Here is a 57,671-nt window from a genome sequence, read left to right on the forward strand (position 1 = left end):
AGACCCTCGGGCGCGGCCCGTCCGGTTCGAGCTCGACGAGTTTCATCTCGTCCGGCGCGTGGCTCGCCAGCAGGTGGTGGACGAAAGTGGTCGACCCGTAGCCGCGCGGGGCCACCACGATGATCACCCGCACCCCGGGGTCCGCCAGCGCGTCGACCAGCTGCGTTCGGACGGTGTTCCAGGTGGAGGGGAGGGCGAACGTCCGGGATTCGAGCAGCTTGGTGCGGTCCAGCGTCCTGGCCTCGAGGAAGTCCTGACGGATCTCCTGGTACATCCGGTCGACCTGGCCGACGGCGATCCCGACGTCCGCCATGAAGGTCAACGAGGGCGCAGCGCGCTCCGGCGTGACGGGCTTCCCGGTGGTACCGGCCGGGGCGGTGCGGACCGGCGCGGGCAGGAAGGCCTGAATCCGCTCCAAGTCGTCCATGGTCATGCGAAGTTGACGCCCCCAACGTTCAGGGTCCCGACTGTTGCGACGGCTGTGCCGACGTTGCCGTTGAAGGTGAGCTGTGGACCGGCCGTGGGGCTCGGTGCGGGCTCCACGGGAGGCTCCTCCCGGCCGAGGGCCGCCTTGACCGTGACGGGCGCGAGCCGCGGTACGTGGACCCACGCGGCGCGGTGGAACCGCTTCTTCGGCACGGCCGCCGAGACGTCCAGGAAGTCCCGCTCGGACAGCGTGCGGGTGCGACCGGCGGCGACGGCCCGCCGGTGGACCTCGTCCGAGACGATCGCCGCGACGAACGAGTCGTGTTCCGCGGCCACGCCGGCCGCGGCGCGGACCTCGTCGCTGTCCACCAGACGACACGCGTCGTTGATGGCATCGCCCCGGTGATCGGGGGAGAGCGGGCCGAGGTGGACGCTCAGCCGGGTCCGCAGCACCGGCTCGTGGGCGCGTCGCTCCCGGTCGTGGCGGTGCAGCGCGTCCTCCAGGAGCGCGATGCCCGGGTCGACCAGCCGCACGACCTTCGCGGCGGGCACGATCCTGATCCAGCCGTCGCCCGTGTCGCTGCCCCGGCGTTCGTCGGCCCAGAGCGCGGCCAGGTCGATGCGGGTGAAGGTCTCGGCGACGGCGGCGTCCAGTGCGGCCCGGAGGCCGGGCATCGCGGTCTCCGGCACCTTGCTGTAGCCGACGATGTCGACCACGAGGATGGCGAGGTCGGGCGGGAGGTCATCCCGGTCGACGGGGGCGGGGAGCATGTCTGTCCTCCTGGTGCGGGGCGGGTGCGGGTGCGGGGCGAGTCCGGGTGCGAGTCCGGGGCCGCGCGCCCGGCAGCGATCATGCCTCCGAGCGGGCGGTCGGTGCTGCCCAACGGATGGCAGGACGGAAGTGAGCTGCGCCACTGCGCGCGAAGGCCGGCGGCGCTACCGCTCCGCGGCGTGCGCGCGCAGCGCCGGCAAGTCGGTCACCGTCACTCCGCCGCCCGGAGCCGTGGTCAGCCAGCCCTGCCGGCTCCACTCCACCAAGACCTTGCCGACGGCGTTGCGCGAGGCGCCGATGAGCCTGGCGAGGTCCTCCTGCGGCAGCCGGATCCGGGACGGGCCGCCGGAGGTCGCCGGGCCGGAGAGCCGCATGAGGAGACCGGACAGCCGGAGCGCGACGGATCCGGTCGCGAGTTCCAGCCTGGTCCGGTCGGCCTCGCGGAGCCGGCTGTAGGAGTGCCTGAGCAACGGTCGCAGCAGGCCGTGCGATTCGATGAAGTCCGTGAAGTCCGCGGCCGGGACCACGCGAACCCGGCAGGGCTCGAGGGTCCGTACGGTCGCGCTGCGCACGCCCTCCGCCAACACCGACATCTCGCCGAGGAGTTCGCCGTCGCCGCGGACCGCGAGCAACTGCTCACTGCCGAGAGGGCCGTCGGCGGTCACCATCACGCTGCCGGTCTCCAGGAGCACGACGCAGGTGGCCGGTTCGTCCTGCCGCAGCAGGGTGGCGCGGGACGCCCGGTGGCGCACCGGCGCCAACTGCTGGAGGAGCGCCCACTTCTCGTCACTCAGGAACTCTCGGTGTGACTCCTGCACGTGGCGCCTCCGGTGGCCGGGTCCGCGGTCGGCGGGCTGCCGGTTCGCCGGCCGGACACTGTGATCCGCTCAGTGTGCCGCAAGAACCAGAACGGCGGCCAGTGTGCCCAACACCAGCCCGCAGGAGAGCAGATCGACCGCACGCCGCAGGAGGCGGTACTTCCGCAGGACCAGCCGGGAAAGCTCCACCAAACGCTGCGCGTGCGCCGTCGCGAGATCCCCGGAACTCCGCTCCGAGAATGACTCGACCAACTGTTCCGGCGTCAAACGGGCGAATTCCAGGTAGGACAGGGCGCGGTGGCCGTCGTGGCGGAGCTGGGGCCTGGCGGCCGCCAGCGACAGGGCGAGCGAGCCGACCAGGAGGGTGATGACGCCCAGGAGCGTCGCCTTGGCCAATGGGGAGAGCGGAGACAGCGTGCTGCTCAGCGCGGTGGCCATGGTGATGCCTCCGACGGCGGCGGCTCCGATGCCGGTGGCCTTGGCGTCGCTCCGTTGCAGCTCTGCCAGGACCTCCTGGGTGGACGACGCCAGTCGGCCCGGGGCCTGAGGTCCGGTCGGACCGGTGGCAAGGGGGCGGATCGCTCGCATGACGGGGCCTTCCCTCGGTTGACGGGTCTCGGTGGCCCCAGTGTCCGCGCGATCCGCGTTCCGTACTGCCCAGTGGATGGCCGATCCGCCGAGACGTGGGTCACCTCCCGGCCGGGAAGGGCCCCTCGGTGCACGGCGGACGGACGGCGACGGATAGCAGCGAACAGCGAACAGCGAACAGCTGACGGCGAACAGAGAACGACGAACAGAGAACGGCGAACAGAGCACGACGAACAGCGAACAGCGAACAGATAACAGATTTCGAAATCTGTCATCCGTTCGCTGTCATCTGTCCGCCGAAGGCCGTCAGTCCCGCTAGTACTGCAGGGACTTGTACTGGAGGAACTCCTCCAGCCCGTGGCGGCCCAGCTCCCGGCCGAGGCCCGAGCTCTTGTAGCCGCCGAACGGGGCGAGCGGGTTGAAGCGGCCGCCGTTGAGGTCGACCTGGCCGGTGTCGAGGCGGCGGGCGAAGACGGCGGCGGTGTCGGTGTCGCGGGCCCAGACGCCGCCGGACAGGCCGTACGGGGTGCCGTTGGCGAGTTCGGCGGCGTGGTCCTCGTCGCGGTAGCGCAGGATCGCCAGGACGGGTCCGAAGACCTCCTCCTGGGCCACCGTCATCTCCGGGGTCACGTCGGCGAGCACCGTCGGGCGGACGTAGTAGCCCGCGGGCAGGTCGGCGACCGGCTCCGAGCCGCCGACGACCAGCCGGGCGCCCTCGGCCAGCGCCCCGTCGATGTAGCCGCGAACCCGGGCCAGCTGCCCGGCGTTGACCAGCGGGCCGATCCGGGTCTGCGGGTCGGTCGGGTCGCCCGGCCGGTACTGGGCGGCGACCTCCGCGGCCCGGGCGACCGCCTCCTCGTACTGGTCCTGGTGGACCAGCAGCCGGGTCAGCGCGCTGCAGGTCTGGCCCGAGTTGGCGAAGACGTTGGCGACGTTCGCCTTGACCGCGCGGGCCAGGTCGGCGCCGGGCAGCACCACGTTGGCCGACTTGCCGCCCAGCTCCAGGGAGACCCGCTTCAGCCCCCGTCCGGCCGTCTCGGCGACCTGCCGGCCGACGCCGGTGGAGCCGGTGAACGAGACCAGATCCACCTCGCGGTGCCCGACGAGCGCCGCGCCCGCCACCGCGCCGGTGCCGGTCACCAGGTTGAAGGCGCCCGCCGGGAACCCGGCCTCGTGCACCAGCCGGGCGAACAGCCGGGCCACCAGCGGGGTGTCCTCGGCCGGCTTGAGGACCACCGGGCAGCCGGCCGCCAGCGCCGGGACGGTCTTGGCCACGATCTGGTGCAGCGGGTAGTTCCACGGCGTGATCGCCGCGACCACCCCGGCCGGCTCGGCGTGCACCACCGAGTTGCCGATCCGTTCCTCGAAGGGGTGCTCGGCGAGCAGGGACAGATAGGAGGTCGCCACGGCGAGCGGCAACCCGGCGTGCACGGCACCGGTGAAGCCGACCGGAGAGCCGAGCTCGGCGACGACCGTCTCGGTGATCTCGCCCTGCGCGGCGGCGATCCCGTCCCGCAGCCGGGTCAGCAGCGCCAGCCGCTCCTCGCGGGTGGTCGAGCCCCAGCCGCGGGCCGCCCGCCGGGCCGCCGTCACCGCCGCGTCGACGTCGATCGCGCCGCCGGCCGGCACCGTGGCCAGCACCTGCTCGGTCGCCGGGTTCAGCACGGTGATCGACCCGGTGTCCCCGGAGGGCCGCCACTCGCCGTCGATGTACTGGTCGTCGTGCTCCGGATACTCCGCGTCCTGCCGCACCGATCGTCCCCTCATCAGCTCATCCACTCGACCCGCCTTGACTAGCAGCGCTAGTCGGAGGTCAGTCAATGCGGCGCGGGCGGCCGCGCGCAAGAGTCAATCCGGATCGGCGGACCGGACGGTTACCTCCGAGCGGACCGGACGGTTACCTCGGAGCGAACCGTGCGGTGTACTCGTCGAACGGCTCGATGCCCACCTCCGCCCGCCGCTCGTCCAGCCGCTCCGGCTCCTCGCACGGCCACGGCACCGGGCGGCCCTCCGCCACCGCGCCGATCTGCGTTCCGTAGCGCTGTTCCCGCCCCTCGTTGACCGCCAGCCGGTCCTGGAGGAACGCCAGGTCGCGGGCGCTCGCCTCGCCCCGGGCGACGGCCTCGCCCATCAGCGCCGCCGCCCGCCGCTGGACGTCGAGCTGCCGGTCCGCGTGCTGCGCCACCAGCCAGGCCGCCCGGGCGGCCTCGGCGCCGACGGCCTGCTCGGTCGGCCAGCCGTGCTCCGCCATGATCTCCGCGAGCCGGTCCCCGTGCCGGACGGTGAGCCGCCGCCACGTCGCCTGCTCGGCCAGGTCGGGGCTGTTCGCGAACCGGGCGGCCGCGCCGTCCTCGGCCATCATCCCGGTCAGCTCCGCGGCCAGCCGCCCGGCCGCTCCCTCGACCGCCCCCGCGATCTGCTCCCCGCCTGCTCCATCGCCTGCTCCCTCGCCCGCTCCCTCGCCCGCTCCGACGACCGCTCCGACGACCGGCTCCCCGCCCGGAGCCGCTCCCGCCTCGCCGTCCCGCCGCCGTACGTCCGCCATGCCGATCCGCTCCTCAGGCCCGGGCCCTTCCACCGAGGGCCACCCGCCACCACGCTAGGCGCGGACGCCGCGACGAAGATCATCCCCGAAGACGGTGACCCGGGGGTGCCGCCCACGGCAGAATGGGCTCATACCGGGAACGAGGCGCACCGCGCACGCTCCCCAGGGACGCCGAAGGGCCGGTCGGAGGAATCCGACCGGCCCTTCACCGTGAGCCGGCGCGTTCGTGCGCCCGCCCGTTTCCGTCTCAGACCCGCGAGGCCTCCGCGGCGTCGACCGGAGCGGCGCCCTCGGCCTGCGCCATCTCCTCGCGGACCGCGGCCAGCGAGGGGTTGGCCCAGGCGCTGGCGACGCCCCAGCGGTAGAACGCCAGCCCGATCGCGGCGACGATCAGCAGGTCCCAGCCCTCCGGCAGGTAGTCGTGCCCGCCGAAGTCGGCGCTGCCCGCCCAGGAGACGCCGGCCATCACGAACAGGTACGCGACCATCCAGGCGCCCGCCTTCAGGTGCGGCTTCAGCTCGGCGAACGGCTTGCGCAGCTCGTACCAGGCCCAGATCGGCAGACCGGCGGCCATCAGCAGGATGACCTTGCCGGTGAGCGGCCAGCGGGCCCAGTAGAGCACCAGCGAGCCGAACACCATCGCGACCGGGGCGATGATCGGCATGGCGCGCAGCCGCACCGGCCGGGGCAGGTCGGGGGCCAGGCGGCGCAGCGCCATCACGGCGACCGGGCCGGTGATGTACGAGATCACGGTGGCCACCGAGACGATCTCGGCCAGCGAGCCCCAGCCGCGGAAGACGGCGAGGAACATGAAGGCGACCACCAGGTTGAGCACCAGCGCCGGGCGCGGGATGCCGGTCTTGGCGTCGACCCGGCCGAAGATCTTCGGCAGGTGGCCGTTCTCCTGCACGCCGTGGATCATGCGCGAGGTGGTGGCGGCGTAGATCATGCCGGTGCCGGAGGGCGAGATGAAGGCGTCCGCGTACAGCGTGATCGCCAGCCAGTTGAGGCCCCAGGCGATGGCCAGGTCGGCCAGCGGCGAGGTGTAGGCGAGGTTGCTCCAGCCGTTCGCCAGGTCGCCGCCCGGGATGGCGCCGAGGAAGGCGATCTGCAGCGCGACGTAGATCACCAGGGAGATCAGGATCGAGCCGATGACGGCCTTCGGCAGCGACTTGCCGGGGTTGCGGGCCTCGCCGGCCAGGTTGAGCGGGGACTGGAAGCCGTTGAAGGCCCAGACGATGCCGGAGACCGCGACGGCGGTGAACACCGCGCTCCAGCCGTTCGGCGCGAAGCCGCCGTGGTCGGTGAAGTGCGAGGTGTCGAAGTGTGCGAAGAGCAGCGCGCCGGCGGTCAGCGTCGGCACGACGACCTTGAAGACGGTGATCGCGGTGTTGGTCTTGGCGAACAGCGTGATCGCGAACCAGTTGAGGGCGAAGTAGACGAGCAACAGCACGCTGGCGAGTGCCACGCCGCTGATGGTCAACTCCTTGCCGTCGTACAACCCCTTGGCCCAGCCGAAGTCCCAGGAGCTCATGTACTGGACGGAGGCGGTGGCCTCACCCGGGATGACCGAGACGATGGCGATCCAGTTGGCCCAGGCGGCCAGGTAGCCGGCCAGCGAGCCGTGCGAGTACTGGCCGTACCGGACCATGCCGCCGGCCTTGGGGAACATCGAGCCCAGCTCGCTGTAGGTGAGCGCGATGGTCAGCGCCACCGCGGCGCCGATCACCCAGGCGAGGATCGAGGCGGGTCCGGCGAGCTTGGCGGCCCGCTCGGCACCGAACAACCAGCCGGATCCGATGATCGACCCCAGCCCGACCGCGGTCAGGCTGATCGTGCCGAGCGATCGGCGGTAGTTCTGGTGTGATGCCGTCGGCGATTCGGGCTCACTCAACGTATCGGTCCTCTCGCTCGTGGTTCATCGGGTGGTGTCGGTGTTTTTGCGATTTGAGTCGCTATTTCGGGCAAACGGAGAGCAGCCTATGTTCCGAAAACGGGCGAAAACCTCAGAGGAAGCTCAAATCGTCCGATTGTTGCCATCTCGTGTCCGGCTTCCCGGGTCGGCGTGGACCGGTGAGGAGACGGACGCCACAACGCCCGGAAGGGGGCGGCGGTGGCCGGGAATGGTGATCGGGGCCGGCCCGACGAAATGGGGCGGGCCGGAAAAACGAAATTCCCCGTGGCGCCTCTCGGCTTCCACGGGGAATTTCGGCTGTGTCCGAGGGGGGACTTGAACCCCCACGCCCGATAAAGGGCACTAGCACCTCAAGCTAGCGCGTCTGCCATTCCGCCACCCGGACCGGGTGTGTGCTTCGGGGGCTTTTTCCTCGCCCCCTCGGCGACAAAGAGAACATTACCAGGGTTCTGGAGTGCTTCTCACCAGCGCTTCCTCGGGGCTGCCCCGCCGGACGCCCTGGTCGCGGGCGGTCGGGGACGGTCGGGGACGGCGGAGGCCGCGACGCCTCGCCACCGCCCGCCCCGCCACCGCCCGCCCCGCCACGGCCCGCCCCGCCACGGCCCGCCCCGCACGGCACCCTTCCCGCACGGCACCCGCACAGGTTGGTACGCCCGGCCAACACGCTCGAATCCGGATCGAACCGGTGGTGTCCGCGAAGGAACCGGTCGACTCCCGCCCCGTCCGCGGTCGGTTGAGGCCGGAACCGATCCGACACGGGCAACTTGTCGACGGTGCCACGGCCGTGGCGGCGGCTCTCCTAGCCTCTGTGGACCGAGGGCGCCATGAAGCGGATCGCCTGATTCCCGGGTCGCGGACGAAGGGCGGCTGGACGTGGAGCAGATCAGCGGAGCGGCGAAGGCCGAACCGAGACGCGGTGGGCGGACGGAGGGCCCCGGCGCGGCCCGGGCCTCCGTGGGCCCCGCCGAGGGCGTGTGGCGCTTCCCGGCGCCCGCCACCGAGGCCTCGGTGCCGGTGACCCGGCACGCGGTGCGCGACCGCCTGCTGGCGCAGGGCCTGAACGGGGTGCGCTACCAGGAGCTGGTGGACGACCTGCTGCTGATCGTCTCGGAGCTGGTGAGCAACGCGGTGACCCACGCTGCCGAGCTGTCGCCCGAGGTGGTCACCGAGCTGTCGGTGCACCGGGCCTGGGTGCGCGTGTCGGTCGAGGACGGCGATCCGTACCGGCCGAAGGCGCTGGAGAACGACACCGGAAGCACCGGCGGGCGCGGCCTGCTGCTGGTGAAGAGCGTCACCCTGCAGGCCGGCGGGGCGTGCGACGTCGAACACACGGGGGAGGGCGGCAAGGTCATCTGGGCCTCGCTGCCCGTCCCCCCGGAGCCCGGACACTGACCGGCCGGACGGCTGACCGGACGGCCGTCCGGCGGCCCGAGCCGCCGGAGGACTACCGGACGACGACCGGACGACTACCAGTCCCGCCCGGCGATCTCCCGGATGCCCGGCAGCGCGGCCTCGAAGACCGTCTCGAACCAGACCGAGAACGGCCGCTCCGCCCGCAGCTCCCGCAGTTCCTGCGCGGTCACGAAGGCGAAGTCGTCCACCTCCTCCGGGTTGGGCTCGACCGGCGCGGTGACCAGTCCCACGAACAGGTGGTTCCACTCCCGCTCGATCAGCCCGGACGCCTCGTCCGGCAGGTCGTAGCGGACGGTGCCCGCCTCGCACAGCAGCGCCGGTGCGACGCCCAGCTCCTCGGCGGTGCGCCGGGCGGCGGCGACGAACGGCGGCTCGTCCGGGTACGGGTGACCGCAGCAGGTGTTCGACCAGACGCCGGGGGAGTGGTACTTGCCCAGTGCCCGGCGCTGGAGCAGCAGTCGGCCCTGGCGGTCGAACAGGAAGACCGAGAAGGCCCGGTGCAGCCGGCCCGGCTGCTGGTGGGCCCAGAGCTTCTCGCCGGTGCCGATGGTGACGCCCTCGTCGTCGACCAGTTCCAGCAGGATCTCGGCGCCGGCGGGGGCGGAGCCGGTGGCCCGGGCGTCGACCGTCACATCGGTCTCCACGTCGAGACCGGTGTCGATCTCGGCGGCGAAGTGCGTCGGGTCGGTCGGCAGACTCTGGGGCATGGGGCCTCTTTCGGGAACGGGAGCAACGGGAGCATCGGGCGTCTCCGACGCACCGGGTGGTGTGCGGCGGACACAGCTTGGGCACCGGCGCCGGCGTCGGGGTCCAGTCTGCCGTATGGGTGGCACTCGGCAGGGGTCCCACGCACAACCGGACGGATCATGATCCGGAGGCGTCGGAAACCGGCCAGAGAAGGGCCCGGGAAGTCCCTGTAAGGGTCAGGAATTCGCAGAACCGTTCTACGTGCGTTCGGAGCCCGTTCGACCTTTCCGAGGCGTCCCTCGGCGCGGCCCGGGCTGGGCGCCGAGGTCCCACGGCCGCTGCACCGCCACCCAGCCCGCCGCCCCGTCCGCCCTCCTGCGGGCCGCCCCGCCTGCGGTCCGGGCGCGCGGGCGCGTTCTGGCCGGTCGCCCTGGTCGCCTACCATCACATACGACACGGTGCCCGGATCCGTGCCGGCACCGGCGCGCCGCCGCCCGGCCCGGTCGAACACCGGTCCGAGGAGCGGTGGCGCCGCTCTCCGGCACGGCCTCCGGGCACAGCACGACGGATCAGGAGACCCGCATGATCGGCCTCGTTCTGGCAGCCGGCGCCGGCCGCCGGCTGCGCCCGTACACCGACACCCTGCCCAAGGCGCTGGTGCCGGTCGACGGGGAGCGGACCGTCCTGGACCTCACGCTCGGCAACTTCGCCGAGGTCGGGCTGCGCGACGCCGCGATCGTCGTCGGCTACCGCAAGGAGGCGGTGTACGACCGCAAGGACGCCCTGGAGAGCAAGTACGGCGTCAAGCTCCACCTGGTCGAGAACGACAAGGCCGAGGAGTGGAACAACGCCTACTCGCTCTGGTGCGCCCGCGAGCTGTTCGCCGAGGGCCTGCTGCTCGCCAACGGCGACACCGTCCACCCGGCCTCCGTCCAGCGCACCATGCTGGAGGGCAACCGGCGACTGACCGAGGCCGGTACCGCCCCCGGCATCCTGCTCGCCCTCGACACGGTGAAGAAGCTCGCCGACGAGGAGATGAAGGTCGTCGTCGACCCGGCCTCCGGGATGCGCCGGATCACCAAGCTGATGGAGCCGGCCGAGGCGACCGGCGAGTACATCGGCGTCACCGTGATCAACCCGTCCGCCGCCGCCGACCTCACCGACGCGCTGCGCGCCACCTACGAGCGCGACCCCCAGCTGTACTACGAGGACGGCTACCAGGAGATGGTGAACCGCGGCCTGCGGATCGACGTGCAGCCGATCGGCGAGGTCTCCTGGGTCGAGGTGGACAACCACGACGACCTGGCGAAGGCGCGGGAGATCGCGTGCCGGTACTGACCCGACTGGTCCCGTCGCCGCTGTTCGTCGAGATCCGCCCGGGCGCGCTGGACGCGCTCGGCGGCATCCTCGCGGACCAGCGGCTGTCGGCCTCGGGCCGGATCGCGGTGGCGATCAGCAACGGCTCCGGCTCGGCGATGCGCCGCCGCCTGGAGCCGGCCCTGCCCGGCGCCGACTGGTACAACGTGGACGACGGCAGCCTGGACAGCGCGGTGCGGCTGGCCGAGGCGATGCGCGGCGGGCACTACGACGCGATCGTCGGCCTCGGCGGCGGCAAGATCATCGACGCCGCCAAGTACGCCGCGGCCCGGGTCGGCCTGCCGCTGGTGGCGGTCGCCACCAACCTGGCCCACGACGGCATCTGCTCGCCGGTCTCCACCCTGGACAACGACGCCGGCCGCGGCTCCTACGGGGTGCCCAGCCCGATCGGCATCGTGGTCGACCTGGACGTGATCCGGCAGGCCCCGCAGCGCTTCGTGGCGGCCGGCGTGGGCGACGTCGTCTCCAACATCTCCGCGTGCGCGGACTGGGAGCTGTCGCACGCGGTGACCGGCGAGCCGGTGGACGGGCTGGCCGTGGCGATGGCCCGCTCGGCGGGCGAGAACCTGCTGCGACACCCGGGGAGCACCCGGGACCAGGACCTCCTGACGGCGCTGGCCGAGGCCCTGGTACTGTCCGGCATCGCGATGAACATCGCGGGCAGCACCCGGCCCTCGTCGGGTGCCTGCCACGAGATCTCGCATGCCCTGGACGTGCTGTATCCCAAGCGGTCCGCCCAGCACGGCGAGCAGGTCGGCCTCGGCGCCGCCTTCGCCAGCTTCCTGCGGGGCGAGCACGAGCTGACCGGTCTGATCGTGGAGCGCCTGGCGAGCCACGGGCTGCCGGTGACCGCCGCTCAGATCGGCTTCAGCGAGGCGGAGTTCACCGAAGCGGTGCACTACGCTCCGAACACCCGACCGGGGCGCTTCACCATCCTCGAACACCTCGACCTCTCCCCTTCCGCAATCAGGGACGCGTACGCCGACTATGTCCAAGCCGTCAACAGCTGACCCCTCCACCGCGGGCGCCGGGCGTCCCCCGGTGGACCTGACCCGCCGGCCCTCGATCGAGGAGCTGCGCGCGGTGATCCACCCGGAGGGCATGCTCCAGCGCCGCAGCGCCGAGCACTGGGCCGGACGCCTGTACATGCGGAAGATCTCGCTGCGGATCACCCGCGTGCTGTCCACCATGACGGCGATCACGCCCAACGGCCTGACGTACCTGATGATGTTCACCGGCATCCTGGCCGGTGCCGCGCTGGTCGTGCCGGGCATCGCGGGCGCCGTCCTGGGCGCCCTGCTGATCCAGGTCTACCTGCTGCTGGACTGCGTGGACGGCGAGGTGGCCCGCTGGCGCCGGCAGACCTCGCTCACCGGCGTCTACCTGGACCGGGTCGGCCACTACATGTCCGAGGCGGCGCTGCTGACCGGCCTCGGCCTGCGCGCCACCGACCTGCTGCACCGCGAGGGCGCCGGCTCGCACTGGGAGTGGGCCTTCCTCGGCACCCTGGCCGCGCTCGGCGCGATCCTGATCAAGTCCGAGACCGACCTGGTGGACGTGGCCCGGGCCCGCAGCGGACTGACGGCCGTCGAGGACAGCGCCTCGGTGCCGCGCTCGTCCTCCGTCGCCAAGGCCCGCCGGGCGGCCTCCTTCCTGAAGTTCCACCGCCTGGTCGGCGCGGTCGAGGCCTCGCTGTTCATCCTGGCCGCCGGCGTCGCCGACGCCGTGCACGGCGGACTCCTCTTCACCCGGCTCGCGGTGGTCGTCCTGGCGGCGATCGCGATGCTCCAGACCGTGCTGCACCTGCTGAGCATCGTCCTCTCCAGCAGGCTCCGGTGAACGCGCGGACGGCCGCGGACGACTTCCGCCTCGGCGCCGTGATCATCACCATGGGCAACCGGCCCGCCGAGCTCAACGCCCTGATCGATGCCGTCCGCGCCCAGGAGGGCCCGGCGGTCGAGCTGGCCGTGGTCGGCCAGGGCGCGAAGCTGCCCCCGCTGCCGGAGGGCGTGCGCAGCGTCGAGCTGCCGGAGAACCTCGGCATCCCGGGCGGGCGCAACGTCGGCATCGAGCTGTTCGGCCGGGACGGCGCGGAGGTCGACGCCGTCCTCTTCCTGGACGACGACGGGAACCTGCCGCGCACCGACTCGGCCCGCCTGCTGCGCGAGGCCTTCACCGCCGATCCGGAGCTGGGCATCGTCTCCTTCCGGATCGCCGACCCGGACACCGGGGTCACCCAGCGCCGCCACGTCCCCCGGCTGCGCGCCAGCGACCCGCTGCGCTCGTCCCGGGTGACGACGTTCCTGGGCGGCGCGAGCGCGGTGCGCTGCAAGGTGTTCGAGCAGGCCGGGCAGCTGCCCGCCGAGTTCTTCTACGCCCACGAGGAGACCGACCTCGCGTGGCGCGCGCTGGACGCCGGCTGGGCCATCGACTACCGGGCGGACGTGGTGCTGCACCACCCCACGACCTCGCCCGCCCGTCACGCGAGCTACTTCCACAACGTGGCGCGCAACCGGGTCTGGCTCGCGAGGCGGAACCTTCCGGCCCTGTTGGTGCCTCTCTATCTGGGAACCTGGTTCCTGCTGACCCTGGCCCGCCGCCCCTCCCCGGAGGCGCTGAAGGCCTGGTGGGGCGGATTCCGGGCGGGCTGGCGCGAACCCTGTGGTCCGCGGCGGCCCATGCGGTGGCGTACCGTCTGGCGACTGACCAGGTTGGGCCGACCACCGATCATCTGATCGCATCTGATGACATATGCATCGAATGATCGATCGCCGCGGCCGGTGTCCCCACACCGGCCGGCTCTCCCGAGACCCCAGTGGATCCCCATCGGCGCAGACCGGCGGACCCCGCCGACCGGCCGCCCCGACCGATCCCGCGTGAAGGACGAATGTGTCGACAGTGAGTGAACCCGTCAGCCTCTCGGCCCCCAGGGGGGCGGACGCGGGCCTGACCCCCAAGCAGCTTGCGGACAAGTACGGTCTGAAGGTGAGCGGCGCCCGTCCCGGCCTGTTCGCCTACTCCAAGCAGCTCTGGGCCCGGCGCCACTTCATCTGGGCCTTCGCCACCGCCCGCCTGGTGGCCCAGTACACCAACGCCAAGCTCGGCCAGCTGTGGCAGGTGGTGACCCCGCTGCTCAACTGCGCGGTGTTCTACCTGGTCTTCGGCGTGATCCTGGCGGGCAAGCAGGGCTTCCCGGACAACACCTACATCGCCTGGCTCTGCATCGGCGTGTTCGTCTTCCAGTTCACCCAGAACGCGGTGCAGACCGGCACCCGGGCGATCTCCGACAGCCTCGGGCTGATCCGGGCGCTGCACTTCCCCCGGGCCAGCCTCCCGATCGCGTTCACCGTGATCCAGCTCCAGCAGCTGCTGATCTCCATGGTGGTCCTGGTCGTCACCGTGATCGCCGCCGGCGTCACCCCGGGCCGGACCTGGCTGCTGATCATCCCGGCGCTGCTCCTGCAGACGCTCTTCAACACCGGCATCTCCCTGGTGATGGCCCGGATCGGCTCCAGGACCAGCGACATCTCCCAGCTCATCCCGTTCGTGATGCGCGCCTGGATGTTCCTGTCCGGTGTGATGTTCAGCATCCAGGACAAGATCACCCACTGGCCGCACTACCTCCAGACGCTGATGGCGGCCAACCCGGCCTCGGTCTACATGGACCTGCTGCGGCACGCCTTCGCGCCGGTCATCTACAACCCGCACCAGCCGGTGCACCAGACCCTCCCGCCGCACCAGTGGGCGTACGGCATCGCCTGGGGCGTGGGCATGTTCGTCGTCGGATACGTCTTCTTCTGGAAGGCGGAGGAGGAGTACGGCCGTGGCTGACATCGACCTGAGCACGAGCGCCGCCGTCCCGGACGCGGACGTGGCCCGCGAGCCCACCGTCGTCGTCGACGACGTGCACATCGTCTACAAGGTGCACGGCGCCGGCTCCGGCAAGGGCAGCGCCACCTCGGCGCTGAGCCGCATCATCAGCCGCAAGCGCGCCTCCGGCGTGCGCGAGGTGCACGCGGTCAGGGGCATCAGCTTCACCGCGTACAAGGGCGAGGCGATCGGCCTGATCGGCTCCAACGGTTCCGGCAAGTCGACCATGCTGGCCGCCATCGCGGGCCTGCTGCCGACCGAGAAGGGCGGCATCTACACCAATGGCCAGCCCTCGCTGCTGGGCGTCAACGCCGCGCTGATGAACGAGCTCACCGGTGAGCGCAACGTCATCCTCGGCTGCCTGGCGATGGGCATGACCCCGGCCCAGGTGAAGGCGCGCTACCAGGACATCGTCGATTTCTCGGGCATCAACGACAAGGGCGACTTCATCTCCCTGCCGATGCGCACCTACTCCTCCGGCATGGGCGCCCGGCTGCGCTTCTCGATCGCCGCCGCCAAGACCCACGACGTGCTGCTGATCGACGAGGCCCTCGCCACCGGCGACCAGGCCTTCCAGCAGCGCAGCAAGCGGCGGATCGACGAGCTGCGGGCGTCCGCCGGTACGGTCTTCCTGGTCAGCCACGACAACAACTCGATCCGCGAGGTCTGCGAGCGGACCATATGGATCGAGGCCGGCGAGCTGGTCATGGACGGACCGACCGAGGAGGTCGTCCAGCGCTACGAGCGCGGCGAGCGGCCGTAGCCTCCGGCACTCCCGCAGGGGCCGGTCCCGGATCCTCCGGGGCCGGCCCTTCGTCCTGCACGCCCCCGCGCGCGCCGGGCGGCCCGCCGCCGCGGCGCGAGCGCCCCGTGCCCCGGCGGGGCGGTCTTCTCCCGCGCGGCTCGGCGTGTCAGCCTGGTGGTGTCGGGGGCGGTGTGCCCTGCGTGACGCCCGCGCTCGGACGCGTGTCCGAGTCGGGCCGGTCCTGCCACGCGGTGTAGAACGGGGGAGTGACAGCAGTGTCGGCTTCGGCCCAGCTCAGAGATACGCCGGTGAACGGTTCCGCGGGAGGCACCCTCGACAAGGCGGGCGCGGAGAACTTCCCCGTCGCCCCGTTCTTCCTGCCCGCGGCCTGGCGCGACGACCTGATGGCGGTGTACGGCTTCGCCCGCCTGGTCGACGACGCCGGCGACGGCGACCTGGCCGACCCGGCCGCCACCGCCCGCCTGCTCGGGGTCGAGCAGGCGCCCCCGGCCACCCCGTCGGAGCACGCCGGCCCGCCGACCGCGCAGGAGACCGCCTTCCGGCTCGCCCTGCTCGACGGGCTGGAGCAGGACCTCGACCGGGTGTTCGAGGCGGCCCTGCGCACCGCCGGCGGCTCCGCGGCCGGCGCCGACCGCCCCCGCCACCCGCTGCTGAGCGCGCTCGTCCCGCTGGTCGACCGGCACGGCCTGACCCCCGAGCCGTTCCGCCGTCTGATCGAGGCCAACCGGGTGGACCAGACCACCTCCCGCTACGCCACCTTCGAGGACCTGCTCGGCTACTGCACCCTGTCCGCCGACCCGGTCGGCCGCCTCGTGCTGGCCATCGCCGGCGTCTCCACCCCCGAGCGGATCGAGCTGTCGGACGCCGTGTGCAGCGGCCTCCAGGTGGTCGAACACATCCAGGACGTGGCCGAGGACCTGGCCCACGGCCGGATCTACCTGCCCGCCGAGGACCTGGCCCGCTTCGGCGTCACCGAGGCGGACCTGGCCGCGCCCCGCGCCGACGGCGCGGTCCGCGAGCTGATCGCCTTCGAGGTCGAGCGGGCCCGCACCCTGCTCGACCGCGGCGCACCATTGGTAGGTACGGTTCGGGGGAGGCTTCGACTGCTCCTCGCGGGATTCACCGCAGGCGGCTACGCGGCCCTGGCGGCCGTCGAGGACGCCGGGTACGACGTGCTCGCCCGGCAGGCGAGGCCGGACAAGCGCCGCCTCGCAGCGAAGGCGGCGGCCATCTTCGCGAAGGGAAGGTGAACGCCCGCGTGGCGGCATCACCACTGGCGTCGGCCCAGGTCATGGCGGCGTACCGGTACTGCGAGGCAGTCACCGGACTGCAGGCGCGCAACTTCAGCTACGGCATCCGGCTGCTGCCGGAACCCAAGCGGCTGGCCATGTCGGCCCTGTACGCCCTGGCCCGCCGGGTGGACGACATCGGCGACGGCGACCTTCCGGACGACCGCAAGGCCGAGGCGCTGCTGCGCACCCGGGAACTGGTGGACGAGGTCCGCTCCGGGGTGGTCGCCGAGGACGACACCGACCCGATCAAGGTCGCCCTGGCCGACGCGGCCCGGCGCTTCCCGATCCCGCTCGGCGGCTTCGACGAGCTGATCGACGGCGTCGAGATGGACCTCAAGGGCGCCGAGTACCAGACCTACGAGGAGCTGAAGGTCTACTGCCGCTGCGTCGCGGGTGCGATCGGCCGGCTCTCGCTGGGCGTCTACGGCTGCGACGACCCCGAGCTCGGGGCGCGCCACGCGGACACCCTGGGCCTGGCGCTGCAGCTCACCAACATCCTGCGCGACCTGCGCGAGGACGCCCTCAACGGCCGCACCTACCTGCCGAGCGAGGACCTGGTCCGGTTCGGCTGCGAGCAGGGCTTCGCCCTGCCCGAGCCGCCGGTCGGCGCGGACTTCACCGGCCTGGTGGCCTTCGAGGCCGCCCGCGCCCAGGCCGCCTTCGAGGAGGGCCTGCGGCTGCTGCCGATGCTCGACCGCCGCAGCCGCGCCTGCACCGCCGCGATGGCCGGGATCTACCACCGCCTGCTCGGCCGGATCGCCGCCGATCCGGAGTCCGTGCTGCGCGGCCGGGTCTCGCTGCCGGGCTGGGAGAAGGCGTACGTGGCGCTTTCCGGGCTCGCCGGGGGGCGTTCTTGATTCTCGCGAGAGTTCTGTCACGCTGTGTCAGCGCGGATCCACGTGCGGATAGTTTTGCGTTGAACGAACGAGGACCGGCTTCAGCGACCGCCCGCGGGCGGTCCACCGACTGCGAGGGGGAGGGCCGATGACCGGGCGAGCCGATGCCGCGCGCCCGGCCGCGGTCGTGGTCGGCGGCGGGCTGGCCGGGATCACCACCGCACTGCGCCTCGCCGAGGCGGGCCACCGGGTCACCCTCGCCGAGGCGCGGCCCCGGCTCGGCGGGCTGGCCTTCTCCTTCCGGCGCGGCGAGCTGACCGTCGACAACGGCCAGCACGTCTACCTGCGCTGCTGCACCGCCTACCGCGGCCTGCTGGAGCGCCTCGGCGCCACCCGGCTGGTCCACCTCCAGGACCGCCTCGACATCCCGGTCCTCTCCGCCACCGGGCCGTCGGCCGCCCCCGTGCGCATCCTCGGGCGGCTGCGCCGGGCCGGCCTGCCCGTCCCGCTGCACCTGGCCGGCAGCCTGGCCCGCTACCCGCACCTGTCCCCGGCCGACCGCGCCCGGGTGGTCCGCGGCGCGCTCGCCCTGCGGCGCCTGGACCTCGCGGACCCGGCGCTGGACGAGGTCTCCTTCGGCGCGTGGCTGCGCCGCAACGGGCAGAACGCCGCCACCCAGGCCGCCCTGTGGGACCTGGTCGGCGTCGCCACCCTGAACGCCCGGGCCGACGGGGTGTCGCTGGCGCTCGCCGGGATGGTCTTCAAGACCGGCCTGCTCTCCGACCCGGGCGCCTCGGACATCGGCGTCGCCGCCGTCCCGCTCGGCACGATCCACCACGACCGGGCGCTCGCCGAGCTGGAGCGGGCCGGCGTCCGGGTGCTGCTGCGGGCCCGGGTGGCCGAGCTGAAGCCGGCCGTCCCGCAGCACGCCGTCCGGCTGGAGGGCGGGGAACTGCTCACCGCCGACACCGTCGTGCTGGCCGGCGCCCAGGACAGCGCGGCCGCGCTGCTGCCGCCGAACGCGGTGCCCGGGCAGGAGCGGCTGGCCGGCTTCGGCACCGCGCCGATCCTCAACGTGCACGTGATCTACGACCGCAAGGTGCTGCGCCGGCCGTTCTTCGCCGCGCTCGGCTCCCCGGTCCAGTGGGTCTTCGACCGCACCGCGCACTCCGGCCTGGCCGCCACCGCGCTGGGCCACGCCCACCCGGGCGCCCAGTACCTGGCGCTGTCCCAGTCCGCCGCGCAGGACGAGATCGACCTGCCGGTCGCCGAGCTGCGCCGCCGCTACCTGCCCGAGCTGGGCCGGCTGCTGCCGGCCGCGGAACGGGCCGAGGTGCTGGACTTCTTCGTCACCCGGGAACGCGCCGCGACCTTCGACCCGGCGCCGGGCAACGGGGCGCTGCGCCCGTCCGCCCGCACCGACGTCCCCGGCCTGCTGCTGGCCGGCTCGTGGACGGCCACCGGCTGGCCCGCGACCATGGAGGGGGCCGTGCGCAGCGGCCACGCCGCGGCCGACGCCGCGCTCGCCGCGGCCGGCACCCGGGCGCCGGTGGACCGCGGCGACGGGAGGTGGCCCAGGTGACGGCGGGCCCCGACGCCGGAGAGCCCGCCAGAGCCGACGGGCGTACCGTCGAGCGCATCGGCGCAACCACCGGCAACGGCCCGTACGGCCGCCCCGGTACCACTGGCACTGGCACTCGGTTCGACACCAGCCGCACCGACAGCACCCGGCCGCCCCGTGCGGTCCGGCACCACGAGGGAGAGGGAACGCACGTGGAGTCACGCACCGGCTTCGCCGTCGGAGGCACGGCGCACGCCGAACCGGTCTCGGTGCCGGAGCTGCTCGCCCGCAGCCGTACGCTCTGCACCCCGCCGCTGCGGGCCGCCGTCGCCCGTTTGGCCGCACCCATGGACACCGTCGCCGCCTACCACTTCGGCTGGATCGACCGCGACGGCACCCCGGTGACGGGGGACGGCGGCAAGGCCGTGCGCCCGGCGCTGGCCCTGTTGTCGGCCCGGGCCGCGGGCGCGCCGGCCGAGGTGGGGGTGCCCGGCGGGGTCGCGGTTGAACTGGTGCACAACTTCTCCCTCCTCCATGATGATCTGATGGACGGTGACGAGACCCGACGGCACCGGGCCACCGCCTGGACGGTCTTCGGGCCGGCCCAGGCGATCCTGGTCGGCGACGCCCTGGCGACGCTCGGCACGGAGGTGCTGCTCGACGCCGCGGTGACCGGCGGCACGAGCGCCACCGACGCCGCGCGGGCCGTGCGGCTGCTCACCACGGCGACCCGCCGGCTGATCGACGGCCAGGCCATGGACGTCGCCTTCGAACAGCGCGACAGCGTCACGGTCGCCGAGTGCCTGGAGATGGAGGGCGGCAAGACGGCGGCACTGCTGGCCGCCGCCTCGGCGATCGGCGCCGTCCTGGCCGGCGCCGACGACAAGGTCTCCGACGCGCTCCAGCGCTACGGCCACCACCTGGGCCTGGCCTTCCAGGCGGTGGACGACCTGCTCGGCATCTGGGGCGCCACCGAGGTCACCGGCAAGCCGCACTGGGGGGACCTGCGCCAGCGCAAGAAGTCCCTGCCGGTGGCCGCCGCGCTGGCCGAGGGCGGAGCGGCCTCGCGCCGGCTCGCCGAGCAGCTGGCCGACCCCAAGGGACGTGGGGAGGAGAGCGAGCCCGAGCTCGCCGCCCGGGCCGCGCTGATCGAGGAGGCCGGCGGCCGTGCCTGGACCCAGGAGGAGGCCCGCCGCCAGCACACGACTGCCCTCGCCGCCCTGGACGAGGTGCCCATGACCGACGAGGTGCGGGAGCACTTCGTCGCGCTCGCCGAATTCGTGGTGGTACGAGAGAGGTGACGTTACGTTGACAGCAACCGCGGACGGCCGGCTCGACCCTGAGTACGATCCCGAGCCGGTCGCGGTGGGCGACCGCCCCCCGACCCTGCTGGGTACGGGGCGGTGGCAGCCCGAGGACACCGACCGGCTACGGCCGGCCGGTGAGGCGGAGCTCCGACCGGCCGACGCGCGGGAGGCCCTGGCCCGCGCCACCACCCACCTGCTCTCCCTGCAGTCGTCCGAGGGCTGGTGGAAGGGTGACCTGGAGACCAACGTCACCATGGACGCCGAGGACTTGCTGCTCCGCCAGTTCCTGGGGATCCGCACCGAGGAGCAGACCCGCGCCACCGCCGAGTGGATCCGCTCCCAGCAGCGCGAGGACGGCACCTGGTCCACCTTCCACGGCGGGCCGCCCGAACTGTCCACCACCGTCGAGGCCTACGTCGCCCTCAAACTGGCCGGCGACGACCCGGACGCCCCGCACATGCTGGCCGCCGCGCGCTACGTCCGCTCCGCCGGCGGCATCGCGGCCTCCCGGGTGTTCACCCGGATCTGGCTCGCCCTGTTCGGCTGGTGGCCCTGGGAGCGGCTGCCCGAGATGCCGCCCGAGATCATCTTCCTGCCCAAGTGGCTGCCGCTGAACATCTACGCCTTCGGCTGCTGGGCCCGCCAGACGATCGTCCCGCTGACCGTCGTCTCCTCCCACCGCCCGGTCCGTCCGGCCCCCTTCGCGCTCACCGAGCTGCACACCGACCCGGACGACCCGTACCCCCGCCGGCCGCTCGCCCCCGCCACCACCTGGGACGGCCTCTTCGAACGCCTCGACAAGGTGCTGCACGCCTACCACCGCCGGGCCTTCCGCCCGCTGCGCCGACTGGCCGTCTCGCAGGCCTGCCGCTGGATCGTCGAACGCCAGGAGGCCGACGGCTGCTGGGGCGGCATCCAGCCGCCCGCCGTCTACTCGCTGATCGCCCTGCACCTGGAGGGCTACGAGCTGGAGCACCCGGTGATGAAGGCCGGGCTCTCCTCCTTCGACCGCTTCACCGTGCACACCGAGGACGGCAAGCGCTGGCTGGAGGCCTGCCAGTCCCCGGTCTGGGACACCTGCCTGGCCACCATCGCCCTGGCCGACGGAGGGGTGCCGGCCGACCACCCGGCGCTGGTCTCCGCCGTCGACTGGATGCTCGGCGAGGAGATCCGCAAGCCCGGCGACTGGGCCGTCCAGCGGCCCGCGCTCGCCCCCGGCGGCTGGGCCTTCGAGTTCGAGAACGACACCTACCCCGACATCGACGACACCGCCGAGGTGGTGCTCGCGCTGCGCCGGGTCGCCCACCCCGACCAGGGCAAGGTCGACGCGGCGATGGACCGGGGCGTGCTGTGGAACCTCGGTATGCAGTCCAAGAACGGCGCCTGGGGCGCCTTCGACGTGGACAACACCAGCACGCTGCCCAACAAGCTGCCGTTCTGCGACTTCGGCGAGGTGGTCGACCCGCCGTCCGCCGACGTCACCGCGCACGTGGTCGAGATGCTCGCCGAGACCGGCCGCGCCCGCGACCCCCGGACCAGGCGCGGCATCGAGTGGCTGCTGCGCAACCAGGAGGCGGACGGCTCCTGGTTCGGCCGGTGGGGCACCAACTACATCTACGGCACCGGCTCGGTGCTGCCCGCGCTGGTGGCGGCCGGCGTCCCCGACGAGCACCCGGCGATCCGCCGGGCGGTGCGCTGGCTGGAGGACCGGCAGAACACCGACGGCGGCTGGGGCGAGGACATGCGCTCCTACGACGACCCGGCGCGCTGGGCCGGGCGCGGCGACTCCACCGCCTCGCAGACCGCATGGGCGCTGATGGCGCTGCTCGCGGCCGGCGAGGGGCCGCGGGACCGGGCCAACCCGGCGGTGGAGCGCGGCGTGGAGTGGCTGGTGCGCACCCAGCTGCCCGAGGGCACCTGGGACGAGCCGCAGTTCACCGGCACCGGCTTCCCGTGGGACTTCTCCATCAACTACCACCTGTACCGGCTGGTGTTCCCGGTCACCGCGCTCGGCCGCTACCTCCACGGCACCCCGGGCACGAGCCGGGCCGACGGGGCCCCGGCGATCGGAGCGGCGCGGTGACCACCGCGCCCCTGCTGGTGCTCTGCGCCCTGGGTCCCGAGGTCTGGGCCCTGCGCGGCGGTGACTGGCGGGGCGCGCCCGGCGGGTCCCCGGTACTGGTGCGCACCGGGGTCGGCCGGCGGCGCGCCGGGCTGGCCGTCCGGCGGCTGCTCGGTTCCGCGCCCACCGGCTACGGCGCCGTGGTGGTGGCCGGCTTCGGCGCGGCGCTCGGCCCCGGCGTGCTGCCCGGCGACGTGGTCGCCGCCGACGGCGTGCGCGACGCCGAGGGCCACCTGTACCCGCTCGACTCCGGGGCGGAGCTCACCCGGGCGCTGAAGGAGCGCGGGCTGACCGTGCACACCGGGGTCCACCACACCGCCGACCACGTGGTGCGCGGCATCGAGCGGCGGGCGCTGCACGTCCAGGGCGCGCTCGCGGTCGACATGGAGGCCGCCGCCGTCCTGGCCGCGCTGCGCGAGGTGCGGCCCGCGCTGCCGACGGCCGTCCTGCGGGTGGTGGTGGACACGCCCGAGCACGAACTGCTGCGGCCCGGCACCCTCCCGGCCGGGGTCCGCGCCTGGCGGACCCTGCGGGCGACGGTACCCGCCCTCGTCGACTGGTACCGGCACGAGCGCGCGCCGGGCTCCGTACGCCCGAACGGCTCCACGGATTCGAACGGCTCAATGGGTTCGAACGGCTCGACAGATCTGAACGGCTCCACATCCCTGAACCACCCCACATCCTCGACGCTCCCCCAGGAGGCGAGCTAGCCATGGCCATGCCGTTGCGCCAGACCGTGCGGGTCGGCACCTACCTCATGCAGCAGAAGCTGCTCAAGCGCCGGGACAAGTTCCCGCTGATCGTGGAGCTGGAGCCGCTCTTCGCCTGCAACCTCGCCTGCGAGGGCTGCGGCAAGATCCAGCACCCGGCGGGCGTGCTGAAGCAGCGGATGCCCGTCGCCCAGGCGGTCGGCGCGGTCCTGGAGTCGGGTGCCCCGATGGTCTCGATCGCCGGCGGCGAACCGCTGATGCACCCGCAGATCGACGAGATCGTCCGGCAACTGGTCGAACGCCGCAAGTACGTGTTCCTCTGCACCAACGCGCTGCTGCTGCGCAAGAAGATCGACAAGTTCAAGCCGTCGCCGTACTTCACCTTCGCCGTGCACATCGACGGCATGCGCGAACGGCACGACGAGTCGGTGGCCAAGGAGGGCACCTTCGACGAGGCGGTGGCCGCGATCAAGGAGGCCAAGCGGCGGGGCTTCCGGGTCACCACCAACAGCACCTTCTTCAACACCGACACCCCGCAGACCGTCATCGAGGTGCTGGACTACCTCAACGACGAGCTCAAGGTGGACGAGATGATGATCTCGCCCGCCTACGCCTACGAGAAGGCCCCCGACCAGGAGCACTTCCTCGGCGTCGAGCAGACCAGGGAGCTCTTCCGCAAGGCCTTCGCCGGCGGCAACCGCAACCGCTGGCGGCTCAACCACAGCCCGCTCTTCCTGGACTTCCTGGAGGGCAAGGCCGACTTCGAGTGCACCCCCTGGGGCATCCCCAACTACTCGCTGTTCGGCTGGCAGCGGCCCTGCTACCTGATGGCCGACGGCTACGTGCCGACCTACCGCGAGCTGGTCGAGAAGACCGACTGGAGCAAGTACGGCCGCGGCAGGGACCCGCGCTGCGAGAACTGCATGGCCCACTGCGGCTACGAGCCGACCGCCGTCCTCGCGACGATGGGCTCGCTCCAGCAGTCGCTGCGTGCCATCACCGAGACCGTCAGCGGCAACAAGGGCCGCTGAGCAGGGAGTTGACCCCAAGGTCGGCACTCCGGCCCGGGCCCCGCGCCCGGGCCGGCTCCGCCCCGAACCAGGTCCGGCCCCGCGCCCGGGCCGGGTGGAGGCACCACCGCACCGCTCCGAGTCGTGAGGTGTACCCATGTCACTGCTCTCCCGCGTCACGTCCCCGGCCGAGCTGCGCAAGCTCCCGGCGGTCGAACTCCCGCTGCTCGCCGACGAGATCCGCGACTTCCTGATCGACGCCGTCACCCGCACCGGCGGCCACCTCGGGCCCAACCTCGGAGTGGTGGAACTCACCATCGCGCTGCACCGGGTCTTCGACTCGCCGTACGACCGGATCGTCTTCGACACCGGCCACCAGAGCTACGTCCACAAACTGCTCACCGGCCGCCAGGACTTCGGCCGGCTGCGGATGCGCGGCGGACTCTCCGGGTACCCCTCGCGGGGCGAGTCCGAGCACGACCTGGTCGAGAACTCGCACGCCTCCACCGCGCTCTCCTACGCCGACGGCCTGGCCAAGGCCGCCCGACTGCTCGGCCAGCACGACCGGCACACCGTCGCCGTGATCGGCGACGGCGCGCTCACCGGCGGACTCGCCTGGGAGGCGCTCAACAACATCGCCGAGGCGCGCGACCGGCCGCTGGTCATCGTCGTCAACGACAACGAGCGCTCCTACGCCAGGACCATCGGCGGCCTCGCCAACCACCTGGCCACCCTGCGCACCACCCGGGGCTACGAGCGGTTCCTCGCCCTCGGCAAGGAGGCCCTGCAGCGCACCCCGCTGGTCGGCCAGCCGATCTTCGACGCGCTGCACGGCGCCAAGAAGGGCTTCAAGGACGCCTTCGCCCCACAGGGCATGTTCGAGGACCTCGGCCTCAAGTACCTCGGGCCGATCGACGGCCACGACCTGGGCGCGGTCGAACAGGCGCTGCGCCAGGCCCGCAACTTCGGCGGGCCGGTCATCGTGCACTGCCTGACCGTCAAGGGGCGCGGCTACCGGCCGGCCGAGCAGGACGAGGCCGACCGCTTCCACGCCGTCAACCCGATCGACCCGTACACCTGCCTGCCGATCTCGCCCAGCGGCGGCGTCTCCTGGACCTCGGTGTTCGGGGACGAACTGCTCACCCTCGGCGCCGAACGGCCGGACCTCGTGGCGATCACCGCGGCCATGCTCCAGCCGGTGGGCCTGGCCCCGTTCGCCAAGGCCTACCCGGAGCGGACCTTCGACGTCGGGATCGCCGAGCAGCACGCCGTCACCAGCGCCGCGGGGCTGGCCACCGGCGGGCTGCACCCGGTGGTCGCGGTGTACGCGACCTTCCTGAACCGGGCCTTCGACCAGGTGCTGATGGACGTCGCCCTGCACAGGCTGGGCGTCACCTTCGTCCTCGACCGCTCCGGGGTGACCGGGCCGGACGGCGCCTCCCACAACGGCATGTGGGACATGTCGATCCTCCAGGTCGTGCCCGGCCTGCGGCTCGCCGCGCCGCGCGACGCCGAACAGCTGCGCGCCCAGCTGCGCGAGGCCGTCGAGGTCGAAAACGCCCCGACCGTGGTGCGCTTCCCGAAGGGGAACATCGGGCCCGCGGTGCCGGCCGTCGAGCGGATCGGCGCAGTGGACGTGCTGCTGCGCACCGGGCGGGCGCCGGAGATCCTGCTGGTCGCGGTCGGTACCACCGCCTCCGCCTGCCTGGACGCGGCCCGGCTGCTGCTCGCCGAGGGCTTCACCGCGACCGTGGTCGACCCGCGCTGGGTCAAGCCCGTCGACCCGGTGCTGCCCGAACTGGCCGCCGCCCACCGGCTGGTGGTCACCGTCGAGGACAACGGCCGTACCGGGGGCGTCGGTTCGGCCGTCGCCCAGGCGCTGCGCGACGCCGACGTGGACGTGCCGGTGCGGGTGCTCGGCCTGCCCCAGGAGTTCCTCGACCACGCCTCGCGCGGGGAGATCCTGGAGGAGGCCGGGCTGACCGGAACCGGGGTCGCCGCCCAGACCGCCGTCTTCGCCAAGAACCTGCTACCGACCCGAGGAGCGAACCCGCGCCATGCCGGCTGAACCAGACCGCCCCGCCTTCGACCTCGCCGCGCTGATCGCCGAACGCGGCAGCGAGCGCTACGAGCTGCACGGCCGCTACCTCAACCCGCAGCTGCCGCGGATGCTGCACACCATCGGCTTCGACAAGTACTACGAGCGGGCCCAGGGCCAGTACTTCTACGACGCCGAGGGCAACGAGTACCTCGACATGCTGGCCGGCTTCGGCATCTTCGCGCTCGGCCGCCACCATCCCGTGGTGCGCTCGGCGGTCCAGCAGGTGATGGACCTCGACCTGCCCGACCTGGTCCGCTTCGACTGCTCACCGCTGCCCGGGCTGCTGGCCGAGCGGCTGCTGTCGTACGCGCCCGGGCTGGACCGGGTGTTCTTCGGCAACAGCGGCACCGAGGCGGTGGAGACCGCGCTCAAGTTCGCCCGCTACGCCACCGGACGCCGCCGGATCCTCTACGCCGACCACGCCTTCCACGGGCTGACCACCGGCTCGCTCTCGGTCAACGGGGAGAGCGGTTTCCGCAAGGGCTTCGACCCGCTGCTGCCGGACACCGCCATCCCGCTCGGCGATCTCGGCGCGCTGGCCAAGGAGCTGAAGCGCGGCGACGTCGCGGGGCTGATCGTCGAGCCGATCCAGGGCAAGGGCGTCCAGGCGCCGCCGCCCGGCTGGCTGCGGGCGGCCCAGGCGCTGCTGCACGAGCACCGGGCGCTGCTGATCTGCGACGAGGTGCAGACCGGCATCGGCCGCACCGGCGAGTTCTTCGCCTACCAGCACGAGGACGGCGTGCTGCCCGACCTGGTCTGCGCGGCGAAGGCGCTGTCCGGCGGGTACGTGCCGGTCGGGGCCACGCTCGGCAAGAGCTGGATCTTCGAGAAGGTGTACTCCTCGATGGACCGGGTGCTGGTGCACTCGGCCAGCTTCGGGTCCAACGCCCAGGCCATGGCGGCCGGGCTGGCGACCCTGGAGGTGATGCGCGACGAGCAGGTGGTGGAGAACGCCCGCAAGGTGGGCGACCACTTCCGCGAACGGCTGGCCACACTGGTCGACGAGTACGAGCTGCTCGCAGAGGTGCGCGGGCGCGGGCTGATGATCGGGATCGAGTTCGGCCGGCCCAAGTCGCTCAAGCTGCGCGCCGGTTGGACCGCGCTCCAGGCGGCGCGCAAGGGGCTGTTCGCGCAGATGGTGGTGGTGCCGCTGCTGCAGCGGCACCGCATCCTGACCCAGGTGTCCGGGGACCACCTGGAAGTGATCAAGCTGATCCCGCCGCTGATCATCACCGAGCACGACGTGGACCGGTTCGTGGACGCCTTCACCGCGATCATGGACGAGGCCCACCGGGGGAGCGGACTGATGTGGGACTTCGGGCGCACGCTGGTCAAGCAGGCGGTCGGCGGCCGCTGAGGCGGGGGCCGCGGGTGGCGCGGAGCGGGAGGCCGGCCCGGCCGGCTTCCCACTCCGTGGGAGACACCGCGTCAGAGCTCGGTCCGGCGGCGCCGGATGACCACCACGAGATCGACGACGGCGAACAGGGTGAGCAGGCCGCAGGCCACCGCGAACCCGATGAGGGTGCCCCGGCTGGGCACGCCGGAGGCCGGCGAGGCGGCCGCCCAGAGCGCGAAGCCCACCGTGGCCAGCGCGAACAGCGGTGTGAAGGTGAGCGAGAGCAGGTAGCGGAGCTTGAGGTCGCTGCGGGCGGTGACCGGCTCGGTGCCGCTTCGCCACCGGCGCGGGGTGGTGCGCATGCCTTCACCTCCGGACCGCACGGTCGGGCTACGATTCCAGCGTACGTCCGAGGGACCAGCCGGGGAGGCGCGATGTCGGGTTCGGACGCGGGTTCGGACGCGGGTTCGGACGCGGCGGGCTCGGGCCCGGGCGCGGGTTCCGGCCCGGGTGAGGCGGGTCCGGACGGCGAGGGGTACGCGGGGCTGCGGATCGAGCGGGCCCGGGAGCTGGCCCGGCGGCACGGCTGGGCGTCGGTCCGGGTGCTGGAGCCGGGGGACCTGATGACCATGGAGTACCGGTACGGGCGGCTCAACCTCGCGGTGCGCGACGGGGTGGTCGAGCGCAGCTGGGAGGGGTAGGTCCGGGCGCCCCCGGGCCGGTTGCCGTCCGGGCTGGCTGCCGTCCGGGGCGGCTCCGGCCGGTGCGGGCTCGTTCGGGCTCGGGCCGGTTCGGGTTCCGGCGGTTCGGGTTCGGGATGGCCGTCGTTCAGCAGGGCAGGTGGCGGCGGGCGAAGCGCCGGTGGAGCCGCTGTTCGGCGGCGGCGACCAGGGGTTCCAGCAGCGGCAGGGAGAGCAGGACGAGCAGTCCGGCGGCCCAGCCGGCCAGGACGTCGGTGACCCAGTGGGTGCCCAGGTAGACCGTGGTCAGGCCGATCGAGCAGGCGGTGGCGGCGGCGATCAGCGCGCCGGTGCGCCGCCAGCGGACGGCGAGGTAGGCGAGCACCCCCCAGGTCACCACCGCGTTGGCGGTGTGGCCGGAGGGGAAGATGGTGCCGCCCGAGAAGAGCTCGGGTGAGCCGACGTACTGGGCGTAGTGCGGGCCGAGCCGGCCGGTGACGATCTTGACCGCGCCGACGGTGACGTTGAGCAACAGCAGCGCGATGCCCATGACCAGCAGCGGGCGTACCCGGCCGAGGCGGTGGGCCCGCCAGCCGAGCCAGATGAAGGCGGCGATCGCCGAGGGGCCGCGCTGCCCGGCGACCACCCAGGTGTCGAGCAGCGGCTCCAGCCGGGGCCACCGCTCGTAGGGGCGCAGCAGCCGGACCGACCAGTCGAGGTCGACCAGCGCGGTGTTGAGCAGGACCCCGGCCAGCACCAGCAGGTAGCCGGCGAGGGTGACGGCGAGCAGGGCGGCCCGGCGCCGGCTCATCGGGGGCCAGTCGGGCTCGCGGGGATCGGGGCCGACCGGGGGGAGGGGCCGAAGGGGCGTGGTGGGGCGTTCCCGGCGGCCGGTTTCCGCGGTGGGGTGCCCCGGCCCCTGGCGCGGAATGGGAGCGGGGGTACTTCTGGATTGCACGGGGTGACCTTACCCAGCCGGACAGGGCTATTCCGGTGGTAATTGTCATTTTCCCGGGAAATCGACAATAGGGTCGAACCGGGGCGGCTCGGGGGGTGATTTCCGCTATTCCGGGATCGAATGTCAGTGTGGTCGTCGAATGCTTCTGCAAAAGCCCCGGTAAAGCAGGCGGAGTGGGAGGCCGGTGCGCCCGGCTTCCCACTCCGTGGTAACCCTGTGTAGGTTCCGTGCTCAGTCGAGGGGGCCGCCCGCGACGTAGATCACCTGGCCGGAGACGAAGCCGGCGTCCTCGCTCGCGAGGAACGAGATGGTGTGGGCGACGTCCTCGGGCCGACCGACCCGCTGGACCGGGATCTGAGAGGCCGCAGCCCGCTTGAAGTCTTCGAAGTCCATGCCGACCCGGGCCGCGGTGGCGGCTGTCATGTCCGTGGCGATGAAGCCGGGGGCGACCGCGTTGGCCGTGATGCCGAACTTGCCCAGCTCGATGGCCAAAGTCTTGGTGAAGCCCTGGAGACCGGCCTTGGCGGCCGAGTAGTTGGCCTGGCCGCGGTTGCCCTGGGCCGAGGAGGAGGACAGGTTGACGATGCGGCCGAAACCGGCGTCGACCATGTGCTTCTGCACCGCGCGGGTCATCAGGAAGGCGCCGCGGAGGTGAACGTTCATGACCGTGTCCCAGTCGGACTCGGACATCTTGAAGAGCAGGTTGTCGCGGAGTACGCCCGCGTTGTTCACCAGGACGACCGGGGCGCCGAGCTCGGCGGTCACCCGGTCGACGGCGGCCTGGACCTGCTCGGCGTCCGAGACGTCGGCGCCGACGGCCAGCGCCCGGCCGCCGGCTGCGGTGATCCGGTCGACGGTCTCCTTGCCCGCCGCCTCGTCCAGGTCCAGGACGGCGACCGCGTAGCCGTCGGCGGCCAGCCGGACGGCGGTGGCGGCGCCCAGACCGCGGGCGGCGCCGGTGACGACGGCGACCCGGGGGGCGGTGCTCTGCTCGGTCATGCTCGCTCTCGTCTCTCTCGGGGGTGCCTCCCGGGGAGAGCCCCCGGAGAGGGGTGGCCACACCCTACCGGCGGGTAGGGGGCGCGGCCAGGGTGGAGAGACGCAGGTGACGGTGGGTAAGGACCGACCGGTCGGCTTTCTGCTGAGAACGGGTTACTGCAAGGCCTTCGCAGCCCGTAAATATGCCAATGTTGCCGAACCTGCGTCTACTATCCGCCCCTGCCTGCCAGCAAGGGCCCGCCGTTTGTATAGTGTCCGCCAGCAGCCACCGGCTGCACGGCTGGAGCGCCCTCCCTCATAGCTGGACGCCCACTCGCCGTTACTGCCCCACCCGGGTGTCCCACACACACCGGGTGTGACATCGGGACGGATACATGGTGCTGGGGGAGATCCCGACAACCCGCGTGTCTGCGCGACTTCAGCAGTCGCCCGGACACCTCATTCGCGTGGCACAGCAGGTTCACACCCGCTTGTGGTCCGAACACGTCGGAGCCGATCTCACGGCTCCGCAGTTCGCCGTGCTGCTGGTCCTGGCCCTGGAGCCGGGTGCGGACCAGCGCACGGTCGGCGAGCGTGCCTCGCTGGACAAGGCCACGATGGCCGAGATGGTCGCGCGGCTGGTCCGCCGCGGCCTGGTGCTGCGCAGGCGCGACCCGGCCGACGGCCGGCGCAAGCTGCTGGCGCTCTCGCAGAGCGGAGCCCAGGCGGTGCGCGAGGCCACCGGTGGTGTGGTCCGCGTGCAGCGCGTCCTGTTCGAGCCGCTCACGGCGGAGGAACAGGTCGAGATCGTCCGGGTGATGGCCAAGATAGCCAGGCTGGAGCCCGCGGCGGTCGCCGTCATCACCGACGCGCGGCCGATACTGGACGCCCAACGGGCGATCGGCTACCTGATCAGGGTGAGCCAGCAGGTGCACACCAAGCTCTGGTCGGAGCACGTGGGCGTCGAGCTCACGGCTCCGCAGTGCGCGGTGCTGGACGCGCTGGAGCTGGAACCGGGCGCCGACCAGCGCACGGTCGGCGAGCTCGCCTCGCTGGACAAGGCCACGATGGCCGAGATGGTCAGCCGACTGGTGCGCCGCGGTCTGGTGCAGCGTCGGCGCGACCCCTCGGACGGACGGCGCAACCTGCTCTCGCTCTCACCGGCGGGACAGGACCTGCTGCACCGCTCGGCCGCTGGGGTGGCCGAGGTCCAGCGGCTGCTGCTGGCGCCGCTGGAGGAGGGCGAGCACGAAGCCGCGCTCGCGCTCATCGCGAAGGCGGCCAGGCTCTAGGCCAAAACTTCGCCGCAGTAGCCAAAACGATTCGCCAAAACGCTGAGGGTCCCTGCCTGGGCTTTGGCGGATCGGGGCACACCGAAGGCCGCCCGCTCCCGTAGGGGTGCGGGCGGTCTTCGCGTGACCGGGCGTCAGGCGGGTCGGGGGCCCGGCTGCCGGGCCCCCGGGCCGGGCGTCAGTTCCAGTCGAACTCCTGCGGGTCCGGGCCGATCCGCTTGCCGGTGGCCACGGCGGCGATCGCCGTGAGGTCCTCGGCGTCCAGCTCGAAGCCGGCGACGTCCAGGTTCTCGCGGATCCGGGACGGGGTGACCGACTTCGGGATGGCGATCACGCCGCTCTGGAGGTGCCAGCGCAGCACCACCTGGGCGACGGTGCGGCCGTGCTTCTCGGCGATCTTCACCAGCGCGGGCTCGGCGAGCAGCTCCTTGCCCTGGCCCAGCGGGCTCCACGCCTCGGTGGCGATGCCGTGCTCGGCGTGGAAGGCGCGCAGCTCCGCCTGGGGGAAGTACGGGTGCAGCTCGACCTGGTTCAGGACCGGGGCGACGGTGGCCTCGTCGAGCAGGCGGGTCAGCTGCTCGGTGCCGAAGTTGGAGACGCCGATCGACGTGACCCGGCCGTCCGCCTTCAGCTGCTCGAACGCCTTCCAGATGTTCAGGTAGCTGTCGCCGTGCATCGGCCGGGGCCAGTGGATCAGGTAGAGGTCGAGCTGCTCGAGGCCGAGCTTCGCCAGCGAGGCGTCGAACTCGCGCAGCACCGCGTCGCGGCCCTGCCGGCCGGACCAGTCGCGGGTGCCCGAGTTCCACAGCTTGGTGGTGACGTAGAGGTCCTCACGGGCCACGCCGCCCGCCAGCGCCTCGGCGATCGCCGCGCCGGTGCCGGCCTCGTTCTCGTAGATGGCCGCCGTGTCGATGGAGCGGTAGCCCGCCTCGATCGCGGCGCGGACGGCCGGGGTGGCCTCGGCGTCCGGGACCTGCCACACGCCGAAGCCGAGCTGCGGGATCTGCGCGCCGTCGTTCAGGGTGACGGTGGGGATGGTGCTCACGGGAAGGGGTGCCCTCCTGATTGTCCTGTGGTTCCAGTGGGGGCAACTGGTGCCCCGGTGTGATTGTTCCCGCCGAACGGGCGAATCTTGAGTGAAGCTTTGCGAGGGTTTGCCCGGGGTCGGCGGCCCTGCCGGTGGCGGGGCGGAGACCGCCCTGGTGGGGGACCGGAGGGGAGCCGTGAGGACCTCCGGGGGCGTGTGGGGGCTTGTGGACTCGCGTGCGGGGAGCGTGCGGAGGCTGTGCGCGGGGGCGTGCGGCCCCGGCGTGCAGGGGGCGTGCGGGACGTGGGGCGTGGTGGTGTGCGGGGTGTGGCGTGCGGGGGTCGCCCGGGCCGTGGGGTGCGGGGCGCGGGGGTGGGCGGCCGCGGTGGAAAAACCTGTTGCGCGGATCACACGGAGCTTGGCAGGCTCGCGGCCATGACCTCCTGACGTCCGGGCCCTTCGTGCCCATTCCATCTCCGCTCGGTGTCTCCTCCGGGCGCATCGCCGATGTCGCGCCGCCGCCGTGCCGCGCATCATCCGTCCGTCGGCTCCGGCCGCCTGCCGTTCGGCCGCCGCCCGCGCTGCGCGCACGTCACCGAGGCGTTCCGTGCGCCCTGTTCCCCCGAACTCCCCGTCACCCGTGCGCCCGTGCACACCCGCACCCGCGCACCGCTCGCATCGGAGTGTCATGCTGCTCACCCCTCTGCCGCTGGCCGACCCCGGCAGTCCCGACCTCTCCTCACCCCTGGCCTTCCTGCGCTGGCTGCAGCGCAGCCAGCGGCGCGGGCAACTGCTCGCCACCCTCTGGGCGCTGATCGAGATGGGGTGCCAGGCCGCCCTGCCGGTACCGCTCGGGTTCGGCGTGCAGGCCGCCGTGGACGGCGACGCCGGCGGGATCTGGCGGTCCGGCGGGCTCCTGCTGCTGCTGGGCGCGGGTGCCTCGGTCGGGACCGTGCTGCTGCACCGTCAGGCGGTCTGGAACTGGATCCACGCGGCCACCCATGTCCGGCAGTTGGTGGCCCGGCAGGCCTCGCACCTGGGGGCCGGGCTGTCCCGCCGGATCGCCACCGGCGAGGTCGTCGCGGTCGGCAGCGGGGACGTCGAACGGATCGGCTGGTACGTCGAGCTGGTCGCCCGGGTCCGGGCCGCGGTGATCGTCTGGCTGGCCGTGAGCGTGGCGGTGCTGACGGTCGATCCGGTGCTAGGGGCCGGGGTGCTGCTCGGCGTCCCGGTGCTGGCCGCCTCCGTCTGGCCGCTGATCGGCCCGTTCGAGCGGCGCTACGAGCAGCAGCGCGCCCTCGGCGGCAAGGCCACCGAACTGGCGGCCGACACCGTCGCGGGGCTGCGGGTGCTGCGCGGCATCGGCGGTGAGGAGCTGTTCCTGGAGCGGTACCGGGCCGCCTCCCAGAAGGTCCGCGCGGCGGCCGTCCGCTCGTCCCGGATCTGGTCGCTGATGCAGGCGCAGCAGGTGCTGCTGCCCGGGCTGTTCGTGGTCGGCGTCACCTGGTACGGCGCCCGGCTGGTGGCCGACGGCGAGCTCGCCGTCGGCACCCTGATCGCGGTGTACGGAGCGACGGCCTTCCTGGCCGCTCCGCTGCGCATCCTGGGCGAGGCGGCGCACGCCTGGAGCGTGGCCCGGGTCTCCGCCGGGCGGGCCGTGCGGGTGCTCTCGCTGGCCCGGACCGCCGGCACCGCCGAGGCCTCGCTGGCCCGGCCGGACAGGGCGGACCTGCACGACCCGGCGAGCGGGCTGACCGCTCGGGCCGGCGAGCTGACCGCGGTGGTCTGCGGGGACCCGGACTTCGCCGGGGCGCTGGCCGAACGGCTCGGCGGGCACGTCCCGCTGGCCGAGGGCGAACGGGCGCAGGCCTCGGTGCGGCTCGGCGGTACGGAGCTCGACTCGGTGCCGCTGGCCGAGGCCAGGGCGGCGGTGCTGGTCCACGACAAGGAGCCGGTGCTGCTCTCCGGCACGCTGGCCGAGCTGTTCGACATCCCGTCCTCGGGGCGGGTCCCGGCCGCCGCGGCCCTGGCGGCGGCCAGGTCCGACGACGTGCTGGAAGCCCTGGTGGACGGCTCGCCCGAGTGCGGGGGCGACCCGATGCGCGCCCGGATCACCGAGCGCGGACGCTCGCTCTCCGGCGGGCAGCGCCAGCGGCTCGCGCTGGCCCGCGCCCTGCTGGCGGACCCGCCGGTGCTGGTGCTCGACGAGCCCACCAGCGCGGTGGACGCGCACACCGAGTCGCGGATCGCCACCGGGCTGCGGGACACCAGGGCGGGCCGCACCACCGTGGTGTTCGCGACCAGTCCGCTGCTGCTCGACCAGGCGGACCGGGTGGTGCTGCTGCGGGAGGGCCGGGCCGTCGCGGCCGGTCGGCACCGCGAACTGATGCGGACCGAGCCGGCCTACCGGGCCGTGGTCACCCGCGAGGAGGAAACGGCCCGCCCGGTGGGTGGGGCCGTATGAGGACCGCCGCCGAGATCCCTGCCACACACGCGAGGAGTACGTCATGAAGCCCCCCGTCCAGGAGGAACAGGGGCCCGTCGCCACCCTGCCGGTCGGATCCCCGGCCGCCGTGCGCGAGTACCTGCTGCTGCTCGCCCGGCGGCACCGCGCCGGGTTCTCCGCGGTGGTGGCGCTGCACTCGACGGCCACCCTGGCCGGGCTGGTCGGGCCCTGGGTGCTCGGCCGCCTGGTCGAGTCGCTGGCCGCCGGCACCGCCGGGTCCACCATCGCGGTGGCGGTCGCCTGGTACCTGCTGGCACTGGTGGCCCAGGCGGCGTTCACCGGCTGGTCGCGGATGCGCGGCGCGGTGCTCGGCGAGCGGGTGCTGGCCGACCTGCGGGAGGACTTCCTGGTCCGCTCGGTGGCCCTGCCGACCGGCGTGCTGGAGCGGGCCGGCACCGGGGACCTGGTCTCCCGGGGCACCACCGACGTCGACCGGCTGGACAAGTCGGTGCGCGAGGCGGTGCCCGAACTCGCCGTCGCCGTGGTGTCGTTGCTGCTGGTGCTCGGTGCGCTGCTGGTCACCTCGCCACTGCTCGCGCTGACGGCGCTGATCGGGCTGCCGCTGCTGCTGTTCAGTTCCCGCTGGTACTTCCGGCGCGCGCCGCAGTCCTACCGCAGCGAGGCGGCCGGGTACGCGGCGGTGAGCAACGTGCTGGCCGAGACGGTCGACGCCGGGCGGACGGTCGAGGCGCTGCGGCTGGGCGACCAGCGGGTCCGGTTGACGGACCGCAAGCTGCGCGAGTGGCTGGCCTGGGAGCGGTACACCCTGTGGCTGCGCACGGTCTGGTTCCCGACCATCGACGCGGTCTACACCTCGGCGGTGCTCGCCACCCTGGTCCTCGGCGGGCTGTTCACCCTCCGGGGCTGGATCACCGTGGGCCAGCTGACCACCGGCGTGCTCTACGCGCAGATGCTGACCGGCCCGGTGGACCTGATCCTGCGCTGGTACGACGAGCTCCAGATCGGCCAGGCCTCGCTGGCGCGGTTGGTCGGCGTGCGCGAGGTGCCCGAGCACGAGGGGGACGAGTCCGCCCGGCCGGACGGCCGTCGGGTCGAGGCCAAGGACGTCCGCTTCGGCTACCGCGAGGGCGCCGACGTCCTGCACGGGATCAGCCTGGACGTCGCCCCGGGCAGCCGGGTCGCGCTGGTCGGGCCGTCCGGGGCGGGCAAGTCCACCCTCGGCCGACTGCTCGCCGGGATCTACGCCCCCGGCCGCGGCAGCGTGACCCTCGGCGGGGCGGCGCTGTCGCGGATGCCGGCCGAGCGGGTGCGCGCGGAGGTCGCGCTGGTGAACCAGGAGCACCACGTCTTCGTCGGCACCCTGCGGGACAACCTGCGGCTGGCCGCGCCCGACGCGGACGACACCGGGCTGCGGGCCGCGCTGGAAGCGGTGGACGCCGGGGCCTGGGTGGACGCCCTGCCGGAGGGGCTGGACACCGAGGTCGGCTCCGGCGGCACCTCGCTGACCCCGCCGCAGGCCCAGCAGCTGGCGCTGGCCCGGCTGGTGCTGGCCGATCCGCACACCCTGGTGCTGGACGAGGCCACCTCCCTGCTGGACCCGCGGGCCGCCCGCCACCTGGAGCGCTCGCTCTCCCGGGTGCTGGAGGGTCGGACGGTCATCGCCATCGCCCACCGGCTGCACACCGCGCACGACGCGGACGTGATCGCGGTGGTCGAGGACGGGCGGATCAGCGAGTACGGCAGCCACCCGGACCTGGTCGCGGCGGGCGGCCCGTACGCGGCGCTCTGGCGGTCCTGGCGGGACGAGCGGTAGCGGGAGGTCCGGGCCGGAGGGCTTCCGGAGAGCTGTCGGGAAGCTGTCGGAGAGCTTCCAAACCCGTACGGGGCTCGATTACCCCGTACGGGTTACTCCCCGGCCCGGAATGGCGCGTAATCGGGCAAATCGGCTGTCCGGCCCGCAGACTGCTCCGGTGACCAAGATTTCAGACGGCTCGTCCCGCTCCTCCCGCGGTGAGATCGGTGGGATTCCCACGCGCTACATCGGGATCGGCGTCATCGTCGTCCTCGCCGTGTGGTTCCTGTTCGCCAACCTCGACAGGGTGCAGATCCAGTTCTGGGTCTTCACCGTCACCGCGCCGCTCTGGATCGCGCTGCTGGCCACGCTGATCGCGGGCGTCGCACTGGGCTGGCTGTTGAAGGGACGGCGCAGCAAGTGACCACGGCCTCCGGGCCGGCCCCGACCGGCGCCTCGGCCTTCACCCCGCTGATCGAGGTGCGCGGGGTCAACAAGCACTTCGGGGACCTGCACGTCCTCCAGGACATCGACCTGACGGTCGGGCGCGGCGAGGTCGTGGTGGTCATCGGACCGTCCGGTTCCGGCAAGTCCACCCTCTGCCGGGCGATCAACCGGCTGGAGCCGATCGAGGATGGCACCATCCTGATCGACGGCGAGCCGCTGCCCGAGGAGGGCAAGGGCCTGGCCAGGCTGCGGGCCGAGGTCGGCATGGTGTTCCAGTCCTTCAACCTGTTCGCGCACAAGACCGTGCTGCAGAACGTCTCGCTCGCGCAGATCAAGGTCCGCGGGCGGCCCAGGGCCGAGGCCGACGAGAAGTCCCGCGCGCTGCTGGAGCGGGTGGGCCTCGCCTCGCAGGCCGCCAAGTACCCGGCGCAGCTCTCCGGCGGGCAGCAGCAGCGGGTCGCGATCGCCCGCGCGCTGGCGATGGAGCCCAAGGCGCTGCTGTTCGACGAGCCCACCTCGGCACTCGACCCCGAGATGATCAACGAGGTGCTGGACGTCATGCGCCAGCTCGCGAGCGAGGGCATGACGATGGTCGTGGTCACCCACGAGATGGGCTTCGCCCGGGCCTCCGCGAACCGGGTGGTGTTCATGGCCGACGGCCGGATCGTCGAGGACCGCGCCCCGGAGGACTTCTTCAGCGCTCCTGAGAGCGATCGCGCCCGGGACTTCCTCTCCAAGATCCTGAAGCACTGAGGCGGCGCCGTGAACCGTGAGACGACGCCCGTGACGAGGCCGGTGACGGCGTCCGTGGTGCCGCCGGTCGCGAGGCCCGCGACGACGTCGGTGACGAGGCCGGTGCCGCGGGCAGGGAGGCGGGTGCTCGCCGCCGTCCTGCTGCTCACCGCGCTGCTGGCGGGCTGCGGCAAGCCCGGCACCCCGCCGCCCAAGGGCCCGCAGCCCAGCGCGCTGCCCACCTACCAGGTGCAGGACGCCTCCGCGATCACCGGCTCGCCGACCCTGGACGCCGCCCGCAGCCGGGGCCACCTGGTGGTCGGCGCCAAGGAGGACCAGCCGTACCTGGGCCAGAAGAACCCGGCCACCGGCGAGTACTCCGGCTTCGACATCGAGATCGCCAAGATGGTCGGCGCCTCGCTGGGCTTCCCGCCGGACCGGATCCAGTTCAAGACCATCGCCTCGGCGAACCGCGAGACCGCCCTGCAGAACGGCCAGGTGGACTACTACGTCGGCACGTACACCATCAACGAGAACCGGAAGAAACTGGTCGGCTTCGCCGGCCCGTACTTCATCGCCGGGCAGTCGCTGCTGGTGCGCAAGAACAACGACACCATCCACGGCCCGGAGGACCTGGACGGCAAGAAGGTCTGCTCGGCGGCCGGTTCGACGCCGTACCAGCGGATCCAGTCGCAGTTCCCGAAGGCCAAGCTGATCGGCTACGACACCTACTCGGCCTGCGTCGACAACCTGATCACCAACCAGGTCGACGCGGTGACCACGGACAACGCGATCCTGCTCGGCTACGCGGCCAAGGTGCCGGACGAGCTCAAGGTGGTCGGACCGCTGTTCTCCACCGAGCCGTACGGGATCGGGGTGCCGAAGGAGGACACCGTGCTGCGCGGCGCGATCAACGACGCGCTGGAGCACCACATGCAGAACGGCGACTGGCAGAGGGCCTTCGAGGCGACCCTGGGCCTCTCCGGGGAGCCGGCGCCGACCCCGCCGCAGATCGACCGGTACTGAGAGGCCACGCCGTGAAGACGCTGATCGACAACTGGTCGACCTACTGGGAGGGCTTCCTCGGCACGCTCTCGCTGTTCGTGGTGAGCGCCGTGCTGGCGCTGGTGCTGGGCGTGCTGGTCGCGGGCTTCCGGGTCTCGCCGGTCAAGCCGCTGCGGGTGTTCGGGACGCTGTGGGTGACGGTGCTGCGCAACACGCCGCTGACGCTGCTGTTCTTCATCGTGGTGCTGGGGCTGCCCCGGTTCAACATCACCCTGCCCTTCTACACCTTCGCGGTGCTGGCGCTGGGCTGCTACACCTCGGCCTTCGTCTGCGAGTCGATGCGCTCGGGCATCAACACGGTGCCGACCGGGCAGGGTGAGGCGGCCCGCAGCCTCGGCATGAGCTTCGGGCAGACGATGGGTCTGGTGGTGCTGCCGCAGGCGTACCGCTCGGTGGTGGCACCACTCGGCAGCGTGATGATCGCGCTGGCGAAGAACACGGCGATCGCCGGTTCGTTCAGTGTCACCGAACTGCTGGGCACCTACCGGACCATCAACGAGCTGGGCTACAGCATCGTCTGGACCTTCGTCTGGATCGCCGTCGGTTACCTGATCATCACCCTGGCCATCAGCGCCGTCTTCAACCTGCTGGAACGACGAGTGGCGGTGTCCCGATGACCGTTGAATCCTCGGCGCTGTACGACATCCCCGGTCCGAAGGCGCTCGCCCGGCACCGGCTGTACGGCGGGATCGCGCTGCTGCTGATCGCGGCGCTGATCGGCTGGGTCGTCTACATGATGTTCCACACCCAGCAGTTCACGTACGAGAAGTGGATGGCCTTCGAGTACCGGGGCGTGCAGGAGCTGCTGCTGCGCGGGCTCGGCAACACCCTCAAGGCCTTCGGCTGGACGGTGCTGTTCGCGCTGCCCTTCGGCGCGCTGTTCGCGGCCGGGCGGCTCTCCGACCACCGGGTGGTGCGCTGGTTCGCCACCCTGGTGGTGGAGTTCTTCCGGGCCATGCCGGTGCTGGTGATGATCTTCTTCGTCTTCGTCGCGCTCAAGGTGCAGCCGCTCTGGGCGCTGGTGGCCGGCCTGGTGCTCTACAACGGCTCGGTACTGGCCGAGGTGTTCCGGGCCGGCGTGCTCGCCGTGCCCAAGGGGCAGCGGGAGGCGGCGTACGCGCTCGGCATGCGCAAGACCCAGGTGATGTCCTACGTCCTGGTGCCGCAGGCCAACCGGGCGATGCTGCCGGCCATCATCAGCCAACTGGTGGTCGCGCTCAAGGACACCTCGCTGGGGTTCCTGATCACCTACGAGGAGTTCCTGCACGCGGGCAAGCTGATCGCCACCAACCTGGACTACGACCTGCCGTTCATCCCGGTGGTCATGGTGATCGCGCCGATCTACATCGGCATGTGTCTGCTGCTCTCCTGGCTCGCCCGCTTCGTGGAACGGCGCAGCCGGCGCAGCCCGAGCGTGCGCGGCGGGGCGCCGGTGGTCAAGGCCGGGGTGGCGATGGGGCTGCCGCCCTCGGCGCAGCAGTGACGGTGCGGTACGAGACGGTGCGGCACTGAGAAGGATCGGTACCCGAGAAGGTGCGGTACCGAGAAGGTGCGGCACCGAGATGCGGCGCCGGGAAGGTGCGGTCCTGAGCAGGCCGGTTCGGGGCTGAACCATAGGTGCGGGTGGGGTCGGGGTCGATACCTCCAAATTCCTCTTATGATTCTCGGGCGCCAGAACGCGCCCGAACGCGCCCGGACGCGGCCGAAGCACGGCTGCGGCACGGCCGAACGGTGGTCGGCGCGTGGCCGGAGCGGGCTGCCGAAGGTGGACGAGCGGGTGGGAGGGATCATGGAGCCGGTGTTCGATTCGCGGCACATCAGGACGTTCCACGAGGTCGTCCGGGCCGGCTCCTACTCGGCCGCCGCCCGCGAACTCGGCTACACCCAGCCCGCCATCACCCAGCAGATGAAGGCGCTCGAACGCACCGTCGGCGTTCCGCTCTTCACCCGGGCGGGGCGCGGACTGCGGCTCACCGAGGCAGGTGAGGCGCTCTCCCGGCACGCCGAGCTGATCCTCGGCAGCATGTCGGCCGCCCAGCAGCAGCTCGCCGCGCTCGCCCGGCTGCGCGCCGGGCGGGTGCGGGTCTGCGCCTTCCCCAGCGCCAACGCCACCCTGATACCCGAGGCGATGGCCCGGCTGCTGGCCGAGCATCCGGGCGTGCGGGTGGAGCTGCTGGAGGCCGAGCCGCCGGACTCCGTCCAGCGACTGCTGCGCGGGGAGTGCGACATCGCGCTGGCCTTCCGCTACCCGGGCGGGGCCACCGAGGTGCCGGAGGGCCTGGACGAGATCCCGCTGATGGAGGACCTGCTCACGGTGCTGCTGCCGGTCGGGCACCCGCTCGGCCGCCGGCACGCCGTACGGCTGGCCGACCTCGGCGGCGAACGCTGGATCGCCGGCTGTCCGCGCTGTCGGGCCAACCTGCTGCACGTCTGCGCGGAGGAGGGTTTCGCGCCGGACATCGTGTTCTCCACCGACGACAACCTCGCGGTGCAGTCGCTCGTTGCCGCCGGGGTCGGGATCGCGCTGATGCCGGCGCTGGTGCTCTCCTTCATGTGCCACCGCAAGGTCACCGGGCGGGCCGTCGAACCGCACCTGCGGCGGCAGGTGAGCGCGTACGTGCTGCGCGAGCACCGCCGGATCCCGGCCACCGCACTGGTGCTGGACCACCTGCGACAGGCGGCGGCGAGCCGGGTCGGGTGCTGAGCAGCCCGACCGACATATAAGTGTTGATGGGGAGGTTGCTTACGAACCCTCCTTGGACGTGATAGGTCGATCCGTTCGAACCTGTGGGGATGACACCCTCAGCCACGGTCGGCAGCGGCCGACTCACCGAGCGGATGACCGCGCTGATCAGTGAGATCCGCGCCGTCGTGGACCGCGGGCTCCCGCCGGAGCTCACCGCCTACCTGGTCGGCGAACGCCTCGCCCCGCACCTGCACGCCGATCCGGACGGACCGGACGCGCTGCTCACCGCCGCTCAGCGCGAGGGTGACCCGCAGCGCTACCGCCAGCACGTCCTGCACGCCGAGGAGGACGGCAGCTTCTCCGTCGTCGCCCTGGTCTGGCTGCCCGGACAGCAGACCCCGATCCACGACCACGTCTCCTGGTGCGTGGCCGGCGTCCACCAGGGACAGGAGAGTGAGACCCGCTACCGGCTGGTCTCCGAGGGCCCCACCGCCCGACTGGTCGAGACCGAGCACGTGGCCGGCCCGGCCGGCACCGTGGCCGCTTTCGCGCCGCCCGGCGACATCCACCTGGTGCGCAACTCCTGTAGCAGCACGGCGATCTCCATCCACGTCTACGGCGCGGACGTCTCGCGGCTCGGCACCAGCATCCGGCGGGTCTACCGACTGCCCGCCGACCGGCAGCAGTGAGCGCGGCGTGGCACTGACCTTTCGGCAGACGCTCCGGCACCGCGCCGCCCGTACCCGTTCGCTGCCCCCGATGCGCGGGGACGCCCCCGGGCTGCTGCTCGCGGCCCTCGGAGTGGCCGCCGCGCTGGGCGTCCACGCGCTGGTACCGGCCGTGCCCGAGCTCACCGCCGCCGTCGTGCTCGGCATGGTGGCGGCCCACCTGCCGGGATTGCGCCCGGTGGTCCGCGGGATCGCCCGGCCGGGGCTGTCCACGGCCGGGAAGCGGCTGATGCGGCTCGGGATCGTCCTGCTCGGGCTCAAGCTCAGCCTGGACGACGTGCTCGGCCTCGGCTGGGCCACCGTCGCCATGGTGCTCGCCGTGGTCGCGGCCACCTTCGCGGGGACGCTCTGGCTGGGCCGGCGGCTCGGCCTGCCGGGGGACCAGCCGCTGCTGGTCGCCACCGGCTACTCGATCTGCGGGGCCTCGGCGATCGGCGCGGTCAGCCAGGCGGCGGGCAGTGAGGAGGAGGACGTCGCGGCCTCGGTGGCGCTGGTCACCCTGTGCGGGACGCTGGCGATCGCCGTGCTCCCGCTGCTCCAGCACCCGCTCGGGCTCGGCGAGTTGGAGTTCGGGCGCTGGGTCGGGGCGAGCGTGCACGACGTCGGGCAGGTGGTCGCCACCGCGCAGACCGGCGGGCCGGGGGCGCTGCGGGAGGCGGTGCTGGTCAAGCTGATGCGCGTGGTGCTGCTGGCGCCGCTGGTCGCGGGGGTCGCCGTGATGGTCCGGCGGAACCTGCGGGCGGCGCGGGTGGCGGCTTCGGTTCCGGTTTCGGCTACGGCGGAGGTCCCGGTGGGGGCTTCGGTGGGTGGCCCGGTGGGGGCTTCCGCGGTCGGCGGGGCGGGCGACGGTGCGGGTGGGAAGTCGGGTGAGAAGCCTGGTGAGAAGTCGGTGAAGGCCGGCAGCCGTCCGCCGATCGTGCCGCTGTTCGTGGCGGGGTTCCTCGCGATGATCGTCCTGCGGACCACCGGAGTGCTGCCCGAGCGGGCGCTCGGACTGGCCGCGGACGCCCAGGAACTGCTGTTGGCCGCAGCGCTGTTCGGTCTCGGCAGCGCGGTCCACCTGCCGACCATGGCCCGCACCGGCGGGCGGATCGCCCTGCTCGGGCTCGGATCCTGGGTGGTCGTCGCGGGCGTCTCGTACGCGGGGGTGCTGGTCACGAACTGACGGGCCCGGACGCGGACTCGGCTATTGTCGGGCGGGTGCCTGCCCCGCCCCGCAAGGGGGGCGGCCCCGCAGCCGAGTTCGCCCGAGTCCGCCAAGGAGGACGGATGACCACCGCACCGCCCGAACGCGACGGCCACGAGGCCGTTGTCACGCTCGACCGGCGGGAGGGCCCGTACGGCGAAGTGGTGCTCCGGCAACGCGGTCGGGACTTCGAGATCATCGCCAACGGCTGCTTCCTGATGGACACCGCCGACGGGCGCTCGGAGCGGCTGCTCATCCAGGCGGCGCTGGACGAGCTGGACCGTACGGGCTGCCCGGCCGAGCGTCCGTCGGTGTTGATCGGGGGCCTCGGGGTCGGCTTCTCGCTGGCGTACGCGGCGGCCGAGCCGCGCTGGGGGCGGATCGCCGTCGTCGAGCGGGAGACCGCGATCATCGACTGGCACCGGGCCGGCCCGCTCGGTGCCTTCTCGGACGGCGCCCTGGACGACGAGCGGGTCGAGGTGCTCCACACGGACCTGCTGGAGTACCTCGCGGCGGCGGACGGCGAGCGCTACGACGCCCTGTGCCTGGACATCGACAACGGACCGGACTGGACCGTCACCGAATCCAACGACGGGCTGTACGGCGCGGACGGGCTCGCGGTGCTGTGGCACCGCCTGCGGTCGGGAGGGGTGCTGGCCGTGTGGAGTGCCCAGCCCTCGCGGGCCTTCGAGGAGGCGCTGCGGGCGGTGGGATTCACGGACGTGGTGACGCACGAGATCCCGGTGGCCCGGGGGGTGCCGGACGTGGTGCACCTGGCCCGGCGGGCGGATTGAGGGCGGGGCCGGGTCGAAGTGGGGCGAGCGCGACCGGGCGGCGAGTGCGGACGGATGACAACGGACAGGTGACAGATTTCAGATTTCGTTCGCTGAAACCTGAAACCTGAAACCTGAAACTTGTCAGCTGTCGCCTGGCAGTTGTCGCTCAGCCGAACGGGCGGTTCTCCGGTGCGGAGTTCGCTTCGTCCGTCTCGTCCGCCGGCTCCGGTTCGGCCGCCGACGAGTCCGCGTAGCCGTCCATGGCGAAGGGGTTGAAGTCCGGCGGCGGGACCATCACCGGGGTGCCCTTGCGCGGGGTCGGCTCCTGGGCGTCCGCGGGCTGCCCCGAACCCTGGTCCGTCGTTTCCGCTGCGGCGGGCGGGGCCTGGGCCGGGATGGCGGGCGGGGTCGAGGGCGGTGGCGGCACGGCCGGGCCCTGGGCGGGCAGGGCGGTGCCGAACGGATCGGCCTTCTGCTCGGCCGCGACCGTGGTGCCGAACGGGTCGGCGATCGGAGCGGCGGCGGAGGGCTGGGTGGCGGGCGAGTCGCTCGACGAGTCCGCGTAGCCGTCCATGGCGAAGGGGTCGAAGTCCGGCGGCGGGACCATCACCGGGGTGCCCTTCGGCCTGTCCGCGGCATCCTGCGCCGTCTCCTCCCCACCGGCGGCGGGGGCCTCCGCCACCGGCGCGAAGGGGTTGAAGTCCGCGGGAGGCACCCGTACCGGCGTGCCACGCAGGTGCACGGGCTTCTCCGCCGGCTCCTCCTCGACGGAGGCGGGCGCAGGAACAGGCACAGGAACGGGCGCAGGAACAGACACAGACTCGGGCTCAGGAAGGGGAGCTGGAGCCGGAGCAGGCGCCTGGGCCGGCACGGTGCCCACCGCGGCCGGTACGCCGTCCCAGCCGAACTGGATGCTCTTCAGCAGCTCCGCGAACGCCTCCGTGTACAGCTCCCAGTCCTCCGGCCGTGCCGTGGACAGCTGGGCGCACAGCACCGTCCCGCCGTCCGGCAGCGGGACGAAGGCCTGGACGGCCGAGGTGACCACCCAGCGCCGCTGCCCGTCGGCGGCCAGCGGGCCGGGCACCGGGACGGTCCGGCCCTCGACCAGGACGGCGGCCGGCCCGGCCGGCAGCAGGACGGTCCACACCTCGGCATGCCGCCGGACGGTGGCCAGCTCGGTGGCGAGCGCGGTGATCGGCAGCGGGTGCCGGGCGAGCGAGACGACGAGGGTGGCGTCCGAGCCGCGGCCGTCCAGCTCCAGGGCGCAGACGCCGGCGTAGACGACTCCCGCGTCGCGGATCAGGTCGGCCAGGGTGGCGGAGATCACCGCGAAGTCGCGCCGGGGCTCCGGGCCGGTGGCGCTGAACAGTTCCTCGGCGACCTCGGCCAGGTGCCGGGCCAGTTCGTCGGCGGCCGCCACGGTGGCCGTGGCGGCGCCGGTCCGGTCCGCGCCCTCGGGCAGCGGGGGCACCGCCCGGGCGCAGACGCCGGGCGGACCGTCCGGGGAGGTCAGCGAGTGGAAGCCGGGCGGCACGACCAGCCGGACCTCGGCGCCCGCGCCGGTGGGCAGTTCGACCGGCTGACGGGTCTGCTGCCCGGCCGCCAGCGCGGCCAGCGCGGGGGCGAACGGCGGACGCAGCTTGGCGTCGGCGAACTCGCCGGTGACCGGGAGCTGGAACAGCGCGGCCGAGGTGGTGCCCCGGTCGGCGATGGCACCGCGCACCGCGCCTGCGCCGTAGCGGGTCTGGAGCGCGGCGACCACCCGGTCGGTGAGCCGTGCGCCGGTGCCGGAGCGGGCGGTGCCCGCGGTGGTCACCGTGCCGAGCCGGTCGACGGCGGTGTGCACCGGGCCGTTGGGGGCCAGCGGCAGGCCGAACAGGGCCTCGCCGGCCGGGTGTTCGCCCGTCCGCGGGGCGCTCAGCGAGGCCGCCGGGTGGCGCGAGGTGTGCTCGTCGAAGAGGGCGTCGGTGAGGGTGCCGAGGGTCGCGCAGACCTGCTCCGCTGCCGCGAAGGGGTTGGCCTCCACACTGAACTGGACGTCCTGGGTCACCTGGTGAGCCCCCCGCTCTGCTCCGTCTGCCGTCGGTGGTTCGAGTGGGACCGGGCGCGCCGCGGCGGCGTGCCGTCAGATCCCTGCTCATTCCTATCAGAGCCCACCGTCAGGACCGAACCGCAGGATGACCCGATGATCACGCGGACGGTCGTCGTGGCGACGACCTCGGCCCCTCCCCGGTAACCGACCCGGCGATTGCTCCGGGGACTGCTCCGGTCACTCGGCGGCGGCTCCGCCGGCCTGCGCGGACCCGTCGTGAGGGCGGCCGGCGGCGAGCGCGGTGACCGTCTCGACGATCCCGGGCACGGCGAACAGTCCCGCGAGGTCCCGCACCAGGCGCCCGGTCGGGCCGTCCGGGCGCTCGTCGGCGAAGAAGGAGGCCAGTTCGGCGGCGAGAGCCGGCTCGCGGGCGGCGGTGAGGGTGAGCGCCGCGACGAACTCCTGCACCAGGTGCAGCTGGAGCTCCTCCAGTGGCACCGAGCGTTCGGCCAGCCACTCCAGCGAGGTGATCTCGGCGTTGGCGATCCAGGCCCGGACGGTCAGCCGCAGCCCGACACTCGGCGCGGGGATCGCCAGGTGGGCCAGGATCTGCTCCTGCGCGGCCCGGCGCACCTCGTCGATCACCGCCGAGGTGCCCGCGCTGGCCGCCACCGAGCCGCCGCGCAGCAGTGCGGCGAAGCCCGGCCCGTGGCTCTGCACGAAGTCCAGGTAGCGGCCCATCACCCGGTGCAGCCGCTCCGACAGCGGCCCTTCCATCGGCTCCTCGAACCGGGCCGACAGCTCCTTCCCGGCCCGCCGCAGCGACTCCTCGTACAGCGCCTGCTTGCCGGGGAAGTAGTGGTACACCAGCGGCCGGGAGGCGCCCGCGGCGGCGGCGATGTCGTCGATCGACACCTCCTCCGGCGGGCGCCGGGCGAACAGTTCCAGCGCCACGGCGATCAGTTGCTCCCGCCGCTCGTCCACGCTCAGCCGCCGGCGCGGCCGCTCACCCGCCGGCCGGGCGGAGCCGCCGGCGCCGGCGGCTGCGGAGGTCCGTGCTGCGTGGTCGGCCGTCGGCGACGGCGTACGGGAGGCCATGCGCGCCACCCTAGTTCGTCGAGGGCCCTCCGGTGGAGCCAGGGGCCCGGCGCGGACCGCCCGCGCACAGCTCCCGAGCCCCGCGGTCGCGGCGGGCCGGACAGGCCCTCTAGGCGGAGCGGAGGTCCAGGTAGCGGCGGTAGGCCTCGACGCCGTCGGGGACGAAGGAGTCACGGGTGAGGCGGTCGGCGAGTTCGGCGGGGGTGAGCCAGGCGTGCCAGGCGACCTCGGACTCCTGGGGGGAGACCGGGCCGTCCCACTCGGCCTCGTACATGTCGCACCACCAGGAGAGCCGGTCCTGATCGAACCCGTCCTGCTCGAACCGGTCCTGCTCGAAGAGGAACTTGAACAGGGGGCGCGGGGCGATGCCGTGGACGCCGAGCTCCTCCTCGGCCTCGCGGACGGCGGCCTCGGCGTAGGTCTCGCCGGAGCCGACCACGCCGCCGACGAACATGTCGTACGCGCCGGGGGCGAACAGCTTGGTGTCGGTGCGGCGGTGGACGAAGATCCGTCCGGCCGGGTCGCGGACCAGGATGAAGACACAGCGGTGGGTGAGCCCGCGCCGGTACACCTCGCCGCGCGCGGCGGTTCCGATCACGCGATCGTGCTCGTCGACGACGTCCAGCAGTTCCTCGGCAGGTTTGGTCATGGGGGACAGGTTAGGGTTTCCGGGCTCGGTTCGAACGAGTTCGGTCGAAGACGGTCGAATGACATCGAGAACGAACGTGAGCGGCACGGGAAACAACGGAACTGGTCGAGGGCGGCGCGCGGTGGTGGAGATCTGGGGCGAGACGGCCGAGGGGTTCGAGCCCGTACGGGCGGCCTTCGTCCGCAACTTCGCCGACTACGGCGAGCTCGGCGCGGCCTTCGCGCTGTACGTGCGCGGCCGCAAGGTGGTCGACCTGTGGGGCGGCGACGCCCGGCCCGAGGTCGGCGGCCGTCCGGCGCCCGCGGTGCCGTGGACGGCGGACACCGCGCAGGTGCTGCGCTCGGTCACCAAGGGCCTGACCGCCACCACCGCGCTGCTGCTGGCCGAGCGAGGCCTGCTCGACCTGGACGCCCCGGTCGCCTCGTACTGGCCGGAGTTCGCGGAGGCCGGCAAGGGCCGGGTACCGGTGAGCTGGCTGCTCTCGCACCAGGCCGGGGTGCCCGCGCTGGACGTGCCGCTGCGGCTGGAGGACGTGCTCACCTGGGAGCGCGCGGCCGCCGCCGTCGCCGCGCAGGCGCCCGCCTGGGAGCCCGGCACCGCGCACGGCTACCACCCGTACACCTTCGGCTGGCTGGTCGGCGAGGTGGTGCGCAGGGTGAGCGGTCGGACGATAGGCCGGTACTTCGCCGAGGAGGTCGCCCGGCCGCTGGGGCTGGACCTGTGGATCGGGCTGCCGGCCGGCGCCGCGCCCAGGGTCGGCAAGCTGGTCGACCTGCCGGCCCCGGAGGCGGCCAGGACCGGTCCGAGCGGGCTGCGGCTGCGGCCCAAGCAGTCCGTCCGGGACGCCTACCAGGACCCGGCCTCGCTGACCGCCCGCTCCTTCGCCTCGGTGCTCCCCGGCGTGGACCTCAACGACCCGGCCGTGCAGGCCGCCGAGATCCCCGGCGCCGGCGGGATCGGCACGGCCCGGTCACTGGCCCGGTTCTACGCGGCGCTGATCGGTGCCGCCGACCGCCCGGACGGCTCCGGCGCGCTGCTGCCGCCGCTGCTCGGCCCCGAGGTGCTGGCGCGCGCGACCGGGCCGGCGGTGAGCGGTCCGGACCGGGTGCTGATCGTCAACTCCACCTTCGGCCTGGGCTTCTGGCGGCACGGCCCGACCGCGCCGATGGCCTCCCCGGCGAGCTTCGGCCACCCGGGCCGGGGCGGGTCGCTCGGCTTCGCCGACCCCGACCTGGGGCTGGGCTTCGGCTACGTCACCAACGGCATGCAGCCGGGTGTCACCGGGGACGTCCGCTCGCGGAACCTGATCCGCGCGGTGCGGGGGTGCCTGGGGCTGGACCGCTAGGGCGCGTCGGACGGTCGGCGTCGCGCGCCCGGCGTTCGGACGGTCGGCGTCGCGTGCCCGGCGGGACGTCAGGCGCGCCCCGGGCTCAGGCCTGGCCGGTCTCGAAACGGCTGACCTTGCCGCCGTCCACGGTGAAGCGCCAGGCGGTGCGCATCTCGCCCCAGGTGTCGTTGGTGAAGTTGGCGACCAGCGCGCGGCCGCCGTCGGACTCGGTCTGGACGTCCATCCGACCGTGGGTGGTGAAGATCTCGCGGTCGATCCAGTCCGCCAGGTTCCGGTCGGAGCCGTCGTCGGACATGGTCGCGTCCTCGGCGAGCAGCCCGACGAAGGCCTCGCGGTCGCCCGCGTTGATCGCGGTGACGGCGGCGCGGACGACGGGGTCGCTGAGCTTGGTGGTGGCGATGGTCACGGGGACTCCCGGGAGGGTGAGGGGTTGGGGGAGTCCTGTCTACGGCGTTCGCGCGGGCCGTCCGGGCATGTCGGCGGCGCGTCGGTGAATCGGCCGCATTCCTGTGCTTTGATCCCCTGAACAGGCGATCCGCCCCGGAGCCCGCCACGGGGAGTGGCGAGGGAGCGGGAGGCCCCGGTGGGCCTCCCGCTCCGCTTCCCGCCCGAGCGGTCCTCCCCGGTGCGCGGACCTGAGCAGGCCGTACCCTCCTTCCGGGTCGTACGGCCCCGGGCCTAGAAGAAGCCGACCGCGTCGGGGGAGTAGCTGACCAGCAGGTTCTTGGTCTGCTGGTAGTGCTCCAGGAGCGCCTTGTGGTTCTCCCGCCCGATGCCGGAGTTCTTGTAGCCGCCGAAGGCCGCGTGTGCCGGGTAGGCGTGGTAGCAGTTCGTCCAGACCCGGCCCGCCTGGATGGCGCGCCCGGCCCGGTGGGCGGTGTTGAGGCTGCGGGTCCAGACGCCCGCGCCGAGCCCGTACTGGGTGTCGTTGGCGAGGGCGACGCCGTGGTCGAAGCCGTCGAAGCGGGTGACCGAGACGACCGGCCCGAAGATCTCCTCCTGGAAGACCCGCATCGAGTTGTCGCCCTCGAAGACCGTCGGCGTCACGTAGTAGCCGCCGGCCAGCGCGCCGCCGAGGTCGGCCCGCTCGCCGCCCACCAGGACCTTGGCGCCCTCGTCCCGGCCGATCTCGAAGTAGGAGAGGATCTTCTTCAGCTGCTCGACGCTGGCCTGGGCGCCGACCTGGGTCTCGGTGTCCAGCGGGTCGCCCTGGCGCATCGCGCGCACCCGTGCCAGTCCGTCGCCGAGCAGCCGCTCGTAGACCGGGGACTCGATCAGCGCGCGGCTGGGGCAGGTGCAGACCTCGCCCTGGTTGAGGGCGAACATCGCGAAGCCCTCGACGGCCTTGTCGTAGAAGGCGTCGTCGGCGGCGGCGACGTCCGAGAAGAACACGTTGGGGCTCTTGCCGCCGAGCTCCAGCGTGACCGGGATCAGGTTGTCGGCCGCGGAGCGGGCGATCAGCCGGCCGGTGGTGGTCTCACCGGTGAAGGAGATCTTGCGGACCCGGGTGCTGGCGGCCAGCGGGGCGCCGGCCTCCTCGCCGAAGCCGGTGACGATGTTGACCACGCCGGGCGGCAGCAGGTCGGCGGTCAGCTCGGCGAGCAGCAGCACCGAGGCCGGGGTCTGCTCGGCGGGCTTGAGGACGACCGTGTTGCCGGCCGCGAGCGCCGGGGCGAGCTTCCAGATCGCCATCAGGATCGGGAAGTTCCACGGGATGATCTGGCCGACCACGCCCAGCGGCTCGTGGAAGTGGTACGCGACGGTGTCCTCGTCCAGCTGGGAGAGGCTGCCCTCCTGGGCGCGCAGCGCACCGGCGAAGTAGCGCAGGTGGTCGACGGCGAGCGGGAGGTCGGCGGCCAGCGTCTCGCGCACCGGCTTGCCGTTCTCCCAGCTCTCCGCGACGGCGAGCTGTTCCAGGTTCGCTTCCATCCGGTCGGCGATCCGCAGCAGGACCTGCGCCCGCTCGGCGGCCGGGGTGCGGCCCCAGGAGGGGGCGGCGGCGTGGGCCGCGTCCAGGGCGGCCTCGATGTCCTCGGCGGTGCCGCGGGCGACCTCGGTGAACACCTCGCCGGTGACCGGGGTCGGGTTGCCGAAGTACTCGCCGCGCAGCGGGGGCGTCCATCCGCCGCCGATCCAGTGCTCGTACCGGGAGCGGTAGGCGACGATGCTGCCGGGGGTGCCGGGGGGTTGGTAGACCGTCATGCTGGGTGTCTCCTCGCTGCGTCGGGCACCGCCCGGTGCGGCTCGGGCCACGGGCGGCGCGCCGGGCCGCCCGGCGGGGGCGGTCCGGCGGAGGGTGTGGACACGCAATGGGACCGGTGCCCCGTCGGGGGCGCCCGTCGCGGAGCACGATAGCCGCCGGGCGCCCGGCGCGGCTACGGTCCGTGCGCCGGGCCGGTACGGAGGGTGCGCCTTCCGGCCGCTCTCGGGGGTGCGCGGGCGGGAGGGGCCGGTGCGGATCACCGCGGACGTCGCCGGAACGGGATCACCGCGGCTGCTCGGGAGCGGATCACCGCGGCCGGCCCGGAACGGATCACTGCGGGGGCGCGTGTTGCGGTCGCGCCCCCGCATGCGCTGTCGCGCGCCGCCGCGGGAAGGCGGGGCAGCCCTCATGGCGTGCCGCCGCACGCCGCCGTGCGTCGGGGGGACCACCCCCGTGACGTGCCGCCGCACGCCTCGGCGTGGCAGGGGCGACACCCTCGGGGCGCGCCACCGCACGCCCGTCGGACGGCTCCGGACGCGCGCCGGTCAGACCGCCTGGTACCGGCCGGTGCGGGCCTCCCAGCTGAGGTAGCCGGCCAGCCAGGTGAGCAGCCCGTCCGCGTACCGCTGGGCGATCGTCGCCTCGATCCGGGAGAGGCCCAACTCGCGGTGCACGTCCGGAAGCCTGTCGCGCAGCTCGGCGCAGCGGTCGACCATCAGCTGGGCCTCGGCGATGACCACGGCGCAGGCCTCCTCGGCCGAGCAGCGCCGCTCCCGCTGGACGATCATGACCAGGTTGTTCACGTCCCCGCGCGGCGCCTCCAGCGGGTAGGAGCGCACGTCGTTGCTGAGTGACGGTATGTCGGCCGCCAGCTGGCGGAGTTGGCGTAGCACCGGGTGGTGCAGGACGGCGGCCGGGACCTCGAACTGGCCCAGTCGCTCGACCATGTCGAAGATGGTCTCCATGGCCGCGGTGCCCCGGCGGAGCTCCAGGTAGCCGTCGCGGTCCGGTGGCCGGGTGGAGATCCGGCCGGCCGCCTCGGCCGGGTGACTGGCCAGGTAGTACTCCCAGTTGTAGGCGGCGCGGGCCTGCCAGCGGGCCGGCATGCCCTGCGCGCTGCGGTTCCACAGGTCGGCGAAGGCGGTCTCGACCGGGGACCCCTGGTCGGGGCGGGCGCCGTGCAGGACGGCGATCAGCCGCTCGCAGATCGGGGCCACCTCGGCGGGGCGGCGGCCGAGCGGGCCGTCGAACTGGTCGTCGAAGAGGAAGTAGAAACCCATCAGGTCGGCGGCCAGGGCGAGTTCGTCCGGGCCGGCGTCCGGGTAGCCGAGCGCCGCGAGGTCCACCACCTCCCAGTGCGCGTAGCCGGGGTGGTCGGCGTCGGGCAGCAGCGGATGGCGGATCAGCCAGTCCCGGTGCAGTTCGGTGGCGCGCTGGCCGTGCGGACTGCGGCGGTGCGGGAACGGAATCTGAAGTGATGTGTCGTCAGACATCGGACTCCCGGTGCAGCGGTGGGTGGGGGCGCTTCTTATTCGAGCACTGTCGGTATGGGGAGTTGACGCGGAGGGGCGCGAGTGCTGGGGGCGGATTTCGCAAGATCATCTGCGCCTCGAAGGCCGTAGGGTATCTGATGCAATGATCGGACGTTAGGGATATAGGGCGATTGCCCTCGACGGTACGCCCGAACCCCCACCGTCCGCCCCAGCCTGCACGAATGCCCCACGGGAAGGTCCGTGCGGCGCTAACCTCGGCTCCACGCAGTGATGGAGCTGTGACGCGAGCGGGCGAGGCGGAGGCACGACGGTGACCGAGCAGGAGAACGCAATTCGGGCGGGTGCTGGTTCCACCCCCGACGGCGACGTCACCGCGCCCCGGGTCCGGCTGCGAGACCGAGACGCCGAACTGCGCTCGGTGGAGGCCGCCGTCGACCGGCTCTGCCGCGGCTTCGCCGCCGGTGGCACCGAGATCGGTGACCTGCTCGCCTTCTCCGGCCGCCCCGGCATCGGCAAGACCAGTCTGCTGCACGAGGTCCGGCGGCTCGCCAAGCTCCGCGACGGCGCCACCGTGCTGTTCGCCCGCGGTGGCGAACGGCAGTTCAAGGAGCCGTACCACGTGCTGCGCCAGCTGCTCCAGCCCGTGCTCACCGACCTGAAGCCCGACGTGTTCAGCCAGGTCATGGGCACCTGGGAGGAGGTCGTCGGACCGGCCATGGGCCTGAAGCAGCCCAAGGTCGGCGCCCGCCGCCTCGACCCGCAGGGCGTGCGCGACGGCCTCGACTACGTCATCACCCAGCTCGCGCCGCGCCGCGCCCCGATGGTGATGATCGTCGACGACCTGCACTGGGCGGACGGGGAGTCACTCTCCTGGCTGACCAAGTTCGCCATCCGATCGAGTGAACTTCCCGTCCTGCTCGTCTTCGCCTTCCGGGAGGACGAGAACGACTGGCCCGCCGAGACCCAGGACTTCCGCCGGGACGTCCTCGCGCTCAAGGGCCGCAAGCACGAACTCAACCGACTCTCCCTCAACTCCGTCACCGACATGATCCGCGCCGAGCTCGGCGACAAGGCCGAGGACGCCTTCTGCTACGAGTTCTGGAACGTCGTCAACGGCAACCCGTTCGAGGCCAACACCCTGCTCGACCAGGTCCGCGAGCAGGAGCTCGAACCCGTCGAGGAGAACTCCCGGCAGCTGCGCGAACTCGCCGTCGACGCCGCCGGGATGACCCTCAAGAGCTGGCTGGACCGGCTCGGCGCCAGCACCCTGCGCTTCGCCTGGGCCTGCGCGATGCTGGGCACCGACATCCGGGTCGACCTCGCCACCCGGATCTCCACCCTGAGCACCGAGGGCGCCCGCGAGGCCATCAAGCAGCTGCGCAAGCAGCGCGTGCTGACCCAGACCCCCAACGGGAACCTGGAGTTCGTCCACCCGCTGATCGCCAGCTCCATCTACAACACCATGCCGGACGCCACCCGCCTCGGGATGCACGGCATCGCCGCCGCCGAGATCGAGAACGCCGGACTCGGCCTGCTCGCCGCTTCCCGCCACCTGGTCGAGACCCATTCCGGCGAGGGCGACGACCGGATCGTCAAGAAGCTGCGCCGCGCCGCCGTCGAACACCAGCTGATCGGCGCCCCCGAGGCCGCCCAGCGCTGTCTGCACCGCGCGCTCAACGAGCCGCCCGCCGACGAGATCAAGGCCGAGGTGCTGTACGAACTCGGCTGCTCCGCACTGCTCACCGACCCCGTCGCCACCGTCAACCAGCTCAAGCTGGCCCTCGACCCCGACGAGGTGCCGCTGCGCCCCGCACTGCGCGTGGACGCCACCTTCCGGCTCTCCGAGGTGCTCGCCCACGCCGGTGAGCTGGGCCAGGCCGCCGTGGTCTGCCAGGACGAGGCCGAGCTCACCGCCGACCCGGCCGCGCGCCAGCGGCTCCAGGCCGCCTCGTTCATGTGGCACGCCTTCCGCAAGTCCGAGGAGGACGGCCCCGGCCGCTCCGCCCGGCTCGGCGAGATGTGCCGCAACCTGGGCGGCCGGGAGGCGGCCGACCGGGCCGTACTCGCCATGCGCGCCTGGGACCTCACCCTGCGCGGCGCCCCCTCGGCCGAGGCGCTCGCGCTCGCCGACGAGGTCCTCGACGTCGGCCGGCTCCCCAAGGGCCTCGGCTGGACCGACACCACCTGGGGCTTCGAACTGCCCTCGATGCTCGGCCTGACGTACATCTACAACGACCGCATCGCCCAGGCCGAAAGGCTGGCCGCGGACGCCATCATCCAGTTCGAGATCGCCGGTTGGAGCGGCGCCCACCGGGGCTTCGCCTACTTCCTGATGGGCCTGGCCCGGTTCCGCCGCGGCCTGCTCGCCGAGGCCGAGGACTTCCTGCGCCGCGCGTACCGCATCTCCGAGCGGATCGGGGAGAAGCTTCCGCTGGCCTGGGACGCGATCGGCGTGCTGGTCGACACCCTGATCGCCCGCGGCCGGGTCGACGAGGCCTGGAACCTGGCCAACGAGTTCGGCTTCCACCCGCCGTACCACTCGACGGCCATGGTGCTGCCGGACGCCGCCTCGCTGTACGGCAAGCTGCTGGTCGCCAAGGACAAGTACGCGGGCGCGGCGGCCGCGCTCACCGAGGCCGGCGCCCAACTGGAGGTCCGCGGCTGGCGCAACACCGTCTGGGCGCCCTGGGCCGGCCACCTCGCCATCGCGATCGCGCGCGACGAGCCCGAGCGGGCCCGCGAGTACGCCCAGCAGGCGGTCATGGACGCCCGCGCCTTCGGCACCGCCTCGGCGATCGGCAGCGCGCTGCGCCTGCAGGCCAGGATCGAGGACGGCCAGGCGGCGGTCGAGCTGCTGGAGGACGCCGTGACGTACCTCGGGCAGTCCCCGGCCGGCTACGAGCACGCCGTCGCGCTGGTCGACCTGGGCGCCGCGCTGCGCCGGGTCGGACGGCTGGACGACGCCCAGGAGTACCTGTACCAGGGCATCGAACTGGCCCAGCACTGCTCCGCGGAGGGGCTGGTCGACCGGGCTCGGCGGGAGCTGGCCAACTACGGCCTGCGGCCCAACCGGCTGGGGCTGCGCGACTTCCGGGAGACCATCGAGACGCTCAGCACCGCGGAGTGGGAGGTCGCCCAGCGGGCCGTGCAGGGCGTGCCGCCGCAGCGGATCGCCGACGAGCTCGGGGTGCCGATCGGCCTGGTCAACCGTCGACTGGCGGCGGTCTACCGCAAGGCGGGCAGCGGGCCGGACGGGCTGGCCTCGGCGCTCGGGCTGCCGCAGCAGCAGCGGGACGCGGGCCGGCTGGAGGACCTGGACGACTAGGAGCGGGTGGCGCGTCGCGGCCGGTGGCCGGCGGGCGGTGCCGGGTGCGGCGTGCTGCGCCCGGTGGGGCGCGGGCGGGCGGGTGCCCGGCGGGGGCGGGACGGCGCCTGCCGGGTGCGTAGTCGGTGCCTGACGGGTGCCCAGGGGCCCAAGTGGTGGACGGTGGCGCGCGGGGCGGCGCGTGGGTGCGCGGAAGCGCCTGCGCCGCGCCCGCCGTCGCTAGGCTGACCGACACGGGGCTGCCGCGGCGCCCCCTCGACGGACCCGGAACCGGGCGGCCGCGGTGCGACCGGGCCGCCAGTGAGGAGCAGGCCAATGGCGAGCGAGGCCACCAGCGTGCGGCAGGAACCCCTGGAGCCCTCGGGCGCCGGCGCCGCGATCGGGCGCTGGACGCTCACGGCCGGCCCGTACGAGGCGAGCGTGCTCACCCTCGGCGCGACGCTGCACACCCTGAGCGCCCCGGACCGCGCCGGCCGCTGTGCCCAACTGCTGCTGTCCACCGACCGGTTGGCCGAGATCCTCGGCCCGGCCCGGCACTACGGCACGGTGGTGGGCCGGTACGCCAACCGGATCGACCGCTCGTCGGTCACCATCGACGGCGAGGAGCACCAGCTCGCCGGGACCGGCGGTGGCATGACCATCCACGGCGGTCCGGACGGCTTCGCGCACCGGATGTGGGAGGCCGAGCCGGTCGAGGGCGGGGTGCGGCTGGCGCTGCACAGCCCGGACGGGGACCAGGGCTTCCCGGGTGCGATGGACGTCACCGTCACGTACACCCTGGCCGCCTCCGGTGAGCTGGTGATCGCCTACCGCGCCGTCACCGGCAAGCCGACCGTCGTCAACCTGACCAACCACGCGTACTTCAACCTCTCGGGTGAAGGCAGCGGCGACGTCCTCGGCCACCTGCTCACCCTGGACGCCGACGCCTACACCCCGGCCGACGAGCGGCAGATCCCGTACGGCAGGACCGAGCCGGTGGCCGGCACGCCGTTCGACTTCACGCTGGCCACGCCGGTCGGCAAGTCGGTGCACGACGAGCATCCCCAGCTGACCGGGCCCGGGGGCTACGACCACAACTGGGTGCTGCGCGCCCGGCCGGCGGACGGCAGCCCGGCGCGGGCGGCGCGACTGGAGGACCCGGTCAGCGGCCGCACCCTGGAGGTGTTCACCACCGAGCCGGGCATCCAGGTCTACACGGCGAACAAGTTCCAGGGTGCGGTCACCGGAGCGAGGGGCGTTCCGTACGGGCCGTTCGCC

General features: G+C 73.0%; 50 protein-coding genes and 1 tRNA gene (2 of these 51 cut by a window edge). 32 read left to right on the plus strand and 19 right to left on the minus strand.

Going from position 1 to position 57,671, the window contains the following annotated elements:
- From ACIQ87_RS20425 to ACIQ87_RS20460, 8 genes are all read right to left on the minus strand, one after another.
- On the minus strand, positions 1 to 433 hold the start of the coding sequence (locus ACIQ87_RS20425; RefSeq protein WP_402408503.1) for a hypothetical protein. Its footprint begins 1,685 nt before the window's first position; the window shows 433 of its 2,118 coding nt (coding positions 1–433); the start codon lies at positions 431 to 433; its stop codon lies beyond the left edge, outside the window.
- Positions 430 to 1,197, minus strand: a complete 768-nt coding sequence (locus ACIQ87_RS20430) for a hypothetical protein (protein ID WP_402408506.1) — start codon at positions 1,195 to 1,197, stop codon at positions 430 to 432. Before ACIQ87_RS20430 ends, ACIQ87_RS20425 begins: the two co-directional genes overlap by 4 nt.
- Positions 1,198 to 1,362: 165 nt before the next feature.
- The gene (locus tag ACIQ87_RS20435) at positions 1,363 to 2,016 is read right to left on the minus strand and encodes a Crp/Fnr family transcriptional regulator (RefSeq protein ID WP_402408508.1); all 654 of its coding nucleotides are present in this window, start codon (positions 2,014 to 2,016) and stop codon (positions 1,363 to 1,365) included.
- Between the two features lie 69 nt (positions 2,017 to 2,085).
- A complete protein-coding gene (locus ACIQ87_RS20440; RefSeq protein ID WP_402408510.1) occupies positions 2,086 to 2,604 on the minus strand; it encodes a Pycsar system effector family protein in 519 nt (172 codons plus the stop codon).
- A gap of 315 nt (positions 2,605 to 2,919) precedes the next feature.
- The gene (locus ACIQ87_RS20445; RefSeq protein ID WP_402408513.1) at positions 2,920 to 4,371 is read right to left on the minus strand and encodes an aldehyde dehydrogenase family protein; all 1,452 of its coding nucleotides are present in this window, start codon (positions 4,369 to 4,371) and stop codon (positions 2,920 to 2,922) included.
- 130 nt (positions 4,372 to 4,501) lie between these two features.
- Entirely contained in the window at positions 4,502 to 4,966 is a 465-nt protein-coding gene (locus ACIQ87_RS20450; RefSeq protein ID WP_402408628.1) for a DUF6624 domain-containing protein, read from the minus strand.
- A gap of 430 nt (positions 4,967 to 5,396) precedes the next feature.
- A complete protein-coding gene (locus ACIQ87_RS20455) occupies positions 5,397 to 7,043 on the minus strand; it encodes an APC family permease (protein WP_402408516.1) in 1,647 nt (548 codons plus the stop codon).
- Positions 7,044 to 7,364: 321 nt separating this feature from the next.
- Positions 7,365 to 7,449, minus strand: a tRNA-Leu gene (locus tag ACIQ87_RS20460).
- 569 nt (positions 7,450 to 8,018) lie between these two features.
- On the opposite strand from ACIQ87_RS20460, the gene ACIQ87_RS20465 reads away from it, so the two are divergent.
- Positions 8,019 to 8,456, plus strand: a complete 438-nt coding sequence (locus tag ACIQ87_RS20465; RefSeq protein ID WP_402408631.1) for an ATP-binding protein — start codon at positions 8,019 to 8,021, stop codon at positions 8,454 to 8,456.
- A 74-nt stretch (positions 8,457 to 8,530) separates the two neighbouring features.
- Here the strand turns inward: ACIQ87_RS20465 and idi are convergent, their stop codons facing one another.
- Positions 8,531 to 9,184 (minus strand): isopentenyl-diphosphate Delta-isomerase, encoded by a 654-nt coding sequence (gene idi / locus ACIQ87_RS20470; protein ID WP_402408519.1) that lies wholly within the window; start codon positions 9,182 to 9,184, stop codon positions 8,531 to 8,533.
- Positions 9,185 to 9,746: 562 nt separating this feature from the next.
- Here idi and ACIQ87_RS20475 point away from each other — a divergent pair.
- The 15 genes from ACIQ87_RS20475 (at position 9,747) to ACIQ87_RS20545 (ending at position 27,473) form a co-directional block, all read left to right on the plus strand.
- Positions 9,747 to 10,502, plus strand: a complete 756-nt coding sequence (locus ACIQ87_RS20475; RefSeq protein ID WP_392875584.1) for a sugar phosphate nucleotidyltransferase — start codon at positions 9,747 to 9,749, stop codon at positions 10,500 to 10,502.
- Positions 10,490 to 11,551 (plus strand): iron-containing alcohol dehydrogenase family protein, encoded by a 1,062-nt coding sequence (locus tag ACIQ87_RS20480; protein ID WP_402408522.1) that lies wholly within the window; start codon positions 10,490 to 10,492, stop codon positions 11,549 to 11,551. Before ACIQ87_RS20475 ends, ACIQ87_RS20480 begins: the two co-directional genes overlap by 13 nt.
- 91 nt (positions 11,552 to 11,642) lie before the next feature.
- Positions 11,643 to 12,380 (plus strand): CDP-alcohol phosphatidyltransferase family protein, encoded by a 738-nt coding sequence (locus ACIQ87_RS20485; protein ID WP_402408634.1) that lies wholly within the window; start codon positions 11,643 to 11,645, stop codon positions 12,378 to 12,380.
- A 50-nt stretch (positions 12,381 to 12,430) separates the two neighbouring features.
- On the plus strand, positions 12,431 to 13,276 hold the full coding sequence (locus ACIQ87_RS20490; protein ID WP_402408636.1) for a glycosyltransferase family 2 protein: 846 nt from the start codon (positions 12,431 to 12,433) through the stop codon (positions 13,274 to 13,276).
- 154 nt (positions 13,277 to 13,430) lie between these two features.
- A complete protein-coding gene (locus ACIQ87_RS20495) occupies positions 13,431 to 14,372 on the plus strand; it encodes an ABC transporter permease (protein WP_402408525.1) in 942 nt (313 codons plus the stop codon).
- Complete coding sequence (locus ACIQ87_RS20500) at positions 14,365 to 15,174, plus strand: ABC transporter ATP-binding protein (RefSeq protein ID WP_392875593.1); 810 nt, start codon at positions 14,365 to 14,367, stop codon at positions 15,172 to 15,174. Before ACIQ87_RS20495 ends, ACIQ87_RS20500 begins: the two co-directional genes overlap by 8 nt.
- Positions 15,175 to 15,464: 290 nt before the next feature.
- Entirely contained in the window at positions 15,465 to 16,427 is a 963-nt protein-coding gene (gene hpnC, locus ACIQ87_RS20505) for a squalene synthase HpnC (RefSeq protein WP_402408528.1), read from the plus strand.
- A gap of 41 nt (positions 16,428 to 16,468) precedes the next feature.
- Complete coding sequence (gene hpnD, locus ACIQ87_RS20510; RefSeq protein WP_392915230.1) at positions 16,469 to 17,326, plus strand: presqualene diphosphate synthase HpnD; 858 nt, start codon at positions 16,469 to 16,471, stop codon at positions 17,324 to 17,326.
- A 127-nt stretch (positions 17,327 to 17,453) separates the two neighbouring features.
- Complete coding sequence (gene hpnE / locus ACIQ87_RS20515) at positions 17,454 to 18,887, plus strand: hydroxysqualene dehydroxylase HpnE (RefSeq protein ID WP_402408531.1); 1,434 nt, start codon at positions 17,454 to 17,456, stop codon at positions 18,885 to 18,887.
- A gap of 191 nt (positions 18,888 to 19,078) precedes the next feature.
- Entirely contained in the window at positions 19,079 to 20,167 is a 1,089-nt protein-coding gene (locus ACIQ87_RS20520) for a polyprenyl synthetase family protein (protein ID WP_402408534.1), read from the plus strand.
- A 7-nt stretch (positions 20,168 to 20,174) separates the two neighbouring features.
- Positions 20,175 to 22,256, plus strand: a complete 2,082-nt coding sequence (gene shc / locus ACIQ87_RS20525; RefSeq protein ID WP_402408536.1) for a squalene--hopene cyclase — start codon at positions 20,175 to 20,177, stop codon at positions 22,254 to 22,256.
- Complete coding sequence (locus ACIQ87_RS20530; RefSeq protein WP_402408539.1) at positions 22,253 to 23,005, plus strand: 1-hydroxy-2-methyl-2-butenyl 4-diphosphate reductase; 753 nt, start codon at positions 22,253 to 22,255, stop codon at positions 23,003 to 23,005. The genes shc and ACIQ87_RS20530 overlap by 4 nt, the downstream gene beginning before the upstream one ends.
- Positions 23,006 to 23,007: 2 nt before the next feature.
- On the plus strand, positions 23,008 to 24,036 hold the full coding sequence (gene hpnH / locus ACIQ87_RS20535; RefSeq protein ID WP_392875611.1) for an adenosyl-hopene transferase HpnH: 1,029 nt from the start codon (positions 23,008 to 23,010) through the stop codon (positions 24,034 to 24,036).
- 136 nt (positions 24,037 to 24,172) lie between these two features.
- On the plus strand, positions 24,173 to 26,083 hold the full coding sequence (gene dxs, locus ACIQ87_RS20540) for a 1-deoxy-D-xylulose-5-phosphate synthase (protein ID WP_402408542.1): 1,911 nt from the start codon (positions 24,173 to 24,175) through the stop codon (positions 26,081 to 26,083).
- Complete coding sequence (locus ACIQ87_RS20545; protein WP_402408545.1) at positions 26,073 to 27,473, plus strand: aspartate aminotransferase family protein; 1,401 nt, start codon at positions 26,073 to 26,075, stop codon at positions 27,471 to 27,473. The genes dxs and ACIQ87_RS20545 overlap by 11 nt, the downstream gene beginning before the upstream one ends.
- Before the next feature lie 71 nt (positions 27,474 to 27,544).
- On the opposite strand, the gene ACIQ87_RS20550 is transcribed toward ACIQ87_RS20545, so the two are convergent.
- Positions 27,545 to 27,814: a DUF6343 family protein gene (locus ACIQ87_RS20550; protein WP_402408546.1), complete on the minus strand. Its 270-nt coding sequence runs from the start codon at positions 27,812 to 27,814 to the stop codon at positions 27,545 to 27,547.
- A gap of 72 nt (positions 27,815 to 27,886) precedes the next feature.
- Between ACIQ87_RS20550 and ACIQ87_RS20555 the strand changes: the two genes are divergently transcribed.
- On the plus strand, positions 27,887 to 28,153 hold the full coding sequence (locus ACIQ87_RS20555) for an I78 family peptidase inhibitor (RefSeq protein WP_402408548.1): 267 nt from the start codon (positions 27,887 to 27,889) through the stop codon (positions 28,151 to 28,153).
- A gap of 127 nt (positions 28,154 to 28,280) precedes the next feature.
- Here ACIQ87_RS20555 and ACIQ87_RS20560 read toward each other — a convergent pair whose 3' ends face one another.
- Positions 28,281 to 28,943, minus strand: a complete 663-nt coding sequence (locus tag ACIQ87_RS20560) for a phosphatase PAP2 family protein (RefSeq protein WP_402408551.1) — start codon at positions 28,941 to 28,943, stop codon at positions 28,281 to 28,283.
- A 378-nt stretch (positions 28,944 to 29,321) separates the two neighbouring features.
- Entirely contained in the window at positions 29,322 to 30,089 is a 768-nt protein-coding gene (gene fabG / locus ACIQ87_RS20565; RefSeq protein WP_402408554.1) for a 3-oxoacyl-ACP reductase FabG, read from the minus strand.
- A gap of 446 nt (positions 30,090 to 30,535) precedes the next feature.
- On the opposite strand from fabG, the gene ACIQ87_RS20570 reads away from it, so the two are divergent.
- Positions 30,536 to 31,360 carry a MarR family winged helix-turn-helix transcriptional regulator gene (locus ACIQ87_RS20570; RefSeq protein ID WP_402408557.1) on the plus strand — a complete coding sequence of 275 codons (825 nt, stop codon included), beginning with the start codon at positions 30,536 to 30,538 and terminating at the stop codon, positions 31,358 to 31,360.
- Positions 31,361 to 31,538: 178 nt separating this feature from the next.
- On the opposite strand, the gene ACIQ87_RS20575 is transcribed toward ACIQ87_RS20570, so the two are convergent.
- Entirely contained in the window at positions 31,539 to 32,405 is an 867-nt protein-coding gene (locus tag ACIQ87_RS20575; protein WP_402408560.1) for an aldo/keto reductase, read from the minus strand.
- Between the two features lie 670 nt (positions 32,406 to 33,075).
- Here ACIQ87_RS20575 and ACIQ87_RS20580 point away from each other — a divergent pair.
- From ACIQ87_RS20580 to ACIQ87_RS20630, 11 genes are all read left to right on the plus strand, one after another.
- Positions 33,076 to 34,851, plus strand: a complete 1,776-nt coding sequence (locus ACIQ87_RS20580) for an ABC transporter transmembrane domain-containing protein (protein ID WP_402408563.1) — start codon at positions 33,076 to 33,078, stop codon at positions 34,849 to 34,851.
- Positions 34,852 to 34,894: 43 nt separating this feature from the next.
- A complete protein-coding gene (locus ACIQ87_RS20585) occupies positions 34,895 to 36,667 on the plus strand; it encodes an ABC transporter ATP-binding protein (RefSeq protein WP_402408566.1) in 1,773 nt (590 codons plus the stop codon).
- A gap of 157 nt (positions 36,668 to 36,824) precedes the next feature.
- Positions 36,825 to 37,070 carry a LapA family protein gene (locus ACIQ87_RS20590; RefSeq protein WP_392875644.1) on the plus strand — a complete coding sequence of 82 codons (246 nt, stop codon included), beginning with the start codon at positions 36,825 to 36,827 and terminating at the stop codon, positions 37,068 to 37,070.
- A 47-nt stretch (positions 37,071 to 37,117) separates the two neighbouring features.
- Positions 37,118 to 37,846 carry an amino acid ABC transporter ATP-binding protein gene (locus tag ACIQ87_RS20595; protein ID WP_402408639.1) on the plus strand — a complete coding sequence of 243 codons (729 nt, stop codon included), beginning with the start codon at positions 37,118 to 37,120 and terminating at the stop codon, positions 37,844 to 37,846.
- Positions 37,847 to 37,969: 123 nt separating this feature from the next.
- Positions 37,970 to 38,851, plus strand: a complete 882-nt coding sequence (locus ACIQ87_RS20600; RefSeq protein WP_402408569.1) for a glutamate ABC transporter substrate-binding protein — start codon at positions 37,970 to 37,972, stop codon at positions 38,849 to 38,851.
- Between the two features lie 11 nt (positions 38,852 to 38,862).
- Complete coding sequence (locus ACIQ87_RS20605) at positions 38,863 to 39,507, plus strand: amino acid ABC transporter permease (RefSeq protein ID WP_402408572.1); 645 nt, start codon at positions 38,863 to 38,865, stop codon at positions 39,505 to 39,507.
- Positions 39,504 to 40,373 carry an amino acid ABC transporter permease gene (locus ACIQ87_RS20610; protein ID WP_392915169.1) on the plus strand — a complete coding sequence of 290 codons (870 nt, stop codon included), beginning with the start codon at positions 39,504 to 39,506 and terminating at the stop codon, positions 40,371 to 40,373. Before ACIQ87_RS20605 ends, ACIQ87_RS20610 begins: the two co-directional genes overlap by 4 nt.
- 315 nt (positions 40,374 to 40,688) lie before the next feature.
- Positions 40,689 to 41,594 (plus strand): LysR family transcriptional regulator, encoded by a 906-nt coding sequence (locus ACIQ87_RS20615; protein ID WP_402408575.1) that lies wholly within the window; start codon positions 40,689 to 40,691, stop codon positions 41,592 to 41,594.
- 89 nt (positions 41,595 to 41,683) lie between these two features.
- On the plus strand, positions 41,684 to 42,265 hold the full coding sequence (locus ACIQ87_RS20620; protein ID WP_392875662.1) for a cysteine dioxygenase: 582 nt from the start codon (positions 41,684 to 41,686) through the stop codon (positions 42,263 to 42,265).
- Positions 42,266 to 42,335: 70 nt separating this feature from the next.
- Complete coding sequence (locus ACIQ87_RS20625; protein ID WP_402408641.1) at positions 42,336 to 43,469, plus strand: YeiH family protein; 1,134 nt, start codon at positions 42,336 to 42,338, stop codon at positions 43,467 to 43,469.
- 104 nt (positions 43,470 to 43,573) lie between these two features.
- Complete coding sequence (locus ACIQ87_RS20630; RefSeq protein ID WP_402408578.1) at positions 43,574 to 44,284, plus strand: spermidine synthase; 711 nt, start codon at positions 43,574 to 43,576, stop codon at positions 44,282 to 44,284.
- A 148-nt stretch (positions 44,285 to 44,432) separates the two neighbouring features.
- Here ACIQ87_RS20630 and ACIQ87_RS20635 read toward each other — a convergent pair whose 3' ends face one another.
- The 3 genes from ACIQ87_RS20635 to ACIQ87_RS20645 form a co-directional block, all read right to left on the minus strand.
- Positions 44,433 to 46,316: a hypothetical protein gene (locus ACIQ87_RS20635; protein ID WP_402408580.1), complete on the minus strand. Its 1,884-nt coding sequence runs from the start codon at positions 46,314 to 46,316 to the stop codon at positions 44,433 to 44,435.
- 219 nt (positions 46,317 to 46,535) lie between these two features.
- Complete coding sequence (locus tag ACIQ87_RS20640) at positions 46,536 to 47,396, minus strand: TetR/AcrR family transcriptional regulator (RefSeq protein ID WP_402408582.1); 861 nt, start codon at positions 47,394 to 47,396, stop codon at positions 46,536 to 46,538.
- A gap of 109 nt (positions 47,397 to 47,505) precedes the next feature.
- On the minus strand, positions 47,506 to 48,045 hold the full coding sequence (locus ACIQ87_RS20645) for an NUDIX hydrolase (RefSeq protein ID WP_402408584.1): 540 nt from the start codon (positions 48,043 to 48,045) through the stop codon (positions 47,506 to 47,508).
- Positions 48,046 to 48,166: 121 nt separating this feature from the next.
- On the opposite strand from ACIQ87_RS20645, the gene ACIQ87_RS20650 reads away from it, so the two are divergent.
- The gene (locus tag ACIQ87_RS20650) at positions 48,167 to 49,390 is read left to right on the plus strand and encodes a serine hydrolase (protein WP_402408644.1); all 1,224 of its coding nucleotides are present in this window, start codon (positions 48,167 to 48,169) and stop codon (positions 49,388 to 49,390) included.
- A gap of 85 nt (positions 49,391 to 49,475) precedes the next feature.
- Here the strand turns inward: ACIQ87_RS20650 and ACIQ87_RS20655 are convergent, their stop codons facing one another.
- The 3 genes from ACIQ87_RS20655 to ACIQ87_RS20665 all read right to left on the minus strand — a co-directional run bounded on the left by ACIQ87_RS20655 (position 49,476) and on the right by ACIQ87_RS20665 (position 53,089).
- Positions 49,476 to 49,799: a nuclear transport factor 2 family protein gene (locus tag ACIQ87_RS20655; protein WP_402408587.1), complete on the minus strand. Its 324-nt coding sequence runs from the start codon at positions 49,797 to 49,799 to the stop codon at positions 49,476 to 49,478.
- A 272-nt stretch (positions 49,800 to 50,071) separates the two neighbouring features.
- Positions 50,072 to 51,595: an aldehyde dehydrogenase family protein gene (locus ACIQ87_RS20660; protein WP_402408589.1), complete on the minus strand. Its 1,524-nt coding sequence runs from the start codon at positions 51,593 to 51,595 to the stop codon at positions 50,072 to 50,074.
- A 546-nt stretch (positions 51,596 to 52,141) separates the two neighbouring features.
- Positions 52,142 to 53,089, minus strand: coding sequence for a terpene cyclase (locus ACIQ87_RS20665; RefSeq protein ID WP_402408592.1), 948 nt, complete (start codon positions 53,087 to 53,089; stop codon positions 52,142 to 52,144).
- Positions 53,090 to 53,399: 310 nt separating this feature from the next.
- Here ACIQ87_RS20665 and ACIQ87_RS20670 point away from each other — a divergent pair, with 310 nt between their 5' ends.
- Together ACIQ87_RS20670 and ACIQ87_RS20675 are read left to right on the plus strand one after the other, a co-directional pair.
- Positions 53,400 to 56,414 carry an ATP-binding protein gene (locus ACIQ87_RS20670; RefSeq protein WP_402408595.1) on the plus strand — a complete coding sequence of 1,005 codons (3,015 nt, stop codon included), beginning with the start codon at positions 53,400 to 53,402 and terminating at the stop codon, positions 56,412 to 56,414.
- A gap of 315 nt (positions 56,415 to 56,729) precedes the next feature.
- Positions 56,730 to 57,671, plus strand: partial view of an aldose epimerase family protein gene (locus ACIQ87_RS20675; protein WP_402408597.1) — the 5' portion only. It continues 126 nt past the right edge of the window; the window shows 942 of its 1,068 coding nt (coding positions 1–942); its start codon is at positions 56,730 to 56,732; its stop codon lies beyond the right edge, outside the window.

Origin of the sequence: Kitasatospora sp. NPDC096204 (assembly GCF_044763205.1) — a bacterium.
GTDB lineage: Bacteria > Actinomycetota > Actinomycetes > Streptomycetales > Streptomycetaceae > Kitasatospora.

Coding starts and splice junctions, on each gene's coding strand:
- idi (WP_402408519.1), bottom strand. CDS start 9,184: ATGCCCCAGAGTCTGCCGACCGACCCGACGCACTTCGCCGCCGAGATC.
- ACIQ87_RS20560 (WP_402408551.1), bottom strand. CDS start 28,943: ATGAGCCGGCGCCGGGCCGCCCTGCTCGCCGTCACCCTCGCCGGCTAC.
- ACIQ87_RS20430 (WP_402408506.1), bottom strand. CDS start 1,197: ATGCTCCCCGCCCCCGTCGACCGGGATGACCTCCCGCCCGACCTCGCC.
- ACIQ87_RS20620 (WP_392875662.1), top strand. CDS start 41,684: ATGACACCCTCAGCCACGGTCGGCAGCGGCCGACTCACCGAGCGGATG.
- ACIQ87_RS20640 (WP_402408582.1), bottom strand. CDS start 47,396: ATGGCCTCCCGTACGCCGTCGCCGACGGCCGACCACGCAGCACGGACC.
- ACIQ87_RS20440 (WP_402408510.1), bottom strand. CDS start 2,604: ATGCGAGCGATCCGCCCCCTTGCCACCGGTCCGACCGGACCTCAGGCC.
- ACIQ87_RS20660 (WP_402408589.1), bottom strand. CDS start 51,595: ATGACGGTCTACCAACCCCCCGGCACCCCCGGCAGCATCGTCGCCTAC.
- ACIQ87_RS20580 (WP_402408563.1), top strand. CDS start 33,076: ATGCTGCTCACCCCTCTGCCGCTGGCCGACCCCGGCAGTCCCGACCTC.
- ACIQ87_RS20645 (WP_402408584.1), bottom strand. CDS start 48,045: ATGACCAAACCTGCCGAGGAACTGCTGGACGTCGTCGACGAGCACGAT.
- ACIQ87_RS20445 (WP_402408513.1), bottom strand. CDS start 4,371: ATGAGGGGACGATCGGTGCGGCAGGACGCGGAGTATCCGGAGCACGAC.
- ACIQ87_RS20475 (WP_392875584.1), top strand. CDS start 9,747: ATGATCGGCCTCGTTCTGGCAGCCGGCGCCGGCCGCCGGCTGCGCCCG.
- ACIQ87_RS20630 (WP_402408578.1), top strand. CDS start 43,574: ATGACCACCGCACCGCCCGAACGCGACGGCCACGAGGCCGTTGTCACG.
- hpnE (WP_402408531.1), top strand. CDS start 17,454: ATGACCGGGCGAGCCGATGCCGCGCGCCCGGCCGCGGTCGTGGTCGGC.
- hpnH (WP_392875611.1), top strand. CDS start 23,008: ATGGCCATGCCGTTGCGCCAGACCGTGCGGGTCGGCACCTACCTCATG.
- fabG (WP_402408554.1), bottom strand. CDS start 30,089: ATGACCGAGCAGAGCACCGCCCCCCGGGTCGCCGTCGTCACCGGCGCC.
- ACIQ87_RS20490 (WP_402408636.1), top strand. CDS start 12,431: ATGGGCAACCGGCCCGCCGAGCTCAACGCCCTGATCGATGCCGTCCGC.
- ACIQ87_RS20625 (WP_402408641.1), top strand. CDS start 42,336: ATGCGCGGGGACGCCCCCGGGCTGCTGCTCGCGGCCCTCGGAGTGGCC.
- ACIQ87_RS20665 (WP_402408592.1), bottom strand. CDS start 53,089: ATGTCTGACGACACATCACTTCAGATTCCGTTCCCGCACCGCCGCAGT.
- ACIQ87_RS20610 (WP_392915169.1), top strand. CDS start 39,504: ATGACCGTTGAATCCTCGGCGCTGTACGACATCCCCGGTCCGAAGGCG.
- dxs (WP_402408542.1), top strand. CDS start 24,173: ATGTCACTGCTCTCCCGCGTCACGTCCCCGGCCGAGCTGCGCAAGCTC.
- hpnD (WP_392915230.1), top strand. CDS start 16,469: ATGGCGGCGTACCGGTACTGCGAGGCAGTCACCGGACTGCAGGCGCGC.
- ACIQ87_RS20450 (WP_402408628.1), bottom strand. CDS start 4,966: ATGATGGCCGAGGACGGCGCGGCCGCCCGGTTCGCGAACAGCCCCGAC.
- ACIQ87_RS20550 (WP_402408546.1), bottom strand. CDS start 27,814: ATGCGCACCACCCCGCGCCGGTGGCGAAGCGGCACCGAGCCGGTCACC.
- ACIQ87_RS20555 (WP_402408548.1), top strand. CDS start 27,887: ATGTCGGGTTCGGACGCGGGTTCGGACGCGGGTTCGGACGCGGCGGGC.
- ACIQ87_RS20585 (WP_402408566.1), top strand. CDS start 34,895: ATGAAGCCCCCCGTCCAGGAGGAACAGGGGCCCGTCGCCACCCTGCCG.
- ACIQ87_RS20485 (WP_402408634.1), top strand. CDS start 11,643: ATGCTCCAGCGCCGCAGCGCCGAGCACTGGGCCGGACGCCTGTACATG.
- ACIQ87_RS20545 (WP_402408545.1), top strand. CDS start 26,073: ATGCCGGCTGAACCAGACCGCCCCGCCTTCGACCTCGCCGCGCTGATC.